This is a genomic window from Streptomyces sp. NPDC093089 (assembly GCF_044754405.1).
In the GTDB taxonomy this organism is placed as follows: Bacteria; Actinomycetota; Actinomycetes; order Streptomycetales; family Streptomycetaceae; genus Streptomyces.
In genome coordinates, this window is sequence record NZ_JBIVPA010000008.1 from 221792 (window position 1) to 278870 (window position 57079).

At 74.0% G+C, this 57079-nt stretch carries 48 protein-coding genes (1 of these 48 only partly in view); 15 read left to right on the forward strand and 33 right to left on the reverse strand.

Annotation, left to right across the window (positions count from 1 at the left end; translation table 11 throughout):
- Positions 1 to 166: 166 nt before the first annotated feature.
- The 8 genes from ACIQFX_RS20500 to ACIQFX_RS20535 form a co-directional block, all read right to left on the reverse strand.
- Entirely contained in the window at positions 167 to 610 is a 444-nt protein-coding gene (locus ACIQFX_RS20500) for an ankyrin repeat domain-containing protein (protein ID WP_402465126.1), read from the reverse strand.
- A gap of 194 nt (positions 611 to 804) precedes the next feature.
- Positions 805 to 1809, reverse strand: coding sequence for a MerR family transcriptional regulator (locus tag ACIQFX_RS20505; protein ID WP_402465129.1), 1005 nt, complete (start codon positions 1807 to 1809; stop codon positions 805 to 807).
- A 3-nt stretch (positions 1810 to 1812) separates the two neighbouring features.
- Positions 1813 to 2583: a HEAT repeat domain-containing protein gene (locus ACIQFX_RS20510; RefSeq protein WP_402465131.1), complete on the reverse strand. Its 771-nt coding sequence runs from the start codon at positions 2581 to 2583 to the stop codon at positions 1813 to 1815.
- 95 nt (positions 2584 to 2678) lie between these two features.
- Entirely contained in the window at positions 2679 to 3137 is a 459-nt protein-coding gene (locus tag ACIQFX_RS20515) for a TIGR03618 family F420-dependent PPOX class oxidoreductase (protein ID WP_402465134.1), read from the reverse strand.
- 60 nt (positions 3138 to 3197) lie between these two features.
- Positions 3198 to 4313, reverse strand: coding sequence for an ABC transporter substrate-binding protein (locus tag ACIQFX_RS20520; RefSeq protein WP_402465136.1), 1116 nt, complete (start codon positions 4311 to 4313; stop codon positions 3198 to 3200).
- Between the two features lie 87 nt (positions 4314 to 4400).
- Complete coding sequence (locus ACIQFX_RS20525; protein WP_402465139.1) at positions 4401 to 4583, reverse strand: hypothetical protein; 183 nt, start codon at positions 4581 to 4583, stop codon at positions 4401 to 4403.
- 160 nt (positions 4584 to 4743) lie between these two features.
- On the reverse strand, positions 4744 to 6036 hold the full coding sequence (locus ACIQFX_RS20530; protein ID WP_402465141.1) for a pyridoxal-phosphate dependent enzyme: 1293 nt from the start codon (positions 6034 to 6036) through the stop codon (positions 4744 to 4746).
- A gap of 90 nt (positions 6037 to 6126) precedes the next feature.
- Positions 6127 to 7353 carry a hypothetical protein gene (locus tag ACIQFX_RS20535; protein ID WP_402465144.1) on the reverse strand — a complete coding sequence of 409 codons (1227 nt, stop codon included), beginning with the start codon at positions 7351 to 7353 and terminating at the stop codon, positions 6127 to 6129.
- 366 nt (positions 7354 to 7719) lie between these two features.
- Here ACIQFX_RS20535 and ACIQFX_RS20540 point away from each other — a divergent pair, with 366 nt between their 5' ends.
- Entirely contained in the window at positions 7720 to 9255 is a 1536-nt protein-coding gene (locus ACIQFX_RS20540; protein ID WP_402465145.1) for a PP2C family protein-serine/threonine phosphatase, read from the forward strand.
- Between the two features lie 200 nt (positions 9256 to 9455).
- On the opposite strand, the gene ACIQFX_RS20545 is transcribed toward ACIQFX_RS20540, so the two are convergent.
- Positions 9456 to 10946: a hypothetical protein gene (locus ACIQFX_RS20545; RefSeq protein ID WP_402465147.1), complete on the reverse strand. Its 1491-nt coding sequence runs from the start codon at positions 10944 to 10946 to the stop codon at positions 9456 to 9458.
- A 232-nt stretch (positions 10947 to 11178) separates the two neighbouring features.
- Between ACIQFX_RS20545 and ACIQFX_RS20550 the strand changes: the two genes are divergently transcribed.
- The 3 genes from ACIQFX_RS20550 (at position 11179) to ACIQFX_RS20560 (ending at position 16933) form a co-directional block, all read left to right on the forward strand.
- Positions 11179 to 12306 (forward strand): aminoglycoside phosphotransferase family protein, encoded by a 1128-nt coding sequence (locus ACIQFX_RS20550; protein ID WP_402465150.1) that lies wholly within the window; start codon positions 11179 to 11181, stop codon positions 12304 to 12306.
- Positions 12307 to 12620: 314 nt separating this feature from the next.
- Positions 12621 to 14573 (forward strand): N-acetylmuramoyl-L-alanine amidase, encoded by a 1953-nt coding sequence (locus ACIQFX_RS20555; RefSeq protein WP_402465152.1) that lies wholly within the window; start codon positions 12621 to 12623, stop codon positions 14571 to 14573.
- A gap of 161 nt (positions 14574 to 14734) precedes the next feature.
- Positions 14735 to 16933 (forward strand): germacradienol/geosmin synthase, encoded by a 2199-nt coding sequence (locus ACIQFX_RS20560; RefSeq protein ID WP_402465154.1) that lies wholly within the window; start codon positions 14735 to 14737, stop codon positions 16931 to 16933.
- 51 nt (positions 16934 to 16984) lie between these two features.
- Here the strand turns inward: ACIQFX_RS20560 and ACIQFX_RS20565 are convergent, their stop codons facing one another.
- From ACIQFX_RS20565 to ACIQFX_RS20600, 8 genes are all read right to left on the reverse strand, one after another.
- Positions 16985 to 17350, reverse strand: a complete 366-nt coding sequence (locus ACIQFX_RS20565) for an RNA-binding S4 domain-containing protein (protein ID WP_367826459.1) — start codon at positions 17348 to 17350, stop codon at positions 16985 to 16987.
- 16 nt (positions 17351 to 17366) lie between these two features.
- Positions 17367 to 17867 (reverse strand): hypothetical protein, encoded by a 501-nt coding sequence (locus ACIQFX_RS20570; protein ID WP_024757478.1) that lies wholly within the window; start codon positions 17865 to 17867, stop codon positions 17367 to 17369.
- A gap of 56 nt (positions 17868 to 17923) precedes the next feature.
- Positions 17924 to 20737: an ATP-binding protein gene (locus ACIQFX_RS20575; RefSeq protein WP_402465629.1), complete on the reverse strand. Its 2814-nt coding sequence runs from the start codon at positions 20735 to 20737 to the stop codon at positions 17924 to 17926.
- Between the two features lie 460 nt (positions 20738 to 21197).
- Entirely contained in the window at positions 21198 to 21608 is a 411-nt protein-coding gene (locus ACIQFX_RS20580; protein WP_402465158.1) for an ACT domain-containing protein, read from the reverse strand.
- A gap of 33 nt (positions 21609 to 21641) precedes the next feature.
- Positions 21642 to 22808, reverse strand: coding sequence for a thiolase domain-containing protein (locus ACIQFX_RS20585; RefSeq protein WP_402465160.1), 1167 nt, complete (start codon positions 22806 to 22808; stop codon positions 21642 to 21644).
- Positions 22801 to 23859: a thiolase domain-containing protein gene (locus tag ACIQFX_RS20590; protein ID WP_402465162.1), complete on the reverse strand. Its 1059-nt coding sequence runs from the start codon at positions 23857 to 23859 to the stop codon at positions 22801 to 22803. Before ACIQFX_RS20590 ends, ACIQFX_RS20585 begins: the two co-directional genes overlap by 8 nt.
- A complete protein-coding gene (locus tag ACIQFX_RS20595; RefSeq protein ID WP_402465165.1) occupies positions 23856 to 24815 on the reverse strand; it encodes a Zn-ribbon domain-containing OB-fold protein in 960 nt (319 codons plus the stop codon). Before ACIQFX_RS20595 ends, ACIQFX_RS20590 begins: the two co-directional genes overlap by 4 nt.
- Before the next feature lie 222 nt (positions 24816 to 25037).
- Positions 25038 to 25838 (reverse strand): crotonase/enoyl-CoA hydratase family protein, encoded by an 801-nt coding sequence (locus tag ACIQFX_RS20600; protein WP_402465168.1) that lies wholly within the window; start codon positions 25836 to 25838, stop codon positions 25038 to 25040.
- 174 nt (positions 25839 to 26012) lie between these two features.
- Here ACIQFX_RS20600 and ACIQFX_RS20605 point away from each other — a divergent pair, with 174 nt between their 5' ends.
- Complete coding sequence (locus ACIQFX_RS20605) at positions 26013 to 27647, forward strand: acyl-CoA synthetase (protein ID WP_402465171.1); 1635 nt, start codon at positions 26013 to 26015, stop codon at positions 27645 to 27647.
- A gap of 78 nt (positions 27648 to 27725) precedes the next feature.
- Here ACIQFX_RS20605 and ACIQFX_RS20610 read toward each other — a convergent pair whose 3' ends face one another.
- Together ACIQFX_RS20610 and ACIQFX_RS20615 are read right to left on the reverse strand one after the other, a co-directional pair.
- The gene (locus ACIQFX_RS20610) at positions 27726 to 28436 is read right to left on the reverse strand and encodes a hypothetical protein (protein ID WP_402465174.1); all 711 of its coding nucleotides are present in this window, start codon (positions 28434 to 28436) and stop codon (positions 27726 to 27728) included.
- A gap of 151 nt (positions 28437 to 28587) precedes the next feature.
- Positions 28588 to 29241, reverse strand: coding sequence for an NADPH-dependent F420 reductase (locus ACIQFX_RS20615; RefSeq protein ID WP_402465177.1), 654 nt, complete (start codon positions 29239 to 29241; stop codon positions 28588 to 28590).
- Between the two features lie 81 nt (positions 29242 to 29322).
- On the opposite strand from ACIQFX_RS20615, the gene ACIQFX_RS20620 reads away from it, so the two are divergent.
- Entirely contained in the window at positions 29323 to 29673 is a 351-nt protein-coding gene (locus ACIQFX_RS20620) for a winged helix-turn-helix transcriptional regulator (RefSeq protein ID WP_402465179.1), read from the forward strand.
- Positions 29674 to 29781: 108 nt separating this feature from the next.
- On the opposite strand, the gene ACIQFX_RS20625 is transcribed toward ACIQFX_RS20620, so the two are convergent.
- Positions 29782 to 31305, reverse strand: coding sequence for an alpha/beta fold hydrolase (locus ACIQFX_RS20625; RefSeq protein ID WP_402465181.1), 1524 nt, complete (start codon positions 31303 to 31305; stop codon positions 29782 to 29784).
- A 177-nt stretch (positions 31306 to 31482) separates the two neighbouring features.
- Here ACIQFX_RS20625 and ACIQFX_RS20630 point away from each other — a divergent pair, with 177 nt between their 5' ends.
- A complete protein-coding gene (locus tag ACIQFX_RS20630; RefSeq protein ID WP_402465183.1) occupies positions 31483 to 32298 on the forward strand; it encodes a pentapeptide repeat-containing protein in 816 nt (271 codons plus the stop codon).
- A 164-nt stretch (positions 32299 to 32462) separates the two neighbouring features.
- On the forward strand, positions 32463 to 33749 hold the full coding sequence (paaK, locus tag ACIQFX_RS20635; protein WP_402465186.1) for a phenylacetate--CoA ligase PaaK: 1287 nt from the start codon (positions 32463 to 32465) through the stop codon (positions 33747 to 33749).
- Positions 33750 to 33853: 104 nt separating this feature from the next.
- Here the strand turns inward: paaK and ACIQFX_RS20640 are convergent, their stop codons facing one another.
- Positions 33854 to 34858, reverse strand: coding sequence for a hypothetical protein (locus ACIQFX_RS20640; RefSeq protein ID WP_402465189.1), 1005 nt, complete (start codon positions 34856 to 34858; stop codon positions 33854 to 33856).
- 192 nt (positions 34859 to 35050) lie between these two features.
- On the opposite strand from ACIQFX_RS20640, the gene ACIQFX_RS20645 reads away from it, so the two are divergent.
- A complete protein-coding gene (locus ACIQFX_RS20645) occupies positions 35051 to 35431 on the forward strand; it encodes a VOC family protein (RefSeq protein ID WP_402465191.1) in 381 nt (126 codons plus the stop codon).
- 63 nt (positions 35432 to 35494) lie between these two features.
- On the opposite strand, the gene ACIQFX_RS20650 is transcribed toward ACIQFX_RS20645, so the two are convergent.
- Positions 35495 to 37000 (reverse strand): fatty acyl-CoA synthetase, encoded by a 1506-nt coding sequence (locus ACIQFX_RS20650; protein ID WP_402465194.1) that lies wholly within the window; start codon positions 36998 to 37000, stop codon positions 35495 to 35497.
- Positions 37001 to 37114: 114 nt separating this feature from the next.
- Here ACIQFX_RS20650 and ACIQFX_RS20655 point away from each other — a divergent pair, with 114 nt between their 5' ends.
- On the forward strand, positions 37115 to 39550 hold the full coding sequence (locus ACIQFX_RS20655; RefSeq protein ID WP_402465197.1) for a penicillin acylase family protein: 2436 nt from the start codon (positions 37115 to 37117) through the stop codon (positions 39548 to 39550).
- A 96-nt stretch (positions 39551 to 39646) separates the two neighbouring features.
- Here the strand turns inward: ACIQFX_RS20655 and ACIQFX_RS20660 are convergent, their stop codons facing one another.
- The 9 genes from ACIQFX_RS20660 to ACIQFX_RS20700 all read right to left on the reverse strand — a co-directional run bounded on the left by ACIQFX_RS20660 (position 39647) and on the right by ACIQFX_RS20700 (position 49362).
- On the reverse strand, positions 39647 to 40744 hold the full coding sequence (locus ACIQFX_RS20660) for a calcium:proton antiporter (RefSeq protein ID WP_402465200.1): 1098 nt from the start codon (positions 40742 to 40744) through the stop codon (positions 39647 to 39649).
- A gap of 85 nt (positions 40745 to 40829) precedes the next feature.
- Complete coding sequence (locus tag ACIQFX_RS20665; protein WP_402465201.1) at positions 40830 to 42104, reverse strand: alpha/beta fold hydrolase; 1275 nt, start codon at positions 42102 to 42104, stop codon at positions 40830 to 40832.
- 135 nt (positions 42105 to 42239) lie between these two features.
- On the reverse strand, positions 42240 to 42914 hold the full coding sequence (locus ACIQFX_RS20670) for a GntR family transcriptional regulator (RefSeq protein WP_402465204.1): 675 nt from the start codon (positions 42912 to 42914) through the stop codon (positions 42240 to 42242).
- A gap of 47 nt (positions 42915 to 42961) precedes the next feature.
- Positions 42962 to 44347: an aldehyde dehydrogenase family protein gene (locus ACIQFX_RS20675; protein WP_402465207.1), complete on the reverse strand. Its 1386-nt coding sequence runs from the start codon at positions 44345 to 44347 to the stop codon at positions 42962 to 42964.
- Positions 44344 to 45348, reverse strand: coding sequence for a proline racemase family protein (locus ACIQFX_RS20680; RefSeq protein WP_402465210.1), 1005 nt, complete (start codon positions 45346 to 45348; stop codon positions 44344 to 44346). Before ACIQFX_RS20680 ends, ACIQFX_RS20675 begins: the two co-directional genes overlap by 4 nt.
- Positions 45349 to 45381: 33 nt before the next feature.
- Entirely contained in the window at positions 45382 to 46290 is a 909-nt protein-coding gene (locus tag ACIQFX_RS20685) for a dihydrodipicolinate synthase family protein (protein WP_402465212.1), read from the reverse strand.
- Between the two features lie 79 nt (positions 46291 to 46369).
- On the reverse strand, positions 46370 to 47857 hold the full coding sequence (locus ACIQFX_RS20690; RefSeq protein WP_402465215.1) for an FAD-dependent oxidoreductase: 1488 nt from the start codon (positions 47855 to 47857) through the stop codon (positions 46370 to 46372).
- Positions 47838 to 48152 carry a (2Fe-2S)-binding protein gene (locus ACIQFX_RS20695; protein ID WP_402465217.1) on the reverse strand — a complete coding sequence of 105 codons (315 nt, stop codon included), beginning with the start codon at positions 48150 to 48152 and terminating at the stop codon, positions 47838 to 47840. The genes ACIQFX_RS20690 and ACIQFX_RS20695 overlap by 20 nt, the downstream gene beginning before the upstream one ends.
- 34 nt (positions 48153 to 48186) lie before the next feature.
- Complete coding sequence (locus ACIQFX_RS20700) at positions 48187 to 49362, reverse strand: NAD(P)/FAD-dependent oxidoreductase (protein WP_402465219.1); 1176 nt, start codon at positions 49360 to 49362, stop codon at positions 48187 to 48189.
- 207 nt (positions 49363 to 49569) lie between these two features.
- On the opposite strand from ACIQFX_RS20700, the gene ACIQFX_RS20705 reads away from it, so the two are divergent.
- Genes ACIQFX_RS20705 through ACIQFX_RS20725 form a run of 5 tightly spaced genes read left to right on the forward strand, consistent with a single transcriptional unit; the run spans position 49570 to position 55298 of the window.
- A complete protein-coding gene (locus ACIQFX_RS20705) occupies positions 49570 to 51315 on the forward strand; it encodes an ABC transporter substrate-binding protein (RefSeq protein ID WP_402465222.1) in 1746 nt (581 codons plus the stop codon).
- A gap of 14 nt (positions 51316 to 51329) precedes the next feature.
- Positions 51330 to 52265 carry an ABC transporter permease gene (locus ACIQFX_RS20710; protein ID WP_402465224.1) on the forward strand — a complete coding sequence of 312 codons (936 nt, stop codon included), beginning with the start codon at positions 51330 to 51332 and terminating at the stop codon, positions 52263 to 52265.
- Positions 52262 to 53248: an ABC transporter permease gene (locus tag ACIQFX_RS20715; RefSeq protein WP_402465227.1), complete on the forward strand. Its 987-nt coding sequence runs from the start codon at positions 52262 to 52264 to the stop codon at positions 53246 to 53248. Before ACIQFX_RS20710 ends, ACIQFX_RS20715 begins: the two co-directional genes overlap by 4 nt.
- Positions 53248 to 54282 (forward strand): ABC transporter ATP-binding protein, encoded by a 1035-nt coding sequence (locus ACIQFX_RS20720; RefSeq protein WP_402465230.1) that lies wholly within the window; start codon positions 53248 to 53250, stop codon positions 54280 to 54282. The genes ACIQFX_RS20715 and ACIQFX_RS20720 overlap by 1 nt, the downstream gene beginning before the upstream one ends.
- Positions 54279 to 55298 (forward strand): ABC transporter ATP-binding protein, encoded by a 1020-nt coding sequence (locus ACIQFX_RS20725; protein ID WP_402465233.1) that lies wholly within the window; start codon positions 54279 to 54281, stop codon positions 55296 to 55298. Before ACIQFX_RS20720 ends, ACIQFX_RS20725 begins: the two co-directional genes overlap by 4 nt.
- A gap of 53 nt (positions 55299 to 55351) precedes the next feature.
- Here ACIQFX_RS20725 and ACIQFX_RS20730 read toward each other — a convergent pair whose 3' ends face one another.
- Positions 55352 to 56254: an ornithine cyclodeaminase family protein gene (locus tag ACIQFX_RS20730; protein ID WP_402465631.1), complete on the reverse strand. Its 903-nt coding sequence runs from the start codon at positions 56252 to 56254 to the stop codon at positions 55352 to 55354.
- Between the two features lie 29 nt (positions 56255 to 56283).
- A protein-coding gene (locus tag ACIQFX_RS20735) for a proline racemase family protein (RefSeq protein WP_402465235.1) crosses the window boundary here: on the reverse strand, positions 56284 to 57079 show its 3' portion. It continues 167 nt past the right edge of the window; only the last 796 of its 963 coding nucleotides appear in the window; its start codon lies off the right edge, out of view — the gene reads right to left on this strand; the stop codon is at positions 56284 to 56286.

Here is a 57079-nt window from a genome sequence, read left to right on the forward strand (position 1 = left end):
CGGGAACGGTCGGGAACGGTCGGAACGGTCGGGAACGGGCTCCTCGGGGCCGGCGCTCAGGTGGCCACCCAGCGCCCCTGCCGACGCGGGACCGTCCCGACACCTCCCCGCCCCGGCCCTCTCCGTCCCAGCGCCTGTCCATCCCGCCGCCTGCGGAACCCGCCGCCTACGGAACCGGCCGGGCTTCCGTCGTCGGGTGCGCTCCGGCCGCCCTGAGGATCCCGGCGGTCTCGGGGTGGGGGCCGTTGTCCGCCCAGTCCAGCGGCGACCAGCCCGTGCCTCCGTCTTCACGGAGGTTGGGATCGGCGCCGTGCGCCAACAGTTCCCGGACGGTCGCGCCGTGCCCCCAGCAGGCGGCCGCGCACAGCGGTGTGCCCTCCGAGCCGGGGCCACGGCTCTCCGTGTCGGGGGACGCCCCGGCTTCCATGAGCAAGCGGGCCACTTCGGCCTCGCCCTGCACCGCGGCCAGATAGAGAGGCGTGGTGCCGTCGGCGCTCCTCCTCTCCGGACTCGCCCCCCGGCGCAGCAGGGTCTTCGCGTCGTCGGCGTCGCCTGACAGGATCGCCTCGAAAAGGCGGTGGGAAAGCTTCTTCTGCTGCCTCTGATTCACAGCCGCTGAGGCTAGCGACGACAGGGCCGCCGGTACCAGCCATATCCGCTGTCGCGACGGGCCCTGCGACCGTCGACCGAACACGTGTCACGCGGTCGGGACGGGAACGTGGCCGTCGGTCGGTACGAGTTCCGGGGTCGGTACGAGTCCGGGGTCGGTACGAGTCCGGGGTCGTCGGCGCGAGTTCCGGAACGTCACGGCGCGTCGCGCAGCCCCAGCAGGTAGGTCGCGGTGACGGCGACGGCGCGGTCCTCGTCGTGGGACAGGGTCGTGAGCGCCCGGGTCGCCTTGGTCCCCGGCACGGCCGCGAGCGCCTGGGTGAGGCGTCCGCGGGCGGGGGCCGCGGTGGTGTCGCGGGCGAGGCGGTCGACGAGGTCGGTCGCGATCCGGTCCTCCGTCGCGGGGTCGGCGGCGAGGACGCTGAGGGCGTCGGCCGCGTCGGTGTCGTTCCGTCCCGCGACGATCATGTCGATGAGGGTCGGGACCGCGTCGGCCTCCCCGCGCGCGCCGAGCGCGAGGGCCGCGTGGCCGCGGACCACCCGGTCGGCGTGAGCGAGGGCTTCGCGCAGCGCCGCGGCGGCCTCGTCGCCGGACAGCTCGGCGAGGGAGCGGACGGCCCGCTCCCGCACCGCGGCCACCGGTGAGTCGAGGCCCCGCGCGAGCAGTGCGGGGCCTCCGTCGTCCGACCGGGCCAGCGCCCACCGGAGCGCTCCGGCGACGTTCGTGTCCGTCTCGGTCAGGACCGCCTCGACGAGCGCCTCCACCGGCAGCGGCACGTCGTCGGCGGAGGCGAGGGCCGCGCGCTGGCGGGCGTCGGCGTTCGGCGAGCCCAGGGCGTGGAGCAGCGCGACGACCTGGAGGACGTCCTCCCAGCCGGCGGGGTCCGCCGCGTCGATCCGGCGCAGCCGGGTGAGCAGTTCGGTCTCGGCGGCGATGCGTTCCCGTGTCCGGAGGACGAGGTCGCCGACGAGCTCGGCCGGCGTGAACGCCGGATCGTCGAGCGCGCGCCCGATCTCGCGCAGCGAGAGACCCAGGGACCGCAGGCTCTCGATGTGGAAGATCCGCCGGATGTCGTCCCCGGAGTACTCCCGGTAGCCGGAGCCCGTACGACCGGAGGGCCGCACCAGGCCGAGGGACTCGTAGTGCCGCAGCATGCGGGAGCTGACCCCGGACCGTCGCGCCACTTCACCGATCAGCACGCCTCATGGTCCCTCCTGGCCGGCGCCCCCGAGAGCGACGACACGCTTCGCCTCTTCGATCGCGTATCCGAATCCGGTGTCCGGGTCGCGGAGCAGCCGATCGGTGGCGAGCGCGTGCGCGCGCACGTCCGGGTCGGGGTCCGACGCCGCGGCGCGGAGCGCCGGCACGATCGCCTCGCCCAGCTCGACCAGCGCCCGGCCGAGACTCAGTTGGGTCTCCCGCCCGCCGCGCCCGAGCTGCGTCGCCAGTACCGCCGCCAGGGCGGACTCCTCGCCGTCCGGTACGAGCACCACCGCGGCCCGCCAGGCACTGCGCGCCACGTCGTCGTCGGCATCGCTCAGCAGCGTCCCGGTGATCGCCGGCCAGGCGCTCCCGTCCCCGATCTTGGACAGCGTGTGCAGCGCCTGGCTCCGTGCCTGCGCCGACTCCGAGCGGACCTCGCGGAGCATCTCGGGGAGCGTCAGCGACACCGGATGGCGTGTGAGCGCCCAGGTCAGCATGTCGCGGACGAAGAACTCCGGCTCGACAGCGCACCGCTCGACGAGCTTGCCGACGAAGCGCGGGTCGGGCGCCGTGCCCACCGCCAGCGCGGCCCGCAGCCGCACCGACGAGGAACCGTCCCCGAGCCCTTTGAGCGCACCCGCCACATCCGTTTCCTGCACCTGCCCCGTGCGCTGAGCCTGTCCCTCGTCCTGAACCTGCCCCGCGTCCTGCGCCTGTCCCGTGACCGTCACCGAGACCACCTCCTCGGCGAGCAGTGAAGACCTTGTCACCGTGTCAAGGTCAAGCTCGGCCCACCGCCCACCCCGCGCCCGCGGCCCCGGAGGTGTCCGTCGGGCTCGGAGGTGTCCGCCGGTCTCGGACCGTCTCAGATGTCGACGTCGAGTGCCGTCCCGTACAGGCGGGTCACCTTCAACCGGATGACCACGCGGCGCTCGGCGACCAACTGCTCCAGGAACGCGTCCTCGTCCTCCGGCTTCGCCGCCTCCGGAATCATCGCGAGCAGTTCGCGGCCGGTCGAGTCGCCCGGGGTGGTCGTCACGTCGGAGACCTCGGCCTCGCCCTCGGCCACGGCGAACGACCACACGTCGCCGCCCGGGACGTGCAGCGCGGCCCGCGGGTCGCGCCGGAGCTGCTTGACCTTCACGCGGTCGGCGGTGGTGGAGAACCGGATGACGCGTTCGTCGGCGTCCCAGCTGTAGAGCATGGTGGTCAGATGCGGGTGGCCGCTGCGCTTGTTGGTGGCGAGCGTGCCGAACTGCTGGGTGCTCAGCAGCTCGGACAGGGCGTCGTCGGACAGAACACGGGGTGCGGGACCTTGAGTCATGTGAAGGTCAACTCGCCTGTAGGTCGGCGTATTCCGCCCTGTCCGGACGCCCCGCCTCGGTCAGCCGCCGTGGCGGATCCGGAGCCGGCCGGGGTCCGCCGGGTCGCGGTCGACGATCCGGACCGGCGGCCAGACCCATTGCCACACGCCGATGCCCGGCGCGCGGGAGAAGCGGATCGGGCCGCGGGTGCCCTCGACCGCGACGTGCGGCCACGCCGCGGCGACACCCGCCCGGTCCGCGGCGACGTTCGCCCGGTCCGCGCCGCCGGTCGAACGGAGCGCCTCGGCAAGGACGGTGACGGTGTCCCACCCTTCGAAGGCGACGAAGGACGGCGCCTCGCCCAGCCGCTCGCGGAGCTCCTTGCCGACGCGTTCGCCGAGCGGTCCCAGGCGTTCGGGCAGGTAGCTGAGGAACGGGATCCCGGCACCGTCCTCGCCCAGCGCCGCGGTCCATCCGGCGAACTCCGGCTGCCCCGCGGGAGCGCCGATCAGGACGTCCGCGAGTCGGCGGTCGCCACGGACGGCCCTGACGATCGGCACCGCCGGCTCCGGATGGCCGACGAGCAGGAGCAACGCCGTCGCACCGTGGTCGGCGACCGCGTCGCACAGGGCCTCCGGGGTGAGCGCGTTCGCGTCGAGCTCGACGACCGAGCCCCCGTGGGCGGTGAGGTGGTCGCGCAGGATGCGGGTCCCCGACGCCCAGTAGACGCTGGGCTGGGTCGCCACGGCGATCCTGCCCCGGCCCTCGCCGATCAGGAAGTCCGCGTACGCGCTCCAGCCGTGGGACTGCGCCGGCGCCAGGCGCGCGACCCACTCCGTCGACTCCTCGGTGAGCGCGTCCAGCACCGCGGAGGAGCAGAGGAACGGCACACCGAGGGCATCCGCCCGGGCGGCGGCGGCGCGCGCGACGACGCTGTGGTACTCGCCCGCCACCGCCGCCACCCCCAGTCCCGCGAGTTCGTCCACGGCCGCCGCCGCCCGCTCCGGATCGGCCGCGGTGTCCCGGACCACCAGCTCCACCGGCACGCCGCCGACCCCTCCCGCGTCATTGACGTCGCGCACACCCAGTTCGAGCCCGGCGAGCAGATGCCGGCCCGCCTCCACCCAGCCGGGCCTCGTCAACGGCACGAGGGCCCCCAGGCGGACGGACGGCTGCTGCTGCTGCTGCGTGTTCATCGGTGCACTCCCCTGCGACGAAGCGTTGGACGAAGCGTTGGCGGATCGGATGGGACGGGACTGGACGGCACTTGGCAGCCGACGGTCTCACCCTCCGGCGTCCGAGGCGAGCCAGGTCTGCCAGACGTGGACCGTGTCGGGCGCGTCGGGGCGGTCGAGGAGCCACAGGACGTACCCCGCGTGCCGCCGGGCCCACGGCTCGCCGGAGCCGGCGGCGGTCGTCAGCCTCGCGCGCAGGTCGTCGCCCCCGACGGCGCGGGCGACGCGCACGTATGCGCCTCTGCGTGCCGGACCAGCGCCTCGGCCCGCTCCTCCGCGTCGGCGGCGATCAGCCCGAACGCCCAGCCCAGCCGCGCGTCCCACTCCCGGACGCCGTCACCGGCGCCCGCACCCGCTTCGCCCGTCACGCGCTCCCGTCCCGCGTCCTCCCTCAACTGCCGTGCTGTTTCGTGTCGATACCAGTACCGACACCGGAGTCGCTGTCGGTCAGCGCGGCCTTGACGGAGGTCCAGTCCGGGGACGTCGGCGCGTACGTGCGCCGTGCGGTGTCGACGTCCTTGTAGCCGCTGGAGGTGGCGACGCAGACGACGGGGCCGTCGGTCTCGCGGGGCCCGTGCGCGCGGAGACCGGCGAGGCCGGCGGCGGCGGACGTCTCGCACCAGATGCCCTGGGAGGCCAACTCGGCTCGCGCAGAAGCCATTTGCTTGTCCGACACCGTACGGGCGGCGCCGCCGGACGCGCGGACGGCGAGGACGCCCCGGTAGCTGTTGATCTCGCAGTCGATCGCGTAGGCGGTGGTGGGTCCGACGGGAACCCGGGCGACGGGACGGCCGGTGCGCACGGCCTCGGTGAGGGCGCCGGCCGCGGCGGGCTCGGTCGCGTACACGCGGGGGACGGAGTCGGTGACGCCGAGCCGGAGGAGTTCCTGGAACCCCTTGGCCACACCGAAGAGCAACTCGCCGTAGCCCGTGGGGAGATGGACCGCCACCGGGGCCCGCCCCAGGTCCAGTGCGATCTCGTAGGCGAGGGTCTTGTAGCCCTCGGGCCCGAAGGGGTGCCCGGTGTGCGCGCCGTCCGTGACGCTGCTGACGCTCTGGAAGCCGAGTTCGTCGACGATCCGGCGCATCAGCGGACGCACGGCCTCGACGGGCGCGGTCAGCACGGTCGCCCCGTACGCCCGGAGGTGGGAGGCGACGGCGGGCGGGGCGTCCGGGGAGGTGAACACGGCACAGGGCAGTCCGGCGCGGGCCGCGTAGGCGGCGGCCGCCGCGCCGTGGTTGCCGGAGGAGGACACCACGATCCCGCGCGCGCCCGAGGCGACGGCGGCACTGACGGCGACACGGTTCAGGCGGTCCTTGTGGCTCCACGTGGGATTGCGGGACTCGTCCTTGATCCACACCCCGTCGCCGAGTTCGATCAGCGGGGTGTTCCCCTCCCCGAGCCCGGGCGCCGCGAGCGGCGGCAGCAGCGGCGCCCACCGCTCCAGGCCGTGGGCGGCCGGGCGGCCGAACAGATCCGCCGGCACCTCGTCGTACGCGTAGTCGATGTCGAGCGGGTACGCGACCTCGTCGGTGGACGTGACGGGACAGCCACGGGTCAGCGGCGGCCACAGCGGATGGCGTACGGACGGATCGGCGAGCGAACGCTGGGCGGTGGCGAGCGAGGTCACGTGGGCTGGGACCTTTCGGGGCGAGGGCCAGGGCGAGGGCGAGGACGGAAGCATGGACGGAGCCGGGGCCGGGGGGACGGCCGGCCGCTGTCAGTGTCACGGCCGGCCCACCCGGCGAGCACGGCGACTCGCCCGTACGCCCGGTCAGCCCATCCGGCGGGTCAGGGCGGCGAGGGCTCCGGGCTGGCGGCCGGGGACCCGGTGGCGCAGGGCGACGAGGGCGGGGCCGAGGGCGCGGGCGCGGGTGGGGTCGGTGATCTGTTGCCACTGGTGGTGAGCGCGGTCGACGGCGCCTTCGACGTCCGGGTCGTCGGGGCGCTGGCGGAGGGCGAGGCGGGCCTCGGCGACGGCCAGCCACAGTTCGCAGCTGCGGGCGGGTTCGCCGGCGAGCCGGGCGAGGTCGGCGCGCACCTCGGTCCAGTGCACGGCCTCGGGCGAGTGGGGTCCGTGGCGGCGCAGGGTCTCGTGTTCCCAGGCCGCCGCCACGGCCGCGGCCTCTCCGTGCCGCCCGGCCATGGCGGCGGCGAGGATGGCGGGGTGCGGGTCCTCGGGCACGACGGCGGCGGGCGGGGACGCGGGGGCGAGGAAGCGGGACTCCGCGGTGGCCGGGGCGGTGCCGGCGGCGGCCTCCGCGTGGAGGGTGGGGTGCGGGAGCCGGGCGCCGGAGCGCCAGAGTTCCGCCCAGGCGCGGAGGTAGTCGGGGGTCGCGGGCTCGCCCCGGCGCGGGGCGGGGATCACCCGCCCGTAGAGGAGGGTGCCCGGTCCGAGGTGCAGCAGTTCGGGTAGGGCCGTGAGGCGCTGCCACACGTCGGGGTCGGCGGCGAGGTCGGCGACGACGGTCGTGGTGCCGGGCCGTCGCACGCCGAGTTCGCCGGCGAGCCAGTGCCAGGGCAGCGCCGTGTAGCGGAGGGTGGCCGGCGTGGTGCGGGCGAGTGCGAGGTGCGGCAGTTCCTGCCGGCGGTCGAGGTGGAGCTGGCCGGCGAGGCAGACGACCAGCGGGCCGGGGCTCGCCGCCGCCGCGCGCAGGCGGGTCAGGACGGTCTGCGGGTCGAGCGGGTCCGCGAGTTCGACGACCGTCGCGGTGGTCGTGCCGGTGAGCACCCCGGGCGGTACGGCGGCCAGCGCCGGCAGCACCGACGCGGCGTCCATGGCCCGGCCCCGCCCGGCGGGCGCGGCCGCGAGCAGCAGCGCGGTGCCGATCGCCGCGGCGGGGTCGTCCCGCATCGCGCCCGTGGCGGCGGTGCCTCCGTCCGGTGCCGATCCCCTGGCGACGCCGCCGCCACCCCGCATCGCACCCGTCGCGCTGTTGCCACCGTTCCGCGCCGCACCCACGCCCGTCACGGTGTTGCCGCCGTCCCGTGCCGCACCCACGGCGGTGGCACCGTCGTCCCGTGCCACACCCGTGCCGGACGCGTCACCGGGCCTGTTCGTCGTCGTACGTGTTTCCGTGGCGCGAGCGCCCGTTCCCCTGTTCGCCGGTCTCGTTGCCGCGCGCGTACCAGGCCCGTTCGTGACCGCCGTGTACGTGCCCACCGTGCCGTTCCCGTCGTCGTTCACCACCCCAGCACCGTAACGCGTCGAGCCCTGGCCGATAATCGCCGGGCCTTTGACATATGCCGGAAGCACCACCGGATCGAGTGTTGCCAAATCCCTTACGTGCCGTCCCGTGCTGTGCAACAGTCGTATGCGGGCCTCCCCTTCACACGTGGCCGCGCCCCGCCTGTATCGGAGTTCGTCATGCCGTCCCCTCTGTTCGCGGACCGCCCCGCTCAACCGCCGGAGCCGGGTGCGGTGGACGCGCTGATCTCGCAGACCCGCCGCCTGCGCGGCGAGGTCGATGCCGTGCGCAGGGACGCCGTGGCGAACGACGACGATCCGCAGCAGCGGTGGCAGCGGGCCCTGTGCGACCTCGCGGTGCACCAACTGGACGACCTCGGAGCCCACTTGGGCCAGTTGCGGGCCGGCGTCCCGGCGGAGCTCGTACCCGAGACCGGTCCCGGTGCCGAGGCCGGATGCGACGGCGGACGAGAGGACGGCTTCGACGGGGGATACGACGGCGTGCTCGACGCGACGCTCGTGTCGGACCCCGGCGCCGCGTACGGGCAGGCCGCGCCGCCGCGCACCGGCTCGCTCCTCTCGCGGGTGGGCAGCGCGGAGTGGAACCTGCTGACGGACGAGGTCAGTTGGTCGGAGGAGCTGTACCAGATCTTCGGACGCGACCACGAGAGCGGTCCGATGTCGCTGGACGAGATGCCCTCGATGGTCTTCGCCGAGGACCAGTCCGTCCTGCAGGCCATGGTCACCGACTGCCTGATCGACGGGAAGCCGATCGACGGCGAGTTCCGCATCGTGCGGACGGACGGCCGGGTGCGCACGGTGCACATGACCGGCGAGCCGGTGCTCGACTCCGACGGCTGCACGGCCTCCATGTGGGCCGTGTTACGTGACGTCAGCGAACTGCGACGCAGCCAGCGGGCGGTCCGCGAGAGCCGGGACAGCCTGGAGCGCAGCCGCCAGATCGAGCAGACCGAGCGGAGGGTCGCCGTCGAGCTCCAGGAGGCGGTGCTCCCGCCGTGGCGGGGCTCGCTCCGCTTCGCGCACGACGGCCCCGCCCCGCTGGACGTGGCCGCCCACTACCTGCCGGCCGCCACCCCGGGACTGATCGGCGGCGACTGGTACGACGCGCTCGCGCTCCCGGACGGGGACGCGCTGCTCACCGTCGGCGACCTGACGGGCCACGGGGTCGCCGCGACCTCCTCCATGGCCATGCTCCTCGGCGCGCTGCGCGGGATGGCCGTCGCCGGGATCCGGCCCGCCGCCCTGATGGGCCACCTCAACCAGCTCCTGGAGACCTCCGTACAGCCCGCGCTCGGCAGCGCCATGTGCTGCCGGTACGACCCCGTCGCCCAGACCGTGACCTGGGCGCAGGCCGGACACCCTGCCCCGCTGCTGTTCCGCGACGGGACGGGGCAGGCCCTGCGCCGGCCCGAGGGCGTGCTGCTCGGGGCGACGACCGGAGCCGCGTACGGCGAGGGACGGACCCGGCTGCTCCCCGGCGACGTGCTCGTCCTGCACACCGACGGACTGACCCGCGGCAGCGGTGCGGGCGGCGGCCTCGGAGACGACACCGGCGCACGGCGCCTCCTCGCCCTCGGTCCGCGGCTCGCCAAGGCACGGGACGCCCAGGACGGGGTGCGCGCGGTGGTCGAGGAGTTCGGCGAGGAGCAGCGCGAGGACGACGCCTGCGTGATGGTGGTCCGGGTCGGCCACTGAGCCGTCCGGGCTCTGCCCGCCGAGTCCGGTCGATCGCTGGGCCGTGCCGGCCCCACCTACCGAGTCCGGTCGGTGACCGAGTCGTCCGGCCCTGGCTGCCGATCATCCCTCGGCCCGGCCCTTCGTTGCCTCCAGGACCCTGCGTCGTCTCGGGGTCCTTCGTTGTCCCAGGCCCGCGTAGCGCGGTGCGGTGCGGGCTCTCAGGCCTGGCCGGTCCGCGGCCGGTTGACCGGCGACCTGGGCAGGGCCAGTTCGATCTCCTCGCGCAGGTTCTCGATCCGCGAGTAGCCGGCGTACTGGCCGGTGAGCCGGTACATCTCGCGCAGCCGGTCCCAGGTCCGGTGGGACGAGGTGTCGCCCATGGACATGAGGGCGAGCCGGGCGTAGCGATCGGCCTGCTCCGGGTCGTCGGCGATGAAGCAGGCCGAGGCGAGGGAGATGTGGTCGAAGAGCTTCGACCGCTCGTGCCCGCCGTGCCGGAGCTCGATGGCCAGCTTGGCGTGGCGCTGCGCCGGGACGGCGGCGGCCGGGTCGTGCTCGGCGAGGGTGCGGTAGGCGAGGGCCTGCATGCCGTGCATGTCGGCCTCGTCGAAGTTCTGCATCCAGCTGGGCTTCTCGTCGAGCCGGTCGGACACGAACAGGTCCTCCGCCTCGCCGAGGGTGCGGCGCATGGCCTGGCCCCGGCCCATCGACGCCTGCGCCCAGGCCTCGATCGTGTGGAACATGGCCTGGGTCCTGGGCAGCAGCCGCTCCCCCGCGCCGGCCTTGGCCAGCTTCATGAGGTCGAGGGCGTCGTCGGGCCGGCCCAGGTGCACCATCTGGCGGGCGGCCCGGGAGAGCGCCTCGCCGGCCCGGGGACGGTCGCCGCCCTCGCGGGCCGCGTGGGCGGCGATGACGAAGTACTTCTGCGCCGTGGGTTCGAGGCCCACGTCGTGCGACATCCAGCCCGCGAGGACGGCGAGGTTGGCGGCGACGCCCCACAGGCGCCGCTGGAGGTGCTCGGCGTGGCGGTAGGCGAGCATGCCGCCCACCTCGTTGAGCTGGCCCACCACGGCCTTGCGCTGGAGACCGCCGCCCCGGGAGGCGTCCCAGGCGCGGAACACCTCCACCGAGTGCTCCAGGGCCTCGATCTCCTCCGACCCGATGGGGGCGGCCTCGTAGCGGTCGAACCCAGCGGGGTCGGCGTGGAGGGGATCGGTGGCCCGCGGAGCCTCGCCCTTGCGGGAGGGGTCGGTCTGCAGCCAGTCGTGCATGGCGTTGGTAAGTACGGAACCGGCGGCGAGCGCGGCACCCGCGCCCACCAGGCCGCGTCGGTTGAGCATGAGGTCCATTCCCGTGAATTCGGTGAGGACCGCCGCCGTACGATCGGGTGCCCAGGGCAGCCCGTCAGGGTTCTCCGTCTTCCTGACGTCCTGCCGCTTCCCGGCGCGCCCGTGTCGTACGAACCCGAGGTCCTCGATGGTCACGACACGGCCGAGTCGCTCGGTGAACAGTGCTGCCAGCACCCGGGGGACGGGATCGCGGGGCGTCTCGCCCCGGTCGATCCAGCGCCGCACCCGCGAGGTGTCGGTCGCCAGCTGGGGGTGGCCCATGGCCGCCGCCTGCCGGTTGACGAGTCTCGCGAGTTCACCCTTGGACCAGCCGGCCAGGCCGAAGAGGTCCGCCAGGCGGGTGTTGGTTTGTCCGGTCACGTCTAAGCCCCCAGGTTCTCGGCTGAGTTGACAGTAGCCCCCTGTCATAGGGCTGGCGACTATTCGCCAGGGTTCGCCAGGGTGCGCCCGATGTTCCGCCACCCGCGCCCGGGTGTCAGGTATGAAGCGCGCCACCCCGCACCGCCGACCGGCCCTCATTCCCCAGGGTGCGGACCGGGGAGCGGGCGGGGCGACGCACGCAACTCGTCGGCCACGAAGGGATCTGTCACCCATGTACACAGCATCGTCCTCCGTGTCCGCCCCGCCCCGGCCGCAGCACCGCATCGTCCCCGCCGGCGCCGGTCCGTACCTCGCCCCCGTGACCCAGGCCGTCCGGCCCAGGCGCTGGGCGGGCGGCACCGGTACGCAGCCGGTCAGCGGAAGAATCGATCTGTCAGGCCCCCAGGGGGCGCAGCTGAAGATGGCGATCGCCTCGGTCCACCGGATCTGCCCGGAGTTCAACCCGGTGCAGGTGCTGCGGCGCAGCGGACGTTCCGTACTCATCGTCGGGACGACCGGGCGGACCACGGCGGTCGCGAAGTGTTTACTGGACCACTCCCCCGCGTGGGTCGAGCGGTTCCAGCACGAGATAGCTTCCTACCGCTCCTTCGTCCGCCACCGTCCGCCGGTGCGGGCGCCGCGGCTGATCGCGGCGGACCCGGAGAACTGCACGCTGGTGATCGAGCGGATGCCCGGACGGGCGGCGGCGCTGTCGCGCCACCCCGTGGAGGCGCCGCCGCGGGCCGACGTGCGGGCCGCGCTCGGCGCGGTCGCCCGGCTCAACGCCTGGCGTCCGCCGGCCGGGACGTTCGACGCCCCGCTGGACTACGGCGCCCGGATCGCGCGCTACCACGAGCTCGGTCTCTTCACCGACCGGGACCGGGACGACCTGCAGAAGCTGCTGCACGGTCTGGCGCACGCGGGCGGTCGGCAGGGCATGGGGCAGTTCTGCCACGGTGACGCCCTGCTCTCCAACATCCTGCTCTCCCCGGCCGGTCCGGTCCTCGTCGACTGGGAGCACGCGGGCTGGTACCTGCCCGGCTACGACCTGGCGACGCTGTGGTCGGTGCTCGGTGACGCGCCGCTGGCCCGGCGCCAGATCAGTCAGCTCGCCCAGCAGGCGGGACCGGCGTCCCGGGACGCCTTCCTGGTGAACCTGATGATCGTGCTGACGCGGGAGATCCGGACCTACGAGACGGCGGTGCAGCGGACCATGAAGGAGGCCCCGCCGGCCGGTTCCGTACCGGTGCCCTCGGGGGCGCTCGCCCCCGGTGAGGAACAGCGGCTGCTCCTGAGGCGGCTGCACGACGACTGCGCCATGGCACGGCGGGCCGTGCGCGCGGCGGTCGGGACGCGCTGAAGGGGCCCGACCGACGAAACGGGGGGTGCGCCGTGCGCCCGGTGCCGACACACCGGGACGCGGCGCACCTGCTCGTCCGGAGTCACCAGCGGGCCGCGCCTTCGGTCATTGGTCCACTCCACTGACGCGTCCCAGGCCCGGGACCCGTCTCCGCGAAACTCCGCCACCTGGCCTCCGTTCCCGCTCTGACGTGGGAACTTCCTTGCGCGCAGGCGTGATTGACGGATCGTCCGGGACCGGATACCCCTGTACGGGTTCGGTCCCGCACGCCCCCGTGTCACCCCACGCCCCTGGAGGCTGCCTTGCTCCGTTCCGTGTCCCGCAGACGTACGCCGCCGCGCCGGGCGGTGGGCGCCGTGGCGTCCGCCGCCCTGCTGCTGCCCCTGCTGTCCGCCGCGCCGCAGGCGGGTGCCGACGCCCCCGAGCCGGGGTCCCTCCAGGGGCAGTTCGCGCGGGCGGCCGCGCGCCACGGGGTGCCGGAGAGCGTGCTGCTCGCCGTCTCGTACCTGCAGTCGCGGTGGGACGCGCACGGTGGCGCGCCCAGCGTGACCGGCGGTTACGGGCCGATGCACCTGACGGACGCCGTGACGGCGCTGGCGGAGGCCGCCCCGCACCACTCCGGTGCGGAGGAGGACGCGCGCGGGGACGCCTCGCGGGCGGTGCGTTCGGGCGCGGTGGCGGAGGTTCCGTCCCCGGAGCGGCTGCCGGCCCGGCTGCGGACCCTGGAGCGGGCGTCCGCGCTGTCCGGGATCCCGGCGGAGGAGCTGCGGACCAGTACGGCCGCGAACATCGAGGGCGGGGCGGCGCTCCTCGCGGCCGCCCAGCGGGAGTCGGGCCTGTCGGCCGGTACGGATCCGGCGGACTGGTACGGGGCGGTGGCGGCGTACTCCGGTGCCGACGACTCGGCGACGGCCACCACGTACGCGAACGACGTGTTCGACGTGATCCGGACCGGGGAGTCACGGACGACGGACAGCGGCCAGGTCGTGACGCTCGCCGCCGCCCCCGGGGTCGCGCCCGCCACGGAGCAGGTGGACCGCCTGGGGCTGCGGCGGCCGGCCGGCGGTCCCGTGGAGTGCCCGCGTTCGGTGGCCTGCGAGTGGATCCCGGCGCCGTACGAGGAGTTCGGGGACGGGGACTACGGGAACCACGACAAGGCGAACCGGCCGGCGTCCCAGTCGATCGACTACATCGTGATCCACGACACCGAGGCCACCTGGGACGTCACCCTGAAGCTGGTGCAGGACCCGACGTACGTGTCGTGGCAGTACTCGCTGCGGTCCTCCGACGGGCACATCGCGCAGCACCTCCCGCTGAAGGACGTCGGCTGGCACGCGGGCAACTGGTTCGTGAACGCCAAGTCGGTGGGGTTGGAGCACGAGGGCTTCCTGACCTCGCCCGACTCCTGGTACACGGAGGCGATGTACCGGACGTCGGCGCGCCTGGTGCGGTACCTCGCCGACCGGTACGACATCCCGCTCGACCGGCAGCACGTCCTGGGGCACGACAACGTGCCCGGCACCGTGACGTCCACGATCCGGGGCATGCACACGGACCCGGGGCCGTACTGGGACTGGGCACACTACTTCAAGCTGCTCGGCCGTCCGATCACGCCGAGCGCCGGTCCGCACGCGGGCGTCGTCACGATCCGGCCGGACTACGGCGCCCACCGGCCCGTCTACACGGGCTGCGTGACGGCGGGCGAGGCGTGCGCGCCGCACGGCAGCGGGGCGGTGCGCCTGCACACCGCGCCGAGCGCCGACGCCCCGCTCGTGAAGGACGTCGGCCTGCGGCCGGGCGGGCAGGACTCGACCACCGGGGTCAACGACACCGGGGCGCGCGCGTCCACGGGGCAGAGCTTCGCGGTGGCGGAGCGCCAGGGGGACTGGACGGCGGTCTGGTACCTCGGGCAGAAGGCCTGGTTCCACAATCCGCGGCAGGAGCCGACGGCGGTGAACGCGCGGGGGAAGGTCCTGACCCCTCGGGAGGGCCTCGCCGAGGTGCCGGTGTACGGGCGGGCGTATCCGGAGGCGTCGGCGTACCCGGCGGGCGTGCCGGTGCAGTCGGTGTCGCCGCTGCCGTACAAGCTGCTCGCCGGGCAGCGGTACGTGGTGGGGGGACGCACGCCGGGCGAGTACTACTTCGCGCCGGTGTTCGACCCGACGGACCACCGGGTGGTCCGGGGGCAGGAGGAGTACTACGAGATCCAGTTCGGCCATCGGGTCGCCTTTGTGAAGGCCGCTGACGTGCGGGTTTCCCAAGGCTGACGGGGGCCTGGCCGAAAGGTGGGGGGGTGGCGCCGGGCGGGTGGTCCGGCACCACCCCTTCGGCGTTCATACGACTATTCGGGAGATCGCGTGCGCCGTCCGGGCGACGGGTAAGGCTGGGCCCGCACAGTGACCCCGCTCACCGGAAGGCCCCTCCACACATGCCTCAGCCCTTCGTTATGCCGGATTTCTATGTTCCGTATCCGGCGCGGCTCAATCCCCACGTGGAGACCGCCCGCACGCACACGCGTGACTGGGCGCGCGCGATGGGGATGCTGGAGGGCTCGGGCGTCTGGGAGGAGCACGACCTCGAAGCGCACGACTACGCGCTGCTCTGCTCGTACACCCACCCCGACTGCGACAGTGGGGCCCTCGACCTCGTCACCGACTGGTACACCTGGGTCTTCTTCTTCGACGACCACTTCCTGGAGGTCTTCAAGCGCACCCAGGACCGGGCGGGCAGCAAGGCCTACCTGGACCGGCTGCCGATGTTCATGCCGGCGGACCCGGCGAACGGCATGCCCGAGCCGACCAACCCCGTCGAGGCGGGCCTCGCGGACCTGTGGCGGCGGACGGTCCCGTCGATGTCCGAGGGGTGGCGCGTCCGGTTCGCGGAGGCGACGGAGCACCTGCTCTACGAGTCGCTCTGGGAGCTCGACAACATCAACGACGGGCGGGTCGCCAACCCGCTCGAATACATCGAGATGCGCCGCAAGGTGGGCGGGGCGCCCTGGTCGGCCGGACTCGTCGAGTACGCGGCGGGTGCCGAGGTCCCCGCCCAGGTGGCGTACTCGCGGCCGCTGCGGGTGCTCAGGGACTCCTTCTCGGACGCCGTGCACCTGCGCAACGACCTCTTCTCGTACCAGCGCGAGGTGGAGGAGGAGGGCGAGAACAGCAACGGCGTCCTGGTCCTGGAACGGTTCCTCGGCTGCACGACGCAGGAGGCCGCGAACGCGGTCAACGACCTGCTGACCTCGCGCGTCCAGCAGTTCGAGAACACCGCGCTGACCGAGGTGCCGCTGCTCGCCGCGGAGCGGGGGCTGAGCCCGGCCGAGTGCGCGGCCGTGGCGGCGTACGCGAAGGGGCTCCAGGACTGGCAGTCCGGCGGCCACGAGTGGCACATGCGCTCCAGCCGGTACATGAACGAGGGCATGGTCGCCGGGCCTTCGCGGCTCGACGGCGTCCTCGGCACCTCCGCGCTCGACATCCGGACCCTGTTCGGGCGCCCGGCCGCCGCACGCCACCGGGCGTTCACCCACGCGCCGCACCAGCACGTGGGCCCGTCGCTGCTGCCCGAGCTCGACCTGCCGTACCCCCTCACGATCAACCCCCACCACCCGGAGGCGGCCCGGCACACGGTGGACTGGGCCGAGCGGATGGGGCTCCTCGACGACCTGTGGGACCGGCCGGCCGCGGAGGGCTTCGACCTCGCGCTGTGCGCCGCCGGCCTCGACCCGGACGCGTCCCCCGAGCAGCTGAAGCTCAGCGCCGACTGGCTCACCTGGGGCACCTACGCCGACGACTACTACCCGGCCTTCTTCGGACGCACGGGCTCCCTGGCCGGCGCGAAGGAGCAGACCGACCGGCTCAAGGCGTGCATGCCGCTCGACGAGCCCTCGACCGGCGCGGCCCGCGCGGCGAACCCGCTGGAGCGCTCCCTCGCGGACGTCTGGGAGCGGACCGCCGCCCCGATGCCTCCGGAGGCGCGGGAGCAGCTGCGGGCCGCGCTCGACGCGATGCTCGACAGCTGGATGTGGGAGCTGCACAACGTGGTGCAGCACCGGGTCCCCGACCCGGTCGACTACGTCGAGATGCGGCGCAGCACCTTCGGGTCCGAGCTGACCATGCTGCTGTGCCGGCTGCGGCAGGACGCGACGCTGCCCCCGGAGGTCTTCCGGTCGGGCACGGTCCGCAGCCTGGAGAACGCGGTGATGGACTACGGCGCCCTGGTCAACGACCTCTTCTCGTACCAGAAGGAGATCGAGGTCGAGGGCGAGGTGCACAACGGCGTGCTGGTGCTCCAGAAGTTCTTCGACTGCGACTATCCGACGGCGGTGGCGATGGTCGCGGACCTGATGCGGGGCAGGCTGCGCCAGTACGAGCACCTGAAGCAGCGTGAAGTGCCTTTGCTGTACGAGGACTTCGGGCTCGACGCAACGGGGCGGGCGGCGTTCGAGGCGTACCTGCGGGAGCTGGAGGACTGGCTCGCCGGTGTCCTCCACTGGCACCGGAAGGTACGCCGCTACGGCGCGGAGGACGTGCGCGCGGGAAGCGGCGGCGCGCTGCTGCGGCGCGGGCCCTCGGGAATCGGCACCTCGGCGGCGCGGATCTCCGACCTGCTCGGCACGGGGCGGCGCTGAGAGACGCCGAAGGCCTCCGGGAGGGTTCCCGGAGGCCTTCGGTACGGCGTTTCAGGCGCGTCGGCCGCGGAGTTCGTCGAGCTCGCGGCGGTCGCGCTTGGTGGGGCGGCCGGCGCCCCGGTCGCGGACGGCCGCGACGGCGACGTGTTCGCGCGGCGGCGGGGGCGGGCTGTTGTCCACGAAGGCCTCGGCGGCGACGGGCGGGCCGACGCGCTTGGTGTGGAGCTCCTTGACCTCGACGATCCGCTCCCGGCCGCCGTGGAAGATCCTGACCTCGTCGCCGGGCTTCACCGGCTGCGCGGGCTTGGCCCGTTCGCCGTTGACCTTCACGTGCCCGGCCCGGCAGGCCGCGGCGGACTGGGAGCGGGTCTTGGTGAGTCGGACCGCCCAGATCCAGCTGTCGACGCGCGCGCTCATCGGCCCCCGCTCCCCGTCAGCCCTGCTGGAACAGCTCGGCGGGCAGCGGCTTGAGCAGCGCGTACAGGTCGTCGGTGATCGGCCGGTCCCAACTGGCGATCGTCACGAGGACGTTGTCGCTGCGGTCGAACTGGACGCAGGAGATGCGGCTCTCGGAGAGCTTGAGCCGCCGCACGATCAGGAGGTTGTCGCCCTGCATGACGGGAACGTCCTCGGTGTCGAGCACCTCGACCGGCTCGTCGTTCTCCAGGGCGGCGAGGAGCTGCGCCACCTCGAAGGGGATCTGCCCGTCGGCGAGCTCGCGCGCCGGCGAGCCCTCGGGCAGGTTGCCGATGATCATCGCGGGGCCGCGGCCGCCGAAGAGGTCGTACCGGAGGAACACGCCCTGACAGGAGCCGTCGGGGGCGGGCAGCAGACCGGCGCCGAGATTGCCGGGCCAGTCTCCCGGATCCATGGCCAGGACATCGAAGTCCGGGCCCGCGGGTGTGGCGGCGCTGCGGCGGCGGAGGAAGGACATACGGCCATGGTACGTGTCCCGGCGCGGGATGCGACGCGCCGGGCGGCACGGGGCGGTCAGCCCTCCGCGCCGGGCTCCCGGGGCTCCCGGTCCGTCTTCCGGAGGGCCTGGGCGAGGCCGGTGCGGTCGGTGCCGAGCTTCCGGTAGACGGCCGAGAGCAGTCGGCCGACGGCGGCCGCGTCGACGCCGAGGACGGCGGACGCGTCCCGGTCGCGGAGGGTGAGCTCGGCGGCGGCGCGCTCACGCGCGGTGAGCGTGTCCGTGCCGGCGGGGTGGAGCGGGCGCGGGCGCAGTCCGGCCGCCGCGAGCTCGGCGCGCGCCTCCTCGACGAGGCCGTCGGCGCCGCAGTCCTGGGCGGCCTCCAGGCCCCGGTACAGGTGCTCGGCGGCCTCACCGGCGCGTTCGGTACGGCGCAGGGCTGCGCCGAGCGCGACGAGGGAGCGGGCCAGCTCGTACGCGGCGGGCGACTGGCCGAGCCAGTCGACGGACTCCTCCAGGAGCTTCACGCGGGCGGAGGGCTCGGAGACCTCGGCGGTGACCCGGAGCGCCGAGCCGATCGCGGAGGGCGCACCGTACTGGCGGGCGCGGGCGACGGCGTCCTCGGCGGTCCTGCGGGCGGTCACCGGGGTCGTGGCGGCCTCGGCGACGGCCAGGTGGAGCTGCCAGGGGCACCAGGCGGGGTTGCGCATGCCGCGTGGGTCGAGCCGGCGGCCGACGGCGGCCAGCTCGGCGGCGGCCTCCTCGGTGCGACCGCGGGCGAGCAGCAGTTCGGCGTGGACGGTCTGGGAGTCGGGGAAGGTGACGGCGGCGGGGAACGGCTCGCCGAAGTCGTGCGCGTCGGCGATGCGGGCGGCCTCGTCGACGCGGCCGCGGGCCAGGAGCACCTCGACCATGACGCCGACCGCGTACCACTGGGCGGGGGTGCGCGGTCCAACGCGTTCGGACAGGCGCAGTCCGGCCCGCACGAAGTCCTCGGCCTCGACGAGCCGGCCGCGGCGGTAGCGGATGTAGCCGAGCAGGGTGTACGCGAAGGAGAGGTGGGCGCCGCGCCAGCCCTGGCGCTCGAACTCGGCGGTGCCGGCGGCGAAGAGCTCCTCGGCGCGGCCGGGGCGGTCGGCGTAGAGGAAGGCGAGGGCGGTGAGGACCGGGACCTCGAAACCGCGGCTCTCGTCCGCCCAGCTGAGGCCGCCTTCGAGGGCGCGCTCGGCGTGCCCGACGGCGACTGCGGAGGGTTCGGCGCGCAGGGTGGCGTCCCAGGCGCGCAGGCCGATGATGTACCGCTCGGTGAGGTCGCGGCCGGTGAGCCGGTCGGCGAGGGCTGTGAGGCGGCGGGAGCGTGCCGGTGACTCGGGTTCGTCGGCGCGGAAGGCGTCCCACATGAACTTCTCGGCCTGCATGCGGAGCCTGCTGCGGGCGTCGGTGGTCTGCCGGGCCTCGCGGCCGAGGAGCTCGGACGCCTCGACGAGGCGGTCGCTGTGGGCGAGGACCTGCGACAGGCGGTAGACGATGCCGTGGCGGAGCGCGGGGTCGGAGACGGGCTCCTCCAAGGCGGCCCGCAGGTGGTTGACGGTGGTGGCGGGTTCGGTGAGGAGGGACGAGCAGCCGAGTTCGAAGAGGACCGCGGCCCGGTCGTCGGGGGCGGGGGGCTCGCGCAGGGCGCGGGCGAGGAAGCGGCGGGCCGCGTCGGGCGCGCCGGCGCGGAGGTTCTCGCCGGCGGCGGCGCGGAGCCGGCCGACGACCCACGGGTCGCCCTCGGGGTGGGTCTCCAGGAGGTGCCGGGCGGCGGCGGTGGGGCCGAGTCCGGCGTCTACGACGCACCAGGCGGCCTGGCCGTGCAGGGCGACGCGGGTGGCGGCGGGGATGGAGCGGTAGACGGTGGTGGCGATGAGGGGGTGGACGAATTCGAGCGGGTCGTCGGGGTCGTCGGCCTCGGCGAGGACGCGGGCCTCGCGCAGCCGCTCGGCGCAGTCGGCGACCGCCTCGCCGCCGAGGCCGGCGACGGCTCCGGCGAGCTGCGGGGAGATCTCGGTGCCGAGGACGGCGCAGGCCCAGGCGAGGCGGACGGTCGCGGGGCCGAGTCGTTCGAGGCGGGTGACGAGTCCGCTGCCCTTGAGGGCGGCGGCGAGGTCGCGGAGTGCGTGGGCGCCGCCCGCGGTGGGTTCCAGGCCGTGGTCGCGGACCTTGGCGGCGAGTTCGACCGCCTCGAAGGGGTTGCCGGAGGTGACCGTCCAGCATTCGCGGCAGAACGCGTCGTCGGCGTGGGCGCCGACCCGGTCGCGGACCAGGCTTGCGATGGCGTCGAAGGTGAGCGGGGCCAGGCCCAGGGGCCGCCGGCCTGATCGGTGTCCGGTGAACTCGGCTCCCTCGTCGGGGAGTTCGTCGGGACGGTAGGCGACGACGAGGAGCATGGGGAGCTCTTCGGCGCGCGGCGCGAAGGCGGCGAGCCAGCCGAGGGACTCGGGGTCGGCCCAGTGGGCGTCGTCGACGACCACGACCAGCGGGGCGCGGCGCACGGCGAGGTGGGTCAGGACCCAGTCGAGTCCGTCCCGCAGGCCCTGCGGGTCGGGCGGGGAGCCGTCGGCAGCGGCGCGCAGCCCGAGGGCGGGGCCGATGATGTCGTACCAGGAGCCGAGTCGTTCGCGCAGTTCGGTGTCGCTCGCGTGGGCGAGCTGGGGCTGGAGGAGCTGCCGGGCGACGTGGAAGGCGACGCGCTGCTCCTGGTCGCCGCCGCGTGCGGAGAGGACGGTGCAGCCGCGGGCCGCCGCGCGGCGGCGGATCTCGGCGAGCAGGGTGGTCTTGCCGAGTCCGGCGGGCGCGGCGTAGGCGAGGACGCCGCCGCGTCGGGCGGCACGGGGCCGGTCCGGTGCCAGGTCGGCGGGGTGGCGTGCGGTGTCCGCCGGGGCGCTGCCGCCCGGGGCGGGGTGGTCGCCCCGGGGCGACCCGGGGTGCTGGGATGTCCCGGCGTCCTGAGGTGTCCCGGCGTCCGTCCGTGCGCCGCCGTCGCCCGGGGCGGCGGCGTCGTGGGCGGCGGGGGTGTCGGGGACGGCGACGAGGTGGGGGCCGCGGGCGCGGCGGGGCGCGGGGACGGGGACCGGGTCGGGCCAGGGCGGGTCGTCGGCCAGTCCGGTGAGGAGGTCCAGCGCGTCCTCGGCCGCCGCGAGCGCCGTCTCGCGTTCGAAGAGGCCGAATCCCTGACGGGCCGGTCGGCCGCCCTGTCGTGCCACGTTCCACCCCCACACCGAGGGCGTACGCCCAGCGCACGAGGGGCGGCGCCCGGCGGGTGGCCCCGCGAAAGCCCCAGCGTACGCCGGTTGGCACGGTATGCAACGGTCAATCGGGGAAGCTTCCCGACCGCTCCGCGATTCGGTGCAGAACGGTCAACGCCTCCTCGGCCCGGGCACGTTCGACGAACAGGTGGTCGTGGTGGAATCCAGCCACCACGTTGCAGCTCATGCCCGCCTCGGCGAGTGCGCCCGCGACGGCGGCCGTCAGTCCGACGGCGTCGAGCGCGGAGTGGATCCGCAGGGTGATCCGGCCCGCCATGTAGTCGTACGGGAGGCCGGCGGCGTCCGCCTCCTCCTGGCGTACGACGAGGGTGAGGCCCTCGGGCTCGGCGACGGTCACCACCGGGGCGACCCCGGCCGGGGCGGGGCCGTCCACCGTGGTGAAGACGTACCGGCCGGGGTCGAGGTCCGGCCGCATCCCGGCGAGGAGCCGGGTCAGATCACGTTCCGCTGTCATGCCCGCCGGCGTGGGCGCCCCGGGCGGCCGGTCTCAGGTGGCCGGCGGGGTGTCCGCGACGAGCCACATCGAGAAGAACTGGGCGCCGCCGCCGTAGGCGTGGCCGAGTGCCCGGCGGGCGCCGTCGACCTGGTGCTCGCCCGCCGCGCCGCGCACCTGGAGGGCGGCCTCGGCGAAGCGGATCATGCCGGAGGCGCCGATGGGGTTGGTGGAGAGCACGCCGCCCGAGGGGTTCACGGGGAGGTCGCCGCCGAGTTCGGTGACGCCGGCCTCGGTGAGCTTCCACCCCTCGCCCTCGGCGGCGAAGCCCAGGTTCTCCAGCCACATCGGTTCGTACCAGGAGAACGGCACGTACATCTCGACGGCGTCGATCTCGCGCCGGGGATCGGTGACGCCGGCCTGGCGGTACACGTCGGCGGCGCAGTCCCGGCCGGCCCTCGGGGAGACGAAGTCCTTGCCGGCGAAGAGGGTGGGCTCGCTGCGCATGGCGCCGCCGTGCACCCAGGCGGGCGGGCGCGGTGAACGGGCGGCGCCCGTACGGTCGGTGAGGACCATCGCGCAGGCGCCGTCGGAGGACGGGCAGGTCTCGGAGTAGCGGATGGGGTCCCAGAGCATCGGGGAGGCCTGCACCTGCTCCAGGGTCAGGTCGTGCTCGTGGAGGTGGGCGTACGGGTTCTTGAGGGCGTTGCGCCGGTCCTTGTACGCGACGAGGGAGCCGATCGTGTCGGGGGCGCCGGTGCGGCGCATGTAGGCCCGGACGTGCGGGGCGAAGAAGCCGCCGGCGCCGGCGAGCAGCGGCTGCTGGAAGGGGACGGGCAGGGAGAGGCCCCACATGGCGTTGGACTCGGACTGCTTCTCGAACGCGAGGGTGAGGACGGTCCGGTGGACGCGCGCGGAGACCAGGTTGGCGGCGACGAGGGCGGTGGAGCCGCCGACCGAGCCGGCCGTGTGCACCCGGAGCATGGGTTTGCCGACCGCGCCGAGCGCGTCGGCGAGGTACAGCTCCGGCATCATCACGCCCTCGAAGAAGTCGGGGGCCTTGCCGATGACGACGGCGTCGACGTCCGCCCAGGTGAGTTCCGCGTCGGCGAGGGCGCGGACGGCGGCCTCGCGGACCAGCCCGGCGAGGGAGACGTCGCGGCGGGCGGCGACGTGCTTGGTCTGGCCGATGCCGACGACGGCGACGGGTTCTTTAGGCACGGGGGTCCCCTTCCAGGACGGCGACCAGGTTCTGCTGGAGGCAGGGGCCGGAGGTGGCGTGGGCGAGGGCCCGGTCGGACTCGCCCCGGTGGATGCGGGCGGCGGCCTCGCCGAGCCGGAGGAGCCCCGCGGCCATCACGGGGTTGGCGGCGAGCGCTCCGCCGGAGGGGTTGACGCGGACGTCGTCGCCGAGGCCGAGCGCCCGGGTGAGGACGACCTCCTGGGCGCTGAAGGGCGCGTGGAGTTCGGCGGTGTCGACGGGCCGGTCGAACGCTCCGGCGCGTTGTGCGGCGAGGCGGGTGGAGGGCGAGTCGGTGAGGTCGCGCACGCCGAGGGAGTGCGCCTCGATGCGGTGGTCCATGCCCCGGATCCAGGCGGGGCGGGAGCAGAGTTCGCGGGCACGGTTCCCGGCGGCGAGGATCACGGCGGCGGCGCCGTCGCCGATCGGCGGGCAGTCGCCGGTGCGGAGGGGGCGGACGACGTACTCGCCCTGGGGGCGGGCGCCGGGCAGCTGGGCGTGCGGGTTGGTCCGCGCGTCCTCGCGGCTGCGGGCGGCGACGGCCGCGAGACCGGCTTCGTCGGTGGCTCCGGCGTCGACGAGCGCCTGCGCCTGGAGGGCGGCGAGGGCGACGGAGTCGGGCCAGAGCGGGGCCAGGTAGTACGGGTCGAGCTGGCGGGTGAGGACGTCGCGGACGGACCCGGGCGAGGACTTGCCGTAGGAGTAGACGAGCGCGGTGTCCGCCTCGCCGGTCAGCAGCTTCACCCAGGCCTCGTACAGCGCCCAGGCGCCGTCGGTCTCCACGTGGGACTCGGAGATCGGCGGCCACGCGCCGACGCCGTCGAGGGCCATCGTGAAGGAGAAGGCGCGTCCGGCCAGGTAGTCGGAGGAGCCGGAGCAGGTGAAGCCGATGTCGGCCGTCTTCAGCCCGGTCTGCCGGAGCACCTCGTGCAGGACGGGCATGACCATCTCGACCTCGGAGAGGTCGTCCGTGCGGCGCAGGTGGTCGCTCTGCGCGAAGGCGACGATCGCCACCTCTCGGTCCGGCGTCACAGCAGCTCCTTGTACGTGTCGTAGTCGGCGTCGGGTTCTCCGCAGGGCCGGTAGTGGTCGGGGTAGCGGCCGTCGTCGCTCCACACGGGTTCGACGCGCAGGCCCATCCGGACCTGGTCGTAGGGGATGCCGGCGATGCGGCCGTGGAGGGCGAGGCCGGCTCCGTCGAGGGCGATGTGGGCGTAGACGTACGGGACGTCGATGTCGAGGTTCTTCGCCTTGATGTTGACGATGCAGAAGGTGGTGACCGTGCCGCGCGGGCCGACCTCGACCCGGTCGGTGGTGGCGACCCCGCAGGTGGGGCAGGCGCCGCGGGGCGGCACGTACACCTTCGCGCAGGACGGGCAGCGTTCGCCGACGGTGCGGCGCTCGGCGAGCGCGTGCAGGTAGCGGGTCTGGGCGCGGCCCGGGCTGTACGTGTAGTCCAGGCGGGCGGGGGCGACGATGCCGGTGACGGGGTCGTCGAAGGCCCCGTCGTGGTAGCGCGTCCCGCCCCCTCCGGCGCTCTCGTGCGGTTCGAAGCAGGCGATGTCGGTGATCGCGCCGGCGCGTTCCTCCGCCCATCGGACGCGGACGCGCATCCCGGTGCGGACGGCCTCGGGGCCGGGGGCGTCCAGGACGTGGAGCAGGGAGGTGTCCGCGCCGTCGAGGCGGACCAGGACCCAGGCGAAGGGGGTCGTGAGCGGCTGCCCCGCGCGGGGCTCCGGGTTCCAGGCCCAGGTGGTGACGGTGCCGGTGGCCCCGACCTCGACGAGCTCGCGGAGCTCGGCGGCGGTCTCGGGGTCGTACTCGACCGGCGGGACCAGGATCCGGCCGCTTTCCGTCCGGACACCCAGGAGGGTCCGCTCGCGCAGGCCGGTGAGGAACGCGGACTGGACGGGGCCGAGGGAGCGCGTGAAGGGGAACTCGACGACGAGAGGGGCGCGGAGGAGGTCCGGCGGTGGGGTGACGGTCATGGGCGGGCTCCTTGCTGGCGGACGGGGTGGGGGGAGGGCGGGGCCGCGAGCGGGTCGCTCCCGGCGGTACGGCGGGGCCGCGGTGGGCTGACTCCGGCCGTGCGGCGGGGTCGCGGCGGGCTGACTCCCGGCCGTGCGGCGGGACTTCGGCGGCTCGCTCCCGGCCGTACGGCGGGACCGGAGCCGGCTCGCTCCCGGCCGTACGGCGGGGCCGCGGGCGGGTCACTCCCGGCGGTACACCGCGGGGCGCTTCTCCGCGAAGGCCTTCGCTCCCTCCTTCGCGTCCGCCGTGTCGAAGATCGGCCAGCCGCGCTTCAGTTCGGCGGCGAGGCCCTCGGTCTCGGTCATCTCGGCCGTCTCGTACACGGACGCCTTGACGGCCTCGACGGCCAGCGGACCGCAGGCGTTGATCCGTTCGGCGATGTCGAGGGCGGTGTCGAGGGCGGTGCCGTCGGGCACGACGCGGCCGACGAGTCCGATGCGGGCGGCCTCGTCGGCGGTGTACGGGCGGCCCGTGAGGAGCATTTCGAGGGCGTGGGTGCGGGGGATCTGGCGGGGCAGGCGGACGGTGGAGCCGCCGATGGGGAAGAGGCCGCGCCGGACCTCGAAGAGGCCGAAGGTGGCGGAGGCGGCGGCGACCCTGATGTCGGTGCCCTGGAGGATCTCGGTGCCGCCGGCGACGCAGTACCCCTCGACGGCCGCGATGACGGGCTTGCGGGGCCGGTGGTGGCGCAGCATCGCCTTCCAGTGCAGGTCGGGGTCGGCCTTGAGCCGGTCCCGGTACTGCTCGCCCGCCATGCCCTTGCCGGCGAGGGCCTTGAGGTCCATGCCGGCGCAGAAGGAGCCGCCGGCGCCGGTGAGGACGACCGAGCGGACGGTGTCGTCGGCGTCGGCCTCCAGCCAGCCGTCGTAGAGGCCGACGAGCATCGGCAGTGAGAGGGCGTTCTTGGCGTCGGGCCGGTTCAAGGTGAGGACGAGCGTGGCGCCTTCGCGCCGGACGCTGAGGTGTTCGGTGCCGCCCATGGGGGTCTCCCGTCTCCAGTTCTGGAACAGGTTGCAGGAGCCGGGGGTCCAGTTCAATAGTTTTCTGACACTCAGTCAGATTCTTCTGCGCACCCCCTTCCCCCGGTGACCGGTCGGCGCTCTAATGACCGCCACGTCCATGCGAGCGAGCGCGAACCGGGGTCAGGAGGAACGGTGGAGTACAACCTTGCCGACCTGTTCGAATCGGTGGTCGACGTGGTCCCCGACCGCGAGGCGCTGGTGTACGTCGACCATCCGGGGACCGGTGAGGAGCGCCGGCTCACCTACGCCGGACTCGACGAGGCCGCCAACCGGATCGCCCACCACCTCCTCGACGCGGGCGTCCGGCCCGGCGAACACCTCGGCCTCCACCTGTACAACGGCGTCGAGTACCTCCAGACCGTGCTCGCCTGCCTCAAGGCCAGGATCGTGCCGGTCAACGTCAACTACCGGTACGTGGAGGAGGAACTCGTCTACCTCTACCGGGACGCCGACCTCACCGCGCTCGTCTTCGACGCCGAGTTCACCGAGCGGGTCGCGGCGGCGCTGCCGCAGACGGAGAAGCTGCGGCACCTCGTGCGGGTGGGGACCCCGGGCGAGGACGCACCCGCGCTCGACTGCGTGGCGTACGAGGACGCGGAGGCCGCGGGCTCGCCGGAGCGGGGCTTCGGCCCCCGCTCGGCGGACGACCTGTTCATCATCTACACGGGCGGCACCACCGGCATGCCCAAGGGCGTCCTGTGGCGCCAGGAGGACCTGTTCTTCGCGGGCCTCTTCGGCGGCGACCCCTCGGGCGAGCCGGTGAAGCGCCCCGAGGAGCTCGCCGAGCGCGTCGCCGCCGGCGGCGCCGGCATCACGTTCTTCCCCGCGCCGCCGCTGATGCACGGCACCTCCACCCTGACCGCGTTCATCGCCTTCGACTACGGCCAGCGGGTCGTCCTGCACCGCAAGTACGTGCCGGAGGAGGTCCTCCGCACACTGGAGAAGGAGAAGGTCTCCAGCATCTCCCTGGTGGGCGACGCGATGCTGCGCCCGCTCGTGGACGCGCTGCGCGGGCCCCTCAAGGACACGGACCTGTCCGCCCTGTTCAGCCTGTCCTCCTCCGGGGCGATCATGTCCGACACCGTGCGGGCCCAGCTCCAGGAGCTCATGCCGCACGTGCTGCTGCTCAACAACTTCGGCTCCACCGAGTCCGGTTCCAACGGCCGCGCCACCGACGACTCCGGACCGGCCAAGGGCTTCCGGCTCCACGTCAACGAACGCACCCAGGTGGTCGACCCGGTGACCCGCGTGCCCGTCGCGGCGGGCGAGACCGGGCGCCTCGCGCAGCGGGGCCACGTCCCGCTCGGCTACTACAACGACCCCGCGAAGACCGCCGAGACCTTCTTCGAGCGCGACGGGGTGCGCTGGGTCCTCCTCGGCGACATGGCGACGGTCGACGAGACGGGGGTCGTCACCGTCCTCGGACGCGGCTCCCAGTGCATCAACACCGGCGGCGAGAAGGTCTACCCGGAGGAGGTCGAGCAGGCCCTCAAGTCCCACCCCGACGTCTACGACGCACTCGTCGCCGGCGTCCCCGACGCCCGCTGGGGCAACCACGTCGCCGCCGTCGTCCAACTCCGCCCGGACGCGCCGCCACTGGACCTCGACGCCCTCCAGGCCCACTGCCGCTCCCGCCTCGCCGGCTACAAGGTCCCCCGCCAGCTGGTCCTCGCCGACCGCATCGAGCGCTCCCCCAGCGGCAAGGCGGACTACCGCTGGGCCCGCGCGGTGGCGGTGGCCGCGGACGCGTCCACGGACGCGCCGTGACCGGACCCGGCCCGACCCGACCGGGGCCGACCTGACCGGGGCCGGCGGCGGGGGGGTGATGCCCCCGCCCCCGGCCCCTCAGCGGTCCAGCTCGGACATCCGCCGCCTGCTGTCGCCGTCCATGGCCCGCCGGCTGCCGGAGATCAGCAGGATCCCGTCGGGGAGGGCCCCGTTCAGGTGGTCGCCGAAGGCGGTCGTGCAGGCGGCGAGGTCGCCCAGGACCGGGTCGAGCGCCCCCGCGACGGCCGCGCCCAGCACACCGCTCGCCGCGGCGGCGGCGTGCTCGCGGGCGGCCTCGGACAGCAGGCCCGCGGTCCCGCCGTGGACCTGGGTCGCGACCTCCCTGAGCCGGTCGGCCGCGCGTTCGTGTTCGGCGTGGTCGACGCTGATGCCCTCGGCGCCGGTCCCGCCCGCCCCGGCGACGAGAGCGGCCGCGGTCTCCTCGGCGCACGCGGCCGCGATCTGGGTGATCTGCGTCTTGGTCACGGCGACGACGTCGCCGATGTCGTACGCCGTGGTGCCCGTCGTCCGCGCCGCCTCCGCGACGGGGGCGACGTCCTGGTTCATGTCCCTGTCCCAGTGCTGCCCCAGGGCGTCCATCGCCTCGCCCCTGCCCGACGAGAGCAGCCGCTGGACGTGCCGGTTCGCCTCCCCCGCGTCGTCCCGGATCGAGTCGGCGCAGCGGCGCAGCGCGTCCGTGACCGCGCAGCAGGGCGCCTGGTCGGCCTCCGGCCGGACGAGGCACCCGTCGGCCAAGGCCTCGTACAGATCGGAAACGAAGTCTGTCATGGCGTGAACTCCCCCTATGTGGGGGCGTTTTGGCCCCCGATGCCTCACGCATGGCGTTCACCGTCCCACGCACCCCGTGGCCCCGCCACCGGAACGCCGTGAAGGGGGCGTGCGGCTCGGTCGACGCGCGCACGCGCCGCCGCGCCCCGTTTCAGGCGGCCTGCGGCCCGGTCGCGTACGCGAGCGGTGGGGCCATCGCGCGGACGTCCGCGCCCGCGCCGACCCACAGCCCGATGTAGAGGGCGGCGGTGGCCTCCAGAAGGCCCGCCCGGTCGAGGCCGCCGCCGCTCAGCGGCGTGCAGCCGGTGCCCCGCACCAGTTCCGCCACCCGCGCCAGGGCGGTCGCGTCGTCGCCGCAGACCGGGACCGCGAGCGGCAGGCCCTCGAAGACGGGAGGGTTCATCCGCCACACGTCCTCGTGGCAGAGGTTGAAGGCCTTCACGACGTGGGCCCCGGGTGCCGCGTCGGCGAGCCGGCGGGCCGCGGAGGCGCCGCCCTCCGTGAGGAGCCGGAAGCCCGGCCCCACGGGATTGGCGCAGTCGATCAGGGCCTTCCCGGTCAGGGCCTCGCGGAGTTCCGCGACGACCTCCGCGCCGGCTCCGTACGGCAGCGCGGCCAGGACCGCGTCGCCGAAGCCGGCGGCCTCGCGCAGGCTCCCGTGCCGCGCGCCGCCGCCGAGGCGCGCCGCGAGGTCCCGCGCCTTCCGCTCGTCGCGGCCTCCGAGGAGCACCTCGTGCCCCGCCCGCACCCAGTGCGTGCCGAGGGCGTCCGCCATGTTCCCGGTGCCGAGTACGCCGATCCTCATCGTTCCGTCCCTTCGTCCGGGCCCGGCGCTTCCCGGGCCTCTCGAACGACATTAGGGAGCGGGTCGGGCACCATCTGGTACGTGACTTCCGACGGATACCTCGCCGACTGCCGTGCCCGGCTCGCGTTCGACCTGCTGGCGAACACCTGGAACTCCGTGGTGCTCTGGTCCCTCCGCGGCGGCCCGGGCCGCCACGGCGAACTGCGCGCGCGGATCGGGGGAATCAGCTCCAAGGTGCTCACCGAGACGCTGCGGCGCCTCGAGTTCAACGGCCTGGTGGAGCGGCGCGCCGACGCCGGCCCGCCGCCGCGGGTCTCCTACGAACTCACCGGTCTGGGAAGGTCCTTGCTCGGGCCCATCGACGCGTTCGGCGCGTGGGCCTTCGAGCACGGCGACGAGGTGATGGCCGCACAGGAGCGGCACGGCGGCTGAGCCCCGAACCCGGCGAGGGAAGGTGGGCTCCGGGCGCGGGGCCGCGGGACACCGAGACGCGGGTACGCCGGGGCGCGGGGCCGCGGGGGCTCGGGGCCGCGGGGGCTCTCAGCGGAGGCCGAACTCCCTCACCGCCGCGAGGAACGCGGCCGGCCGGTCGGTGTGGACGAGGTGTCCGGCGTCGACGGTGACGAGGCGGGCACCGGGGATGTCCTCGGCCAGCGCGGACAGGTGCGTCTGGGAGAGGTGGCTGGTCGGACCGCCGGCGAGCACGAGGGTGGGCGCCGTGATCGCGGCCGCCCGCTCGCGCCAGGCGGGGTCCGGTGCGTTGAGCTGGGCGTCGGTGGCCGGGACGATGTCCCAGTCGAAGTCCAGCGGACCCTCCGGGCGTTCGGCGGGCGGGCGCGGCGGGTCGAGCGGTACGAAACCGGGCGGTTCCTCCAGGACGAGCCGGCCGATCAGGCCGGGTTCCCGCTGGGCCAGGAGCCAGGCGGCCCCGGCGCCCATCGAGTGGGCGACGACGGTGGCCCCGGTGAGGTCGAGGGCGCGGAGGAAGCCGCCCAGTTCGTCGCGGAAGTCGTCGAAGCCGTACCGGCCCGGACGGTCGCTGAGGCCGTGGCCGCGCAGGTCGAGGGCGTACACCCGGTGGTCGGCGGCGAGGTCGGCGGCGATCTCCGTCCAGGTGGTGGAGTTCTCGCCGCGGCCGTGGACCAGGACGACCGGCGGAGCGTCCTCGGGGCCGAGGACCCGGTGGGCGAGGCGTACGCCGTCGACGGTGACGGTGCGCACCTCCGGGTCGAGGAAGGCGGCGACCGGGCGGACGAAGGCGTCGGCGTCGTCGACCCAGGGGAAGTGGCCGGCGCCCGGCTGGACGACGAGTTCGGCGCGCGGGAAGCAGGCCGCCGCCTCCGCCGCCTTGGCCGGGGTCGGGCCCCCGTCGTACTCCCCCGCGAGGACGAGGACCGGAGCCGTGAGCGCGGCGAGGTCGCGGCGGGTGCGCTCCGGGTCGTAGGCCCCGGCTCCGTGGTAGGCGGACGCGGCGTCCCAGTGCGCCTGCCGGGCCTCGGCGGCGGCGTGCTCGCGCGCGGCGTCGTCCCAGCGGCCGTAGCCGAAGGGTGCGGCGGCCTCGTGGACGCGGGACAGCGGGGTGTCCGGCCCGAGCGCGTCGAGCGCGGCCCTGGCCTCCGGGTACCACGGCCGGTCGGCGAAGACGGTGACGGCCTCGTCCCACTCCTCGTCGGTGGTGCCGACGCCGACCGCCCAGCCCGCCGAGGTGACGAGGACGAGGGAACGGACGCGCTCGGGGTGGGCGGCCGCGTACAGGGTGGCCAGGTTCCCGCCCGCCGAGTGGCCGAGGAGGTCGATCCGCTCCAGGCCGAGGTGCGCGCGGAGGGCCTCGACGTCGCCGACCTGCCGGTCGCACCGGTACGTGCCGGGGTCGGCGGGCGCGGCGCTCGCCCCGGTGCCGCGGGCGTCGAGCAGGACCAGGGTGCGGTGGGCGGCGAGCCCGCCGAGGTCGCCGAGGTACTCGGCGTCGCGCATCGGCCCGCCGGCCAGGCACACGAGCGGCTCCCCCGTGCCGTGGGTCCGGTAGGCGAGCACGGTGCCGTCGTACGTGGTGAAGAGGGCCATGCCCCTGATCCTCACCGGCCGCGGACGATCTTCGCAATCGGTTTCGCGCGGAGCACGGCACTGGGCACGACGACGCGTACGACCACGGACCACGCGACGGGCGCGCGGCGGAGACTACGGCGGGGCGCGCGATACGGTGGGCGGACCGTCCCCGAACCACGAAGGAACCGTTCTCCCGTGCCCGACATCCGGGAATCCACCCTGCGCGGCGACTGCGCGAACTGCTTCGGCCTCTGCTGTGTGGCGCTGCCCTTCGCCAGGTCGGCCGACTTCGCCGTGGACAAGTCGTCCGGCGAGCCCTGCCGGAACCTCCGGGAGGACTTCCGCTGCGGCATCCACACACGGCTGCGGACGAGCGGCTTCCAGGGCTGCACGGTGTACGACTGCTTCGGTGCCGGCCAGCACGTGTCCCAGGTGACCTTCGGCGGCGTGTCCTGGCGGGAGGCGCCGGAGACCGCCCGGCAGATGTACGAGGTGTTCCCCGTGGTGCGCCAGCTCCACGAGCTGCTGCGCCACCTCGCCGAGGCCCTGGCGCTCCGGGCCTCCCGCCCGCTCCACGCCGAACTCCGCACGGCCCTCGCCCGCGTCGAGGCGCTCACCCGCGGTACCCCCGCCGACCTGGAGAAGCTCGACGTGGGACCCGTACGGGCCGAGGTGAACCCACTGCTCCTGCGCACGAGCGAGCTGGTCCGCGCCGCGGCCGGCGCGAAGCCGAAGAGCCGGCGCGGCGCCGACCTGATCGGCAAGCGGCTCCGCGGTGCCCGGCTGCGGGGCGCCGACCTGCGCGGCGCCCTCCTCATTGCCGCGGACCTGACGGGCGCGGACCTGTCACTCGCCGACCTGATCGGCGCGGACCTGCGGGACGCCGACCTGTCCGGCGCGGACCTGACGGGCGCGCTCTTCCTCACCCAGCCGCAGCTGAACTCGGCACGCGGCAGCGCCTCCACCCGCCTGCCCGACGGCTTCGACCGCCCCGCGCACTGGACGTCCTGACGGCCCGGGGCGCGCCCCGCGCGCCCCGCCGTCCGGGGAACCCTGCGAGCGGGGAAAACTTCCGCCACCCCCTTGCCAAGGCGGGGGTGTCGGCGGTTTAACTGGCCCGGAACGCGTCTACCGAATGATCGGTAGTCCGTTTCACGGCAACGGAGGAGCGGCGCATGACGGAACTGCTGGACAGCGGCGAGCGGCTCGGACGGGACGAGCTGGCGGCACTCCAGCTGGAGCGGCTGCGTGCGACACTGCGCCACGCGTACGCGAACGTGGACTTCTACCGCCGCTCCTTCGACGCCGCCGGGGTGGCCCCGGACGACTGCCGTACGCTCGCGGACCTCGCCCGTTTCCCGTTCACCGCCAAGTCGGACCTTCGCGACCACTACCCCTTCGGCATGTTCGCCGTCGACCAGTCCCGGATCCGGCGCGTCCACGCCTCCAGCGGCACCACCGGACGGCCGACCGTCGTCGGCTACACCGACAGGGACCTCGACACCTGGGCGGACGTGGTGGCCCGTTCGCTGCGCGCCGCCGGCGCCCGCCCCGGCCACAAGGTCCATGTGGCGTACGGATACGGCCTGTTCACCGGCGGTCTGGGTGCCCACTACGGCGCGGAACGGCTCGGCTGCACGGTCATCCCCGCCTCGGGCGGCATGACGGCCCGACAGGTGCAGCTCATCCAGGACTTCCGGCCCGAGGTCATCATGGTGACCCCGTCCTACATGCTCACGCTGCTCGACGAGTTCGAGCGCCAGGGCGTGGACCCGAGGTCGACCTCCCTGAAGGTGGGGGTGTTCGGCGCCGAGCCGTGGACGGAGGCGATGCGGAAGGAGATCGAGGACCGGTTCGCGATCGACGCCGTCGACATATACGGCCTGTCGGAGGTGATCGGCCCCGGGGTGGCGCAGGAGTGCGTGGAGACCAAGGACGGGCTGCACATCTGGGAGGACCACTTCTACCCGGAGGTCGTGGACCCGTTCACGGGCGAGGTGCTGCCGGACGGGGAGGAGGGCGAGCTCGTCTTCACCTCGCTCACCAAGGAGGCCATGCCGGTGATCCGCTACCGGACCCGCGACCTGACCCGGCTGCTGCCGGGCACCGCGCGGGTCTTCCGGCGGATGGAGAAGGTCACCGGCCGCAGCGACGACATGATCATCCTGCGCGGGGTGAACCTCTTCCCCACCCAGATCGAGGAGATCGTGCTCCGCACCCCGGCGGTCGCCCCGCACTTCCAGCTCCGGCTCACCCGGGAGGGCCGGCTCGACGCCCTGACCGTACGGGCCGAGGCCCGGGCGGGAGCGACCGACGGGGAACGGGCCGAGGCGGCCCGGGCGATCGGGGAGGCCGTCAAGGACGGCATCGGGGTGTCCGTCGCGGTCGAGGTGGTAGACCCCGAGACGCTGGAGCGTTCGGTCGGCAAGATCAAGCGGATCGTGGACCTCAGGGAGCCGTAGGCCCCGTCCGGCAGATCGTGGACCTCGGGGAGCCGCAGGCCCCGTCCGGCAGATCGTCGCCGGACGGGATCTGGGGGGCGTGCCGCCAGGGGGCGGCCGTCTGCTCAGACGAGTCTGGTGCTGGCGATGCGGGCGCGGTAGAACCGGCCCTCGTAGCCGTAGTAGTCCAGCCCTCGGCGGTAGCTCGGCTTCCCGGTGGGGTCGAAGAACTGCACGTACTCGTTCCACCAGCGGCTCTGGTCCGGGACCGGGTCCGTCACGTCGACGGACTGCAGCCAGAAGGACTCGCCGTCGACGGCACGGGCGAAGGACTTCACGCCGGGGCTCTGCGGCCGGATGTTCGTGAGCCGCGTGACGTCCGCCTTGTCGACGGTCCAGATGGCCTGGGCGCCGTTCAGGACGAGCTTGCCCGGGTCGTGGAAGTCCATGTCGAGGCTGTGGCCGTCGAACCGGGTGGGCCACACGTACTTCTGGACGAGTTCCAGCTTGGCGGTCTTGAGGGAACCCGTGATGCGGTACTTCGCCAGCGTCCACGAGCCCAGGGCGTACAGGAAGGAGCCGTCCCACCAGAGGCCGTGCGCGCCCGTGTACCCGATGCGGTGGACCGGCTCGGCGCCGAGCGTGGCGGGATCGTCGGCGTTGGTGGGGGCGTAGACGGACAGGTAGCCCTCGTAGGGAAAGGCGGACGACACCGGGGACGACGACGCCACGACCACGACGCCGTGGCTGCGGAGGTACTCGACCGCGTGCGGGTTCCCGCCCGGGGTCGCCGACCACAGCAGGGCGTCGTCGTCACCGAAGTTGACCATGCCGACCTTGCCGCCGCCCGCGGCCACCATGCACACCCAGCCGAAGCGGTCGGTCTCGCGGAAGCGCGCGTCGTTGAGGCGGGCCCAGGCCGCCTGGTCGGGTGCCGCCCACTCCCACCCCAGCTTCTCGGGCGTCCAGAGCTCGATGGCGCGGAACAGCATGACCTTGTTCTTGACCTGCTCCGTCACGAGCACGTCGTAGTTGCCCGCGGCCTGCGCGGGCGTCGCGGTGGCGACGGAGGCGAGCGGTGCCCCCAGGCCGATCGCGACGGCGCTCTTCAGCAGATTTCGACGGTTCACGAGTATCCCCCCCGGGATCACTGGAAAGTTCGGCCGTCAAATTAACACGCTCCGCGAGCCGCTCACCGGGCCGGGTGATCTTGCTGTCCGGAGGGTGTAACGGCTGCTCCGGGGCCTGGTGCGAGGCCGTCGGCAAGATCAAGCGGAGGGTGGACCCCGGCGCGCGTAGCCTGGGGGGAGGAGGTGGTTGCGATGCTGTCGGACTCCCCCATCGCCGCGATCATTCCGGTCAACGACATGGCCCGGGCCAAGCGCTTCTACTCGGAGACCCTCGGTCTTCCCCTCACCAGGGAGTCGGCCGAGGACACCAGGTACGAGTGCGGCGGCACCATGATCGGACTGTACGAGACGCCTTACGGCGGCAAGGCCGAGCACACCCTGGCGAGCTGGAAGGTGGCCGACCTCGACGCGGAGATGTCGGCACTGCGCTCCAAGGGCGTCACGTTCGAGGACTACGACCTGCCCGGCATCAAGACGGTCGACGGCGTGGTCGAGTCGGACACCATGCGGGGTGCCTGGTTCAAGGACAGTGAGGGCAACATTCTCTGCGTGATAGAGGAACGGTCGGCCTGACACCCGCGCGGACGCACGGGCCGTCGGCCGCGAACGGTTCGGCCGACGCCCGCGCGTGACGCGTCACCGGGCGCCGAAGCGGTCCCTCAGCTCCCGCTTGAGGATCTTTCCGCTGGCGTTGCGGGGAAGCGCGTCGACGAGGACCACCCGCTTCGGAGCCTTGAAGTGGGCGAGCTTCTCGCGGGCGTGGTCGAGGAGTTCGGCTTCCGTGACCTCCCCGCGCGGGACGACCACGGCCGTGACCGCCTCGATCCAGCGCTCGTCCGGGAGGCCGATGACGGCCGCCTCCGCGACCCCGGGGTGGGTGTAGAGCGCGTCCTCGACCTGCCGTGAGGCGACGAGCACGCCACCGGAGTTGATGACGTCCTTCACCCGGTCGACGATCGTGAGGTACCCCTCGGCATCGCGGACGGCGAGGTCGCCCGAGCGGAACCAGCCGCCCCGGAAGGCCGCCTTGGTCTCGTCGGGCTTGCGCCAGTAGCCGTCGCAGAGCTGCGGGGAGCGGTAGACGATCTCGCCGGGGGTCCCGTCGGGCACGTCCTCGCCGTCCTCGTCGACGACCCGCGCCTCGACGTGGCGGACGGGCCGGCCGCAGGAGTCCATCCGGCCCTCGTGCTCGTCGGGTCCGAGGACGGTGGCGAGCGGGCCGATCTCGGACTGGCCGAAGCAGTTGTAGAAGGCGAGGTCGGGGAGCCGGGCGCGCAGCCGCTCCAGGACGGGGACGGGCATGATCGAGGCCCCGTAGTAGGCCTTGCGCAGCGCCGACAGGTCGCGTTCGGCGAACTCCGGGTGGTTGGCGAGGCCGATCCAGACGGTCGGCGGGGCGAAGACGCTGTCCGCGCGGCCCGCCTCGATCAGGTCGAACAGGACGGCCGGGTCCGGCCCGTCGACGATCGTGTTCTCGGCGCCCACCGCGAGGTAGGGCAGCAGGAAGACGTGCATCTGCGCCGAGTGGTAGAGCGGCAGCGCGTGCACCGGCCGGTCGTCCTCGCTCAGGTCGAGGGCCTCGACGGCGCTCGCGTACTCGTGCGCGAGCGCCAGGTGGGTCATCATCGCGCCCTTGGGCAGGGCGGTGGTGCCCGAGGTGTAGAGCAGCTGGGCGAGGTCGCGGGCGTCGCGGTCGGTGAGGTACGGCTCCGGTTCGGCGAGCGCGTCGAGCAGTGAACCGGGCGCGTCCCGCAACGGCTTGACCGCGAAGCCGTCGGGGATCCGGTCGGCAAGGGCGGGGTCGGCGAGGACGAGCGAGCTGTCCGACTGCTCCAGGACGTACGCGAGGTCGTCGCCCGTCAGGTGGTGGTTGACCGGCACGTGGACCAGGCCGGCTCGGGCGCAGGCGAGGAACGCGATGAGGTAGGCGTCCGAGTTGTGCCCGTACGTCGCCACCCGGGCGTACTCCGGCTGGGCGAAGCCGTGCCGCTCGCGCAGGACGGCGGCGGCGGTGGTGACGGCCTCGTCCAGCTCCGCGTACGTCCAGGTCCGGTCGGCGTACCGCACGGCGATCCGGTCGGGGACGCGCCGGGCGCTCGCGCGGAGGAAACCGTCGACGGTACGGCTGGGGAGTCGGTCCATGCGGTGATCCTCCGCGCGGCACGACCGGAAGGTCAAGTACCGCGTCGCGCGCCGGAGATGCCCGGACCTCGGATACCGAACGGGATGTTGACACGGGGGCGCGGGACTGCGTGCATGGTCCGACCCGCAGTGCTCATCGACCCGTTGGGAGGCACGTTGCACCTCCGCACCCGTCTGAAACACCTGGCGCTCACCGGCGCCGCGCTCGCCGTCGTCACCGCCTCGCTGCCCGGCGCGGCGGCCGCCGACTCCGGCGACCGGGGCCGACACCCCTCCGACAGGGGGCTGTCGGCCGTCATCCGGTACACCGAGTACGGCATCCCGCACATCGTGGCGAAGGACTACGCGAACCTCGGCTTCGGAACGGGGTGGGCGCAGGCGGCCGACCAGGTCTGCGTCCTCGCGGACGGCTTCCTCACCGTCACCGGCGAACGCTCCCGGTACTTCGGCCCCGACGCCGCACCGGACGGCTCGCTGTCCTCCGCCGCCACGAACCTCTCCAGCGACCTGTACTTCCGCGGCGTGAAGGACGCGGGGACGGTCGAGGAGCTGCTCCGGACGCCGGCGCCCGCCGGGCCGAGCGGCGACCTCAAGGAGCTGATGCGCGGCTGGGCGGCCGGCTACAACGCCTGGCTGCGCAAGAACCGGATCACCGACCCCGCCTGCGCAGGCGCCGACTGGGTCCGCCCGGTGACCGCCCTCGACGTGGCCCGGCGCGGCTTCGCCGTGTCCGTGCTCGGCGGCCAGGGCAGGGCCGTCGACGGCATCACCGCCGCCCGGCCGCCCGCCGCGCCCCCGGCCGCACCCGTCTCCGGCGCCGTCCCCGATCCGGACGACGCCGCCACGGCCGCCAGGGAGCTGTTCGCCGCCGAGAACGCCACCATGGGCTCCAACGCCGTCGCGTTCTCCGGCGCCACCACGGCGAACGGGCGCGGACTCCTCCTGGGCAACCCGCACTACCCGTGGCAGGGCGGCCGGCGCTTCTGGCAGTCGCAGCAGACCATTCCCGGCGAGCTGAACGTGTCGGGCGCCTCGCTCCTCGGCACGACCGTCGTGAACATCGGCTTCAACGACAAGGTGGCCTGGAGCCACACCGTCGCCACCGGGGTGCCGCTCAACCTGCACCAGCTGACGCTCTCCCCCGGCGACCCGACCTCCTACCTCGTCGACGGCCGCCCGGAGCGGATGACCCCGCGCCAGGTGACCGTGCCGGTCAAGGACGGCGCCCCCGTCACCCGTACCCAGTGGTGGACGCGGTACGGCCCGGTCGTCGGCGGCCTCGGCGCACAGCTCCCCCTGCCCTGGACCACGACCACGGCGTACGCGCTCAACGACCCCAACGCGGCGAACCTGCGCGGCTCCGACACCGCGCTCGGCTTCGGCAGGGCACGCTCGACCCAGGACGTCGCCGACACCCTGCGCCGCACCCAGGGCCTCCCCTGGGTCAACACGGTCGCGGCCGACGCCGCCGGGCACTCGTTCTTCAGCCAGGCCCAGGTGCTCCCCCGGATCACCGACGAACTGGCGCAGCGCTGCTCCACACCGCTCGGCCGGGCGACGTATCCGGCGTCGGGCGTCGCGGTCCTCGACGGCGCGCGGTCCGACTGCGCGCTCGGCTCCGACCCGGACGCGGTCCAGCCGGGCGTCTTCGGTCCGGCCCGGATGCCGGTGCTGCGGGACGCCCCGTACGTCGAGAACTCCAACGACAGCGCCTGGCTGACCAACGCCGACCGGCCGCTGACCGGCTACGAGCGGATCTTCGGCACGATCGCGACCCCGCGCTCGCTGCGCACCCGGGGCGGTGTCGAGGACGTGACGGGGATGGCGGCGCGCGGCGGCCTGACGGTGGCCGACCTCCAGCGCCAGCAGTTCGCCAACCGGGCACCGGCCGGCGACCTGGCGGCGGCCGACGTGGCCGCGGCCTGCCCGGCCGCGCTGCCGGACGACCCGGAGGCCTGCCGGGCGATCGGCGCCTGGGACCGGACGGTCGACACCGACAGCAGGGGCGCGCTGCTCTTCGACCGCTTCTGGCGGAAGTTCACCGGCACGGTGAAACCGGCCGACCTGTGGCTGGTGCCGTTCTCGGCGACCGATCCCGTCCGCACCCCGCGCACCGTGAACACCGCGGTACCGGGCTTCGCGAAGGCCCTCGGCGACGCGGTCGCGGAGCTGCGGGCGGCGGGCATCCCGCTCGACGCGCCCCTCGGGGACCACCAGTTCGTGGTGCGGAACGGGCAGCGGATCCCGGTGAGCGGCGGGACCGAGGCGCTGGGCGTCTGGAACAAGACCGAGTCCGCGTGGAGCGCGGCGGGCGGCGGCTACGTCGACGTCGTCCACGGGACCAGCCACGTGCAGGCGGTGGGCTGGGACGGCGGCCGCTGCCCGGTGGCCCGCACGCTGCTCTCGTACTCCCAGTCGTCGAACCCCGCGTCAGCGCATCACAGCGACCAGACCCGGCTGTACTCGGGCGAGCGCTGGGTGACCTCCCGGTTCTGCGAGAAGGACATCCTGCGCTCGCCGGCGCTGCGGGTGGTGGTGGTCAGGGGCTGACGGAAGCCGCGACGGCCCTGGGACTCGTCACGGCCCGGGGGTCGTCACGGCCCGGGACTCGTCACAGTCCCTGGGCCGTCACGGTCCCGGGGCTCGTCACGGACTGAACGAGAGGAACACGAAGGCGGCGAAGATCGCGAGGTGGACGCCGCCCTGGAGGAGCGTGGCCCGTCCGGGCACCACGGTCAGCGCGCTCACCACACCGGTGAGGGCGAGCAGGACCATGTGCAGCGCCCCCAGGCCGAGCACCAGGGGCCCGGACAGCCAGACCGAGGCGAGCGCGATCGACGGGATCGTCAGGCCGATGCTGGCGATGGCGGACCCGTAGGCGAGGTTGAGGCTGGTCTGCACGCGGTCGCGGCGGGCCGCCCGGACGGCGGCGAGCGTCTCGGGGAGCAGCACCATCAGGGCGATGACCACACCGACGACCGCCTTGGGCAGGCCGGCCGACTGGACGCCGTCCTCGATGGTGGGCGAGATCAGCTTGGCGTTGCCGACGACGGCGACGAGGGCGAGCACCAGGAGACCGAGGCTGATCCAGGCCTCCCTCTTGCCCGGCGGGTCGGCGTGGTCGTCCACGGAGTCCTCGCCCGGACGCGGCACCGGGAGGAAGTAGTCCCGGTGCCGGACGGTCTGGACGCCGACGAACACCCCGTACAGGCAGAGGGAGGCGACGGCGGCGAAGGCCAGCTGCGCCGGGGAGAACTCGGGGCCGGGGTGGCTCGTGGTGAACGTCGGCAGGACCAGCGTCATCGTCGCGAGCGTGCAGACGGTCGCGAGCGCGCCGCCCGAGCCCTCGGCGTTGAAGACCGCGACGCGGTTGCGCAGGGCCGCGACGAGGAGCGACAGGCCGACGATGCCGTTGCAGGTGATCATGACGGCGGCGAACACGGTGTCGCGCGCGTACGTCGCCGTCTTCTCGCCGCCGCCCACCATCAGCGCGACGATCAGTCCGACCTCGATGACGGTGACGGCCACGGCCAGGACGAGCGACCCGTAGGGTTCGCCGACCCGGTGGGCGATCACCTCCGCGTGGTGCACGGCCGCCAGGACGGCGGCGAGCAGGCAGAGTGCGATGAGCCCCACGGCGAAGCCCGGCAGGTCGCGGCCCCACGCCGCGACCAGGACAAGCCCCGCCACCACCGGCCCCCACGTGGTCCACTGCCGTGTCAATGCGGTCGAACTCGAACTCATGATCCGTATCCTGCCACATCGGACCTTTCGCCCCTTTCGTTCGATCCTCGTGGCCGGAGCCCCCGCACCTGTGCGCGCGGCCGTGTCAACGACCCGTCACACGACCGGCGGCCAGGTCCATGAGCCGGGCGAGGACGCGGCCGCCCGACGCCGACAACCCGTCGTGCTCCCACTCGTTCGTCACCCAGACACGGGCCGCGCCGATCTCCCGGGCCGTGCGCAGCGAGAGGCCCGCGTCCACGTACATGTCGTCGTGGTAGACCACCGCGGCCAGCGGGACCTCGTTGGCGGCGAGGCGCCGCGGGTCGTACAGGGCCGGCCAGTCGGTGCGGGCGGCGAGCAGGTCCGCGGCGTCCGCGAACGGACGCAGGCCCCTGATCTCGCGGAACATCCAGGGGTACATCATCTCGCCGGTGAGCAGCAGCGGGTCGGCGTCCTCGGCGAACTCGGGGAAGCCGGCCATGGCCCGGGAGGCCGCCCAGCCGGTCGGGCCGGCCCCCTGCCCGTACAGGGTCTCCTGCAGGACGGCGAACAGCGGGTTGTCGACGAACCCCGTCAGGGCCGCCACCTGCTGGAGGAAGGTGTCCGTCAACGCGCCGTCGGCGTCAACGGACTCGTCGAGCAGCCAGTGGAGCCGCTCGAAGCCGTCCCCCATCCCGAGGACGAGCCCGAGCGTCCTGAGCCGGCGCGGGGTCAGCCGGTCGCCGTCGGGCAGGCGGACGTCGCCGACCGCGAGGAGGTCCGCGATCCTCCGCAGCCGGCGCGCGTCCTCCGGGTAGCGGGCGTGGAAGTCGAGGACCCGGTCGCGGACGCGGGGGTAGGTGCGGGCGTACACGTCGTCGGCGGTGGCGGTCAGGCCGGGCAGTCCGCCGGTGACGTAGCAGGCGCGCAGGCCCTCGGGGGCGGTGGACAGGTAGCTGAGGGTGATGAAGCCGCCGTAGCTCTGCCCGAGGGTCTCCCAGGGGGTGTCGCCGCAGAGTTCGCGGCGGATGAGCTCCGCGTCGGCGACGATCGCGTCGGCCCGGAAGTGGGCCAGGTACCCGGCGAGCGCCTCGGGCGAGGCGAACCGGGCGGCGGACCGCGCGGTGACCGGGGTGGAGCGGCCGGTGCCGCGCTGGTCGAGCAGCAGCACCCGGTGGGTCGTCAGGGCGTGCGCCAGCCAGCCGGGCGAACCCGCCGACGGGCGGGGCGACTTGCCGCCGGGTCCGCCCTGGAGGTAGAGCAGCCAGGGGAGTTCCTCGCCCGCGCGGGCCGGGTCCGCCACCTCGCGGGCGAAGACCTCGATGGTGGGTCCGCCCGGGACGGCGTGGTCGAGGGGGACGGTGAAGGTGTGGTCGACGGTCGCGTACGCGGGGTTCACGAGGGTCCTAACGGGTGAGGTGTGACATGGCGTGGTCCGGCGACGCGCACGACCCTCACCCCACCCGTGCGACACGCGGGCCGGGACCGGGGACCCCTGGGGGTGTCCCGCCCGACCGGCGGGACCGGACAGGACCTAGGACGGGCCGTCGTCCTTCGCCCACAGGGAGCGGACGTGGCCCAGGTGGCGGGTCATGCAGGCCTCCGCGGCCGCGGCGTCGCCGGCGAGCATGAGGTCGAGGAGTTCGAGGTGCTCCTCGGCGGAGGGGAGGAGGTCGCCGCTCTCGTCGAGGGCGGTGAGGCCGTACAGGCGGGAGCGCTTGCGGAGGTCGCCGACGGTCTCGACGAGGCGTTCGTTGCCGGCGAGGCCCAGCAGGGTGAGGTGGAAGAGGCGGTCCGCCTCCAGGTAGCCGATGAGGTCGTGCGCGCGGGCGGCGCGCACGATGTCCTCGGCGACGGGGCGGAGCGCTTCGAGGTCCTCGCGGGCGGCGATTCTGGTCACCTTGCCGACCGTGGGGATCTCGATGAGCGCCCGGATCTCGTTGTACTGGTCGAGGTCGCGCTCGTCGACCTCGGTGACCCGGAACCCCTTGTTGCGGACGGGCTCGACCAGGCCCTCCCGGGCGAGGTCGAGCATGGCCTCGCGGACCGGGGTGGCGGAGATGCCGAAGTCCTCGGCGAGCGTCGGGGCCGAGTACACGACCCCGGGTCGCAGCTCGCCGGAGATCAGGGCGGCGCGCAGGGCGTGGGCGACCTGATCGCGCAGCCGCTCCCGGGAGGCGTTGAGGTCGCGCTGGGTCAGGTGCCCCATGACGGTGGTGATCCCTTCGTTCCGGTTGTCATCACCACCGTACGATGTCACGCTCCCGGGCCCGCGGGGGCCAGGGTGTACGTCCGTCCCGACGTGTAGAAGTCCAGGGCCGCCGCGCCCTGCTCGCGCGGCCCGTGGCTGGACGCCTTGGAGCCGCCGAACGGCAGGTGGAAGTCGACGCCGGTGGACGGGGCGTTGATCCGGATCATGCCCGTGTCGAGCAGGTCGAGGCCGTGCAGGGCCGTGTTCAGGTCGGCCGTGTGGACGGAGGTGACCAGGCCGTACGGGACGGAGTTGGTGATCCGGATCGCGTGGGCGAGGTCGTCGGCGGCCAGCAGCGAGGCCACCGGGCCGAAGACCTCCTCGCGGAGCAGCCGGTGTCCGGGCGAGACCTTCTCGACCAGCGTCGGCGTCGCGTACCAGCCGACCCGGTCGGGTGCGGTGCCGCCCACGAGGACCGGGAGGCCCCGCGCGGCCTCGACGACCTGGTCGCGGGCGTGCTCGTGGACGAGGGGCCCGCACACGGTGGCCGGGTCGGCGGGGTCTCCGACGGGGACGGCCCGCAGGGCTTCGGAGAGCGCCTCGCGCAGCGGGTCGAGGGCGTCGCCGACGGCGATGACGCGGCTGGTGGCGGTGCACTTCTGGCCGGCGTACCCGGCGATGGAGGCGGCGATGTGGGCCGCCGCCTGCTCGATGTCCGCGTCCGGGAGGACGAGCGCCGCGTTCAGTCCGCCCATCTCGGCCTGGGCCGGGATGCCCCGGGCGGTGGCGGCCCTGGCCACCGCCTGGCCGACGGGGGTGGAGCCGGTGAAGGAGACGACGTCGGCGGCGGAGACGAGCGCGTTGCCCTCGGTCGCGCCGCCGGGGAGGACCGTGAAGACGCCCTCGGGGAGGACCGCTCGGACGATCTCGGCCAGCCGCAGGGCGCAGGCGGTGGCCTCGGGCGCCGGTTTCAGGACGACCGTGTTCCCGGTCGCGAGCGCCGGGGCGGCCTTCCAGGTCGGGATGGCGAAGGGGAAGTTCCAGGGGGTGACGAGTCCGGCGACGCCGTGCGGGCGACGGCGGCTGAGCAGCAGCCCGGCTCCCGCCGCGGTCTCGTGGACGGCGCCGGTGGGCTCGAAGGGGGCCTGGGCGTAGTAGCGCCAGATGGCGACCGTGCGGGCGACCTCGGCCCGGGCCTCGGCGAGCGGCTTGCCGACCTCGCGTACGGCGAGGGCGGCCAGTTCGTCGGCCGCCGCCTCGATGCCGGCGGCGACGGCGCCGAGGGCGGCCGAGCGGGCGGCGGCTCCCGCGCGCAGCCAGCCGGGCTGGGCGGCGCGGGCGCGTTCGACGGTGTCGACGGCGGCGAACGCGCCGGGTGCGGAGATCCGCAGGAGCACGTCGGTGGGGTCGGCGGGGTTCCGGGACGTGAGGAGGGGAAGGGCGTCGGTCACAGGAGGAAGCCTCCGGGGAAGGGGTCGTCGGGGTCGAGGAAGTACTGTGCGGTGCCGGTGATCCAGGCGCGGCCGGTGACGGTGGGGATGACGGCGGGTCGGTCGCCGACACGGGTTTCGGCGGTGATGCGGCCGGTGAACCGGGTGCCGATGAAGGATTCGTTGACGAAGTCGGTGTGCAGGGGGAGTTCGCCGCGGGCGTGGAGTTGGGCCATGCGGGCGCTGGTTCCGGTGCCGCAGGGTGAGCGGTCGAACCAGCCGGGGTGGATGGCCATCGCGTGGCGTGAGTGGGTGGCGGTGGAGCCGGGTGCGGTGAGGTGGACGTGTTTGAGTCCGGAGATCTCGGGCCGGGTGGGGTGGACGGGTCGGTGGGGTGAGGCGTTGATCGCGTCCATGACGGCCAGGCCGGCCGTGAGGAGGTCGTCCTTGCGGGTGCGGTCGAAGGGCAGGCCCAGGGTGTCGAGGTCGACGAAGGCGTAGAAGTTGCCGCCGTAGGCGAGGTCGTAGGTGATGGTGCCGTGGCCGGGGACGTGGGTCTTGAGGTCGAGTCCGGCGCTGAAGGCGGGGACGTTGGTGAGGGTGACGGCCTTGGCGGCGCCGTCTTGGACGTGGACGTCGACGGCGACCAGGCCGGCGGGGGTGTCGAGGCGGACGGTGGTGACGGGTTCGACGACGGGCACCATGCCGGTCTCGACCAGGACGGTGGCGACGCCGATGGTGCCGTGGCCGCACATCGGCAGGAGTCCCGAGACCTCGATGTACAGGACGCCGTAGTCGGCGTCGGGCCGGGTGGGGGGTTGCAGGATCGCGCCGCTCATCGCCGCGTGCCCGCGCGGTTCGTACATCAGCAGGGTCCGCAGGTGGTCCATGTGCGCGAGGAAGTGCGTCCTGCGCTCGGCCATGGTGGCGCCGGGGATCACCCCGACACCCCCGGTGATCACCCGGGTGGGCATGCCCTCGGTGTGCGAATCGACGGCGTGGAAGACATGACGCGTACGCACGGAGCTCCTTTCGGTGGAGGGTCGGGGCGGCCGTCAGCGGTGGCCGTCGGCGACGGCCTTCTCGGTGGCGGTGCGCACGGCGGCCTCGATCGCGCCGGTGAGGGGGTGGCGGGGCGGGCGGGTCGGACCGCCCTGGCGGCCGGCGAGGTCCATGGAGAGCTTGATGGACTGGACGAACTCGGTCTTGGAGTCCCAGCGCAGCAGCGGGTGCAGGGACCTGTAGAGGGGAAGCGCGGTGGCGAGGTCGCCGGCGACGGCGGCGTGGTACAGCTCGGCACAGCTGCGCGGGAGGGCGTTGGGGTAGCCGGCGATCCAGCCGACCGCACCCGCCACGGCCAGTTCCAGGAGGACGTCGTCGGCGCCGATCAGCAGGTCGAGTTCCGGGGCGAGTTCGGCGATCTCGTAGGCGCGGCGGACGTCACCGCTGAACTCCTTGACGGCGACGATGCTGCCGTCGGCGTGCAGGCTCGCCAGGAGCGCGGGCGTGAGGTCGACCTTGGTGTCGATCGGGTTGTTGTACGCGACGACGGGCAGTCCGGCGGCGGCGACCTCGGCGTAGTGGGCGCGGACGGCGCGCTCGTCGGCGCGGTAGGCGTTGGGCGGCAGGAGCAGGACGGATCCGGCGCCGGCCTCGGCGGCCTGCTCGGCCCAGCGCCGGGACTCGGCACTGCCGTACGCGGCGACACCCGGCATCACCCGCGCCCCGTCCCCCGCCGCCGCGACGGCCGTACGGACGACCTGGGCCCGCTCCTCGTCGGTGAGGGTCTGGTACTCCCCCAGGGAACCGTTGGGGACGACGCCGTCGCAGCCGTTCGCGATCAGCCACGCCACGTGCTCGGCGTACGCGTCGTGGTCGACGGAGAGGTCCTCGCGGAAGGGGAGGGTGGTGGCGACCATGATGCCGCGCCAGGGTCGGTCGGTGTTCCAGGTGGTGGCGGTCATGTCGACGACCTTTCTGTAGTGTGTGACATTTTATAGAAACCTGAGAGAGAGGCCCGATGGACCTCTCCCCCTGGTGGGTCTAGGGGGCTTCCTCGGGGTGCGGCGCGGTCGTCCCTTCGAGCGCGGCGAGCGTCGAGAGGCGCACGGGCACGGCGAACGGGCGGCGCTCGGCGGGTGGTTCGGGCGTGCCGTCGGGCGCCGCGAGGCAGGCGACGGCCGTCCCGCACATCCGCCCCTGGCACCAGCCCATGCCGGCCCGGGTGAGGAGCTTGACGGTCCGGGCGTCCCGTGCGCCGAGGTCGGCGACCGCTTCGCGGACGCGTCCGGCGGGCACCTCCTCGCAGCGGCAGACGTCGGTGTCGTCGTCCAGCCAGGCGGGCCACCCGGGGCCGGGGGCGTGGGCCGCGGACATCACGTCGGCGAAGGCGCGCATCCGGTCCCGGCGGCGCCGGAGTCCGGCGGCCCGCCGCGCGTCCGGCCGTCGGCCCCGCAGCCGGGCGACGATCGCGTGCGCGGCCAGTTCTCCTTCCGTACGGGCGAGTTCGGCGCCTCCCACACCGCCGGTCTCGCCCGCCGCCCACAGGCCGGCCACCGAGGTCTCCTGGAGGGCGTCGAGGGCGAGGCCCAGGGTCCCGTCGGGCAGCGTCCGGGTGGCGCAGCCGACGGCCGTGGCCAGTTCGATCTGCGGGACGAGGCCGTGTCCGACGGCCAGCGCGTCGCAGGCGATGCGGCGGTCCGTCCCCGGCACGGGCCGCCAGTCGGCGTCCAGCCGGCTGACGGTGACGGCCTCCACCCGGTCGGTGCCGTGCACTTCGGTGACCGCGCTGCCCGGCAGCACCCGCACGCGGTGCCTGAGCAGTGCGGCCCCGTGCACCAGGGCCTCGGCGGCCTTCCGGGGGTTGGTCAGGAGCGCCCGGGGGCTGCGGGCGTACCGCAGGTAGCCGGCGGCCTCGACCACGGCCGGGACCCGTGCGCCGGCCGCCGCGAGGGACGAGGCGACGGCGAGGAGCAGCGGTCCGCTGCCGGCCACGACGACGCGGCGGCCGGGCAGGACGAGGCCGGACTTGAGCATGGCCTGCGCTCCCCCGGCGCCCACGACGCCGGGCAGGGTCCAGCCGGGAAAGGGCAGTTGACGCTCGTACGCGCCGGTGGCCAGGAGCAGGGTCCGGGCCCGGACGGCGACGGGTCGCTCCGCGGCGTCGTCGACTCCGGCGACCGCGTGCACGGTCCACGTCCCGTCGGCCTCCTTCGCGACGGTCCACACGTGGTGCCCCGGCAGATGGGTGACGCCGCTTCCGGCCAGGCGCCGCCGCAGGTCGGAGAAGGCGGACCAGTCGTGGTGCAGGGCCTCGGGCCGTACGGCGCCGAGGGCGGGCGCCGGGTGCCGGTAGAACTGTCCGCCGGTCCGGTCGGAGGCGTCGACGAGGGCCACGGAGAGTCCGCGCTCGGCGGCGGTGACGGCACCGGCGAGTCCCGCGGAACCCGCGCCGACGACGGCGAGGTCGTGGATCCCGTCGTGCGCGGCCCGTGTGCGCGGCGCGACCGGTTCAGACGGTGAGGCGGTCATGGCCGTTCCCCTCCTGGGTGGTGATCGCGTCGCCGGGGCGGGCGGGGACGAGGCAGGCCCGGCGGTTGGGTTCGCCGTTGACGGTGGCGAGGCAGTCGTAGCACTGCCCGATGCCGCAGAAGGCGCCGCGCGGCCGCCCGCCGTCCCGGGTGGTGCGCCAGGCGAGGATGCCGGCGCCCCAGAGGGCGGCGGCGACGGTCTGGCCCGGCAGGGCGGTGACGCGCCGGCCGTCGAAGGTGATCTCGAACGGCGGATCGGGCTGTGCGCCGACGAGGTCGGCGGGGGTGCGGGCCACGGGCCCTCTCCTCTCGTGACGGGGTGCGCGTGCCTCAGGGCGCGGGCGCGGGCGTGGACGCGGGTGCGGGGAAGCGGTCGGGGCGGAACGGGTGGATGTCGAGGGGCGGTGCGCCGCCGGTGACGCAGGCCGCGACGATGAGGCCGGTCACCGGGGCCAGGCCGATTCCGGCGCCTTCGTGGCCGCAGGCGTGCAGTAGTCCGGGGACGCGCGGGTCGGGGCCGATGGCGGGCAGGTGGTCCGGCAGGTAGGGGCGGAAGCCGAGGTAGGTCCGGATCGCCCGTACGGTGCCGAGGACGGGGAACAGCGCGGTGGCGCCGGCGGCGAGGCGGCGGAGGACCTCGGTGGACAGGGTGCGGTCGAAGCCGACGCGTTCGCGGCTCGCGCCGATGAGGACGGGGCCGGCGGGAGTGCCCTCGACGACCGCCGAGGTCTGGAGCGCGGCGGAGCCGCTGGCGACGTCCGCCACGTAGTCGGCGGCGTACACCTTGTGCCGCACCACGCGGGGCAGCGGTTCGGTGACGAGGACGAAGCCCCTGCGGGGCAGTACGGGGAGGTGCACGCCCGCGTGTTCGGCGAGGGCGCCGCCCCAGGTCCCGGCGGCGTTGACCACGTGCGGGGCGTGGAGGTCACCGGCCGCGGTCCGCACACCGCGGATCTCGCCGGCGGGGCCGGTGAGCAGTCCGGTGACCTCCTCCCCCAGCCGCAGCGCGATCCGGTCGCCACCGGCGCGCAGCAGCTGGGCGGCGGCGTGGGCGGGCATCACCTGGGCGTCCTGCGGGTAGAGGAAGCCTCCCGCCAGTCCGGGAGCGAGGTGGGGCTCCAGGTCGTGGAGCCGGTCCCCGTGGACCTCCTGGGCGGTGACGCCCGCCTTCTCCTGACGGGCCGCGAACTCCCGCAGGGCCCGCATCCCGGACTCGCCCGAGGCGACGACGAGGCCGCCCTTGGCCTCGTACTCGACCCGCGGCGGGAGCAGGTCGGCCAGTTCCCGCCACAACGCGGTGGCGAGGAGGGCGAGTTCGAGTTCCGGTCCTGGTTCCTTGTCGGAGACCAGGAGGTTCCCCTCACCCGCTCCGGTCGTGCCACCGGCGACGGGACCGCGGTCGACGACGGTGACGGAGAGGCCGGCGAGGGCGGCGTAGTAGGCGCAGGCCGCGCCGACGACGCCGGCGCCGACGACGATGACATCCGGGGGTTTTCTCGTGGGCACGGCAGTAATATTTCACATGGCACTAGAGTTGCCAAGCCCCCACGGCGGAGCATCGCAGCCGTCGCGGGTCACCCCCGAGCACCCGCCGGACACGGATGGATAACGGAGCCCCCGACACCTTGTCAGTGCAATTTCACATTACTATGTTACCGGTCACATTCCAGTCGTCGCCGGCTGGCCGACCCGCTGCTCCCGGAGTGACCACCCATGAACAAGCGCACGTACACCTTGGCCACCGCCCTGGTGGCAACCCTGGCCCTCGGCGCGACCGGCTGTGCCGACGGCAAGAAGTCCGACGGCTCCCGGGACCGCAAGAACCCCGCCACCTCCACCAACGGCTCGGTCCTCGGCGGCACCCCGCAGAAGGGCGGCACCCTCACCGTCCTGTCCAACCAGGACTTCACCCACCTCGACCCGGCCCGCAACTGGGTCATGCCCGACATGGACTTCGGCACCCGGCTCCTCTACCGCACCCTCGTCACCTACACGGCGCAGCCCGGCGCCAAGGGCAGCGAGCTGGTCCCCGACCTCGCCGAGGACCTCGGCACCCCCTCCAACGGCGCCAAGACCTGGACCTTCCGCCTCAAGCCCGGCCTGAAGTACGAGGACGGCACCCCGATCACCTCCCGGGACGTCAAGCACAACGTCGAGCGGTCCTTCTCGCCCGACCTGCCCGGCGGCCCCGACTACGCGGCCCGCTACCTCGTCGGCGGCAAGGACTACCGGGGCCCGGCCGAGGGCAAGCACCTCGACTCCGTGAAGACCCCGGACGACCGCACGATCGTCTTCGAACTCCACACCGCCTTCGCGGAGTTCCCCTTCGCCGCCACCCTCCCGACCTTCGCCCCCGTGCCGCCCTCGCGGGACAAGGGCCCCCAGTACGACAGCCGCCCGTTCTCCTCGGGCCCGTACAAGGTCGAGACCTACGCCCGCGACAAGCAGCTCGTCCTGGTCCGCAACACCCACTGGGACGCGAGGACCGACTCCGTCCGCAAGGCGTACCCGGACCGGATCGTCGTCACCATGGGCCTCAAGGGCAACCAGATCGACGACCGGCTGATCGCCTCCTCCGGCGCCGACGCCTCCGCCGTCTCCTGGGCCCAGCTCCGCCCCGAGTCCATCTCCAAGGTGCTCACCCGGGCCGACGTGAAGGCCCGGCTGCTCGCCGAGTCCAGCAGCTGCACCGAGATGGTCCAGATGCACACCGGCCGCGCCCCCTTCGACGACCTGAAGGTCCGCCAGGCCGTGCAGTACGCCCTCGACCGGGAGGCGATCGTCACCGCGGCCGGCGGGCCGGCCGTCGTCGACGCCTCCACCGCCGCCATGCCCGGCGCCCTCTTCACCGGCGGCAAGCAGCCCGACACCCTGAAGATCCCGCTCTCCGGCGACGTCGAGAAGGCCAAACGGCTCCTCGAGGAGGCCGGGAAGGCCGACGGCTTCTCCACCCGCCTCACCGTCTCCATGAACGACAAGCGCATCGGCGAGGCGATCCAGGAGTCCCTGGGCCGGGCCGGCATCGAGGTCACCATCGAGACCGTCGACCCGTCGGCCTTCTACGACACCATCGGCGACACCAAGAGCCGCACGGACCTCGTCTACACCGGCTGGTGCCCCGACTACCCCTCCGGCTCCACCTTCCTCCCCTTCGTCTTCGACGGACGGTTCATCAAGGTGAAGGGCAACTCCGGAAACCACTCCCTCTTCAAGGACGACGCCACCATGAAGCGGATGGACGAGATCGCCGCCCTCTCCGAAGGCGCCGAGGCCAACAAGGCGTGGCAGGAGCTCGACGGGCAGATCCTCGCCAAGGCGCCGGTCGCCCCCGGCGCCTCGAAGCGCCGCACGCTCCTCATCGGCACCAACGTCGCCGGAGCCTTCGGCCACACCTCGTGGAGCGGCCAGCTCGACTACGCGACCGTCGGTCTCAAGGACCCGTCGAAGAGCGCGAACTGAAGGACGCCCCTCCCATGACACTCACCACCACCTCCTCCCCTCCGGTGTCCGGGGGCGGCGGGGCCTGGCGGGCGGTCCGCGCGGAACTGCGCCGCCGCGCCTCCCTGAAGGTCTCCCTCGCCGTCGTCGCGTTCTTCGCCCTGATGACCGTCGCCGCGCCGCTGATCAGCGCGCTCGGCGGCTGGGGCCCCGAGGAGTTCGACAAGGACGCCGTCGACCCCTACCTCGGCGGACTGCCGATCGGGCCGCTCGGCGGGGTCTCCGCCGAGCACTGGCTCGGCGTCGAACCCGTCACCGGACGCGACCTGTTCGCCCGCGTCGTGCACGGCGCCCAGGTGTCGCTGCTGATCGCCTTCGCCGCCACCGCGATCGTCGTGGCGGCGGGCGTCGCCGCCGGCGTCGCGGCCGGCTACTTCGGGGGCCGCACCGACACGGTGCTGTCCCGGCTGATGGACCTCACGATGTCCTTCCCGTCCCTCATCTTCATGATCGCGATGATGTCGGTGGCCAGGGACGTCGACCGGACGCTCCTGATGATCCTGGTCATCGGCCTCTTCGGCTGGCCCGGCATCGCCCGGGTCGTGCGGGGCCAGACCCTCTCGCTCAAGCACCGCGAATACGTCGACGCCGCCCGCGTCGGCGGCTCCGGACCCTGGCGGATCCTCGCCCGCGACATCCTCCCGGGCGTCGCCGGACCCGTCATCGCGTACACCACGCTGATGATCCCCGGCATGATCGCCACCGAGGCCGCCCTCAGCTACCTCGGCGTCGGGGTCCGCCCGCCGACCCCGTCCTGGGGCCAGATGATCGCGGAGAGCGTCGCCTACTACGACACCGACCCGATGTACTTCCTCGTCCCCAGCGTCTGCCTCTTCCTCACCGTGCTCGCGTTCACCCTCGTCGGCGACGCCCTGCGCGACGTCCTCGACCCGCGAGGGGGCCGTTCGTGATCCTCTACCTCGGCCGTCGGCTGCTCGGGGTGATCGGCGTCCTCCTCGCGATCGCCGCCGTCACCTTCGTCATCTTCTACGTGCTGCCCTCCGACCCGGCCGCCGCGGCCTGCGGCAAGGCGTGCAGCGACGAACGCCTGGAGGCGATCCGCGCCCACATGGGCCTCGACGCCCCCCTGTGGCGCCAGTTCGGCGACTTCGTCACCGGCATCTTCACCGGTCGCACCATGGGCAGCGGACAGTACGCCCTGCGCTGCGACTTCCCCTGCCTCGGCTACTCCTACGAGAACAGCGAGGGCGTCTGGGACCTGCTCGTCGACCGGCTTCCGGTCTCCGCCTCGCTCGCCGTCGGCGCCGCCGTGCTGTGGCTGGTCCTCGGCCTCTCCGCCGGTGTCACGGCGGCGCTGCGCAAGGACACCCTCACCGACCGGGCCCTGATGGTCGGCGCGGTCGCCGCCGCCTCCCTGCCGGTGTACTTCACCTCGGTGCTGCTCATCTACGGGTTCATCCGGCTCACCGGACTGCTGCCCTACCCGCAGTACGTGGCCTTCACCACCGACCCGCTGTCCTGGGCCGCCAACCTGCTGCTGCCCTGGCTGGCCCTGGCCGTGCTCTACGCGGCCATGTACGCCCGGCAGAGCCGCGGTTCGATGATCGAGTCCATGGCGGAGCCGTACATCAGGACCGCCCGCGCCAAGGGCCTGCCGCGCCGCACCGTCGTCGTCAAGCACGGGCTGCGGGCCGGCATGACCCCCGTCCTCACCATCTTCGGCATGGACCTCGGCGGGCTCCTCGCGGGGGCCGTCATCACCGAGTCCCTCTTCGGACTCCCCGGCATCGGGCGCCTCTTCTACGGCGCCCTCAGCACCGGCGACCAGCCCGTCATCCTCGGGGTGACGCTGCTCGCCGCCGCCTTCATCGTCGTCGCCAACCTGGCCGTCGACCTGCTGTACGCCGTCGTCGACCCGCGAGTGAGGTACTGATGGCCGCACCCGAACCCCTGCTGCGGGTCCGCGACCTCACGGTCACCTTCCCGACCCCGCGCGGCCCCGTCCGTGCCGTGGACTCCCTCTCCTTCGACGTGCCGCACGGGCGCACCCTCGGCATCGTCGGCGAGTCCGGCTCCGGCAAGTCCGTGACCTCGCTCGCCGTCATGGGACTGCACACCGGCGCCGAGGTCTCCGGTTCCGTGGCGCTCGACGGGCGCGAGCTCGTCGGCCTGCCGGAGCGCGACCTCAACCGGCTGCGCGGCCGGCGGATGGCGATGATCTTCCAGGACCCGCTGTCCAGCCTCCACCCCTACTACACGGTCGGCGAGCAGATCGCCGAGCACCACCGGGTGCACTTCGGCTCCCGGCGGGCCACCGCCCGCGCCCGCGCCGTCGAGGCGCTCGCCGAGGTCGGCATCCCCGAGCCGAAGCGGCGGGCGGGCGAGTACCCGCACCAGTTCTCCGGCGGCATGCGCCAGCGGGTGATGATCGCGATGGCGCTGGTCTGCGAACCGGACCTGCTCATCGCCGACGAGCCGACCACCGCGCTCGACGTCACCGTCCAGGCCCAGATCCTCGACCTGCTGGCCCGGCTCCAGCGGGACCGGCGGCTCTCCGTCGTGATGATCACCCACGACCTGGGCGTGGTGGCCCGGGTCGCCCACGAGGTGCTCGTGATGTACGGCGGCCGGGCCGCGGAACAGGCCCCGGTGGACACGCTGTTCGCCGAGCCCGCGCACCCGTACACGCGCGGCCTGCTCGACTCGCTGCCCCGGCTAGACGACCCCGACGACGTACCGCTGCGGGCGATCCCCGGCAGCCCGCCGTCGCTCCTCGACCCGGCGCCCGGCTGCGCCTTCGCCGCGCGCTGCGCGCGGGCCGCCGCCGGCACCGAGGAGGAGCGGGAGCGCTGCGCGAGCGAGCGCCCCCGGCTCGGCGGGCCCGAGGGCCACGCCGCCGCCTGCCACTTCCCGTCGTTCCCGGCGCGGTCGGCCGCGCCCTCCCCGTACGAAGGGGTCGACTCATGACCACCGCCCACGCGGCACTGCCGCACCCGGCGCCCGCGCCCGACGACGCCGCGCCGCCGCTGCTGCGGGTGCGCGACCTGGCCATGTCCTTTCCCGGGCGCCGTCGTTCGGCACCGGTCCGGGCCGTCGACGGCGTCGGCTTCGACCTGGCCGAGGGCGAGACCCTGGGCCTGGTCGGCGAGTCCGGCTGCGGCAAGTCGACCACCGGCCGCATGATCGTGCGGCTCCTGGAGCCGACCTCGGGGTCCGTCGCCTACGCGGGCCGGGACATCACGCACCTCTCGCAGCGGGCCCTCAAGCCCCTGCGACGCGAGATCCAGATGGTCTTCCAGGATCCGCACTCCTCGCTCAACCCGCGCCAGTCGGTCGCCCGCATCATCGCCGATCCGCTGCTGGTGCAGGGCGGTTCGGCGGCGGACGCCCGCAAGCGGGCGCGGGAGCTGATGGAGCTCGTGGGGCTGATCCCGGAGCACGCCGACCGCTTCCCGCACGAGTTCTCGGGCGGCCAGGCCCAGCGCATCGGCATCGCCCGCGCGCTGGCCACCGGCCCCCGGCTGGTCGTCGCCGACGAGCCCGTCTCGGCCCTGGACGTCTCCGTGCAGGCGCAGATCGTCAACCTGATGGAGCGGCTCCAGCGCGAACTCGGCCTCGCGTACCTCTTCATCGCCCACGACCTCTCGGTCGTGAAGCGGGTCTGCGACCGGGTCGCCGTGATGTACCTCGGCCGGATCGTGGAGATCGGCGCGAAGGAACGGGTGTACGCGGCTCCCGCCCACCCGTACACCCGGGCGCTGCTGTCCGCCGTGCCGCTGCCCGATCCGGCGGCCGAGCGGGCCCGGGAGCGGATCACCCTGCTCGGCGATCCGCCGAGCCCGGCCGCTCCCCCGCCGGGCTGCACCTTCCACCCGCGCTGTCCCAAGGCCCGGGAGATCTGCCGCACGGAGGCGCCGCTGCTGCGGATCGCCGCCCCGGGCGAGGCCCGCCAGGTCGCCTGCCACTTCCCCGAGGCCGCCTGAGAAGGGGAGAGGCCCCGGTCCCGCGCGTGCGGGACCGGGGCCTCTCGGTGCGGTCAGGCGGCGAGCGCCGCCTCGTACAGCGCGACGGCCACCGCCAGGTCCTCCCAGGCCATGCCCACGCTCTTGAAGAGCCGCGGGCGGTCGGCCGAGGGGGTGAGGCGGCCGGTCACCAGATCGGCCAGGTTGCCCGCCACGTGGTCCTCCTCGATCGCCCCTTCGGCCGTCGGGACGAGCAGGTCGCCGGCCTCGCGCAGGGCGGCGGTGCGCGCCTCGACGTACACCTCGGCGCGCGCCACGAGCGCGGTGTCCGTCTCGCGGACGGTCGGTTCGTGCGAGCCGACCGCGACCACGAGGGCGCCGGGCGCCACCAGGGTCCCGTCGAAGAGGGGTTCGCGCGCGGTGGTGCAGCAGACGACGAGGTCGGCCCCGGCCACGTCGGCGGGGGTGCCGGCGCGGGCGGGGACGCCGAGGCTCCGCGCGTATCCGGCGAGGGCGCGCGCGCCGATCGCGTTGCGCCCGACGACGACCGCCTCGGCGAGCTCGCGGGCCGCGAGGACGGCCTCCAGGTGGCCGTACGCCTGGGGGCCGGTGCCGAAGAGCACGAGGCGCAGCGGTCCGCCGTCCGGTGTCAGGCGGCGGACCGCGAGCGCCGAGACGGCCGGGGTGCGCAGCTCGGTGAGGGCCGCGCCGTCGAGGAGGGCGAGCGGCCGCAGGGTCACGCCGTCGAGCAGCAGGTAGGAGCCGGTGATGCGGGGCAGGCCGAGGGCCGGGTTCCCGGGGGCCACGCCCGCGATCTTCACTCCGGCGTACGCGCCGAAGGCGGCGGGCATCAGGAGGAGTTCGCCGGCCGGGACGGGCACGGCGGTGCGGGCCGGTGCGGCTTCGGGGTCGAAGCCTGCGCGCAGCACCTCGGCGAGGACGTCGGCCGTGGCGGCCGGCGTCAGGAGGCGGCTCATGGTCGGGGCGTCGATCCGGAGCGGGTCGGTCACAGCAGGAACCCCGTCCCCAGGTCGTCGTGGGGGTCGAGCTCGAAGGTGTGGGTGCCGGTGCGGTACGCGGTCCCGGTGACCTCGGTGACGCCGCCGGGCAGCAGGCGGCCGGTGAACACGGTGCCGGCGACCGACTCGTGGGTGAGGGTGCGCCCGGGGCCGAGGCGCCCGTCCTCACCGAGGAGGGCGAGCCGGGCGGAGGTGCCGGATCCGCAGGGCGAGCGGTCGATCTGGCCGTCGGCGAAGACGGTGACGTTGCGCTGGCGCGGTCCTTCGGGGGTGTCGGGCAGGTCCTCGTACAGGATGACGCCGTACACGTCGTGGGCGGGCAGGGCGGCGCGGATCTCCCGTCCGGCCCGGACGAGTCCGGGCAGGGAGGCCGGGGTCGTGTCGAGCCCGAGGGCGTGTGCGGGGACGGAGACGTAGCAGGCGCCGGAGTCGGCGATGTCGACCTCGACGGTGCCGTGTCCGGTGGTGTCCACCGGGACCTTGCGGGCGAGGACGCGGGTCGGGACGTTGCGGAAGGTCACGCCGGTGGTGCGGCCGCCCGCGCGGTGCACTGTGGCGGAGACGCGCCCCGAGGGCACGTCGACGCGGACCACGGCGTCGCCGTCGTCGGGGGCGTGGACGCGCCCGGTGTCGACGGCCCAGGCGCCGAGCGCCATCGTGCCGTGGCCGCAGGCGGTGGAGTAGCCGTCCTTGTGCCAGAACAGCACGCCGAAGTGGGCGCCGTCGTCGTCGGGCGGGACGACGAATCCGCCGTACATGCCGGAGTGTCCGCGGGGTTCGCGG

Bases quoted from the DNA above. Each gene is read 5' to 3' on its own strand.
- ACIQFX_RS20705 (WP_402465222.1), top strand. From the start codon at position 49,570: ATGAACAAGCGCACGTACACCTTGGCCACCGCCCTGGTGGCAACCCTG.
- ACIQFX_RS20710 (WP_402465224.1), top strand. From the start codon at position 51,330: ATGACACTCACCACCACCTCCTCCCCTCCGGTGTCCGGGGGCGGCGGG.
- ACIQFX_RS20655 (WP_402465197.1), top strand. From the start codon at position 37,115: ATGGTCCGACCCGCAGTGCTCATCGACCCGTTGGGAGGCACGTTGCAC.
- ACIQFX_RS20530 (WP_402465141.1), bottom strand. From the start codon at position 6,036: ATGCTTCCGTCCTCGCCCTCGCCCTGGCCCTCGCCCCGAAAGGTCCCA.
- ACIQFX_RS20595 (WP_402465165.1), bottom strand. From the start codon at position 24,815: ATGACCGTCACCCCACCGCCGGACCTCCTCCGCGCCCCTCTCGTCGTC.
- paaK (WP_402465186.1), top strand. From the start codon at position 32,463: ATGACGGAACTGCTGGACAGCGGCGAGCGGCTCGGACGGGACGAGCTG.
- ACIQFX_RS20615 (WP_402465177.1), bottom strand. From the start codon at position 29,241: ATGAGGATCGGCGTACTCGGCACCGGGAACATGGCGGACGCCCTCGGC.
- ACIQFX_RS20520 (WP_402465136.1), bottom strand. From the start codon at position 4,313: ATGAACACGCAGCAGCAGCAGCAGCCGTCCGTCCGCCTGGGGGCCCTC.
- ACIQFX_RS20610 (WP_402465174.1), bottom strand. From the start codon at position 28,436: ATGACAGACTTCGTTTCCGATCTGTACGAGGCCTTGGCCGACGGGTGC.
- ACIQFX_RS20660 (WP_402465200.1), bottom strand. From the start codon at position 40,744: ATGAGTTCGAGTTCGACCGCATTGACACGGCAGTGGACCACGTGGGGG.
- ACIQFX_RS20515 (WP_402465134.1), bottom strand. From the start codon at position 3,137: ATGACTCAAGGTCCCGCACCCCGTGTTCTGTCCGACGACGCCCTGTCC.
- ACIQFX_RS20650 (WP_402465194.1), bottom strand. From the start codon at position 37,000: ATGGACCGACTCCCCAGCCGTACCGTCGACGGTTTCCTCCGCGCGAGC.
- ACIQFX_RS20720 (WP_402465230.1), top strand. From the start codon at position 53,248: ATGGCCGCACCCGAACCCCTGCTGCGGGTCCGCGACCTCACGGTCACC.
- ACIQFX_RS20645 (WP_402465191.1), top strand. From the start codon at position 35,051: ATGCTGTCGGACTCCCCCATCGCCGCGATCATTCCGGTCAACGACATG.
- ACIQFX_RS20690 (WP_402465215.1), bottom strand. From the start codon at position 47,857: ATGACCGCCTCACCGTCTGAACCGGTCGCGCCGCGCACACGGGCCGCG.
- ACIQFX_RS20730 (WP_402465631.1), bottom strand. From the start codon at position 56,254: ATGAGCCGCCTCCTGACGCCGGCCGCCACGGCCGACGTCCTCGCCGAG.
- ACIQFX_RS20600 (WP_402465168.1), bottom strand. From the start codon at position 25,838: ATGGGCGGCACCGAACACCTCAGCGTCCGGCGCGAAGGCGCCACGCTC.
- ACIQFX_RS20725 (WP_402465233.1), top strand. From the start codon at position 54,279: ATGACCACCGCCCACGCGGCACTGCCGCACCCGGCGCCCGCGCCCGAC.
- ACIQFX_RS20685 (WP_402465212.1), bottom strand. From the start codon at position 46,290: ATGACCGCCACCACCTGGAACACCGACCGACCCTGGCGCGGCATCATG.
- ACIQFX_RS20570 (WP_024757478.1), bottom strand. From the start codon at position 17,867: ATGTCCTTCCTCCGCCGCCGCAGCGCCGCCACACCCGCGGGCCCGGAC.
- ACIQFX_RS20560 (WP_402465154.1), top strand. From the start codon at position 14,735: ATGCCTCAGCCCTTCGTTATGCCGGATTTCTATGTTCCGTATCCGGCG.
- ACIQFX_RS20670 (WP_402465204.1), bottom strand. From the start codon at position 42,914: ATGGGGCACCTGACCCAGCGCGACCTCAACGCCTCCCGGGAGCGGCTG.
- ACIQFX_RS20550 (WP_402465150.1), top strand. From the start codon at position 11,179: ATGTACACAGCATCGTCCTCCGTGTCCGCCCCGCCCCGGCCGCAGCAC.
- ACIQFX_RS20625 (WP_402465181.1), bottom strand. From the start codon at position 31,305: ATGGCCCTCTTCACCACGTACGACGGCACCGTGCTCGCCTACCGGACC.
- ACIQFX_RS20580 (WP_402465158.1), bottom strand. From the start codon at position 21,608: ATGACAGCGGAACGTGATCTGACCCGGCTCCTCGCCGGGATGCGGCCG.
- ACIQFX_RS20540 (WP_402465145.1), top strand. From the start codon at position 7,720: ATGCCGTCCCCTCTGTTCGCGGACCGCCCCGCTCAACCGCCGGAGCCG.
- ACIQFX_RS20565 (WP_367826459.1), bottom strand. From the start codon at position 17,350: ATGAGCGCGCGCGTCGACAGCTGGATCTGGGCGGTCCGACTCACCAAG.